This window comes from Paenibacillus xylanilyticus (assembly GCF_013359935.1).
In the GTDB taxonomy this organism is placed as follows: Bacteria; Bacillota; Bacilli; order Paenibacillales; family Paenibacillaceae; genus Paenibacillus; species Paenibacillus xylanilyticus.
This window is the reverse complement of record NZ_JABMCB010000159.1, coordinates 1-57671: the sequence shown is the minus strand read 5'-3', so window position 1 is coordinate 57671 and position 57671 is coordinate 1. Positions and strand designations below refer to the sequence as shown.

Below are 57671 nucleotides of genomic sequence, written 5' to 3'. Positions count from 1 at the left end.
TGCAGCGGCCGAACGCATGGCATATGCATCTTTTTCGCCCTGCTGTCCGGTACAAGCATTTGCGTTACCGCTGTTTACGACGACCGCCTGAAGGCGTCCGTTGCTCAAGCTCTCGCGGGTTACCTTCAAAGGCGCCGCTTGAAAGACGTTCGTCGTATACACGGCTGCTGCCGTGGCTGGCACTTCACAACGGATCGCTCCGATGTCGTTGCGTGATGTTTTTTTCAACCCGCAATGAAGTCCGCCAGCCGCGAACCCGCGCGGGGTTACAATCGTTCCGTTTTTCACTACGGTGTAAGCCTGTTGCTTCACATTTGTTCCCATATGTTATCCCCCGTGTGCGTTCGGCTGCATGCCGATTGACCGCCTGCTTATCCTGAATCCGATGATCCCCGCAATGGTTCCGGACTCGCGTCTGCACGCTCCTCCGATCGCCATTCCTTACGGATATACCGGCGTCATGTTCAGCCCGAGGTTCTCCTCCCATCCCATCATCAGGTTCATATTTTGAATCGCTTGCCCGGAAGCACCCTTCACCAGGTTGTCGATGACTGAAATAATGGTTAAACGTCCTGTTCTGGAATCAACCGCAAATCCGATATCACAATAATTCGATCCTTGCACTTCTTTGGTAGAAGGCCAGATTCCTGGTTCACGTACGCGTACGAAAGGTCGATTCTCGTAATACTTGCGATACAGATCCACCAAATCACGGTCACTGTGTTCCCCCACCAGGCTGGCATACATCGTACTCATGATTCCACGTGTCATTGGCACCAGGTGCGTTGTAAACGTCACCGTTACTGGACTTCCGGTAATGTTGCCGAGCACTTGCTCAATCTCAGGTATATGCTGATGTTTGTTGAGTTTATAGGCTTTGAAGTTCTCGTTCATCTCTGCATAATGGTACGACAGATGGGTTCCCCGACCTGCACCCGATACGCCCGATTTGGCATCAATAATAATGGTGGATGGATCAATCCATCCCGCTTCTACCGCAGGAATAAGTCCGAGAAGCGTAGCTGTCGGATAACAGCCTGGATTGGAAATAAAGTTTTTGCCCTTCACTTTATCTCCGTACACCTCAGCCATGCCATATACCGCTTGTTCCAGCAACTCACTCGGTGGAGCCGGGTGTTTATACCACTCTTCATACACCGCTCCATCCTTCAATCTGAAGTCACCAGACAGGTCAATCACCTTAAGTCCTGCTTCGAGCAGGCTGGGAACAAGCTTGGCGCTTACTCCGGATGGGGTAGCTGTGAATACCAAATCTGCACGCTCTGCAATCTCAGCTGGAACTACGCCATCCAGTGGCCTGTGAATCACGTCCGTCAAATGCGGGAATCCATCTGCGATGGACTCGCCGCTGCTGGATGAAGAGATCACCGAAGTGATTTCAACCTGCGGATGGTTCTGAAAAAAACGAATCAGCTCCACCCCGCCATAGCCGGTGGAACCGACAATTGCCACTTTTAATTTGTTACTCACTCTCGCTCCCCCAATCCTGTTGTATGCGCTGCTTATACGATGCTCATGCCTTCAAACGGCCTTCACACGGTAATTCCGTCGCTTCTATGCATATTTGTGTATTATTATACGACTCTAGTTATATAAATACAACACTCTACCATCAATTTCACATGGATTCTTGGCAATTCCAAACTTATCTTTTCCAATATCTGCGGACGAACCCGAATACTTCTGCTAAAATACGTTTTATAGGAAACATTACATACCAAGGTCTTATTCATAACAATTCTACACGAGGAAGGGTTTATGAATGGGTTCACGATGGTCATTATGAGACATGGGGGACTACAGTGCATATCGAATCCATTTTACTTATGGTACTCCTGGGCCTGAATATTATCTTCGCTGCGGCAGTCGTGTTCTTCGAACGCAAGGATGCCAGCGCATCCTGGGCGTGGCTGCTCGTCTTGAACTTTATTCCTGTGCTTGGGTTCGTACTTTATCTACTAACAGGTCAGAATCTGACCCGCTACCGGCTGTTCCAATGGAAAGAGAGAAAGAAACTCGGTTTGGAAGAACGCATAGCGGCCCAGTTGGAACAGCTGCATGACAATCGGACACCATTCCGCAACCAAGCGACCGAAAGCAGTCAGGACATGATCTACATGAACCTGAAGCAGAACGGCGCTCTCCTGACGGAAGACAATGCGGTAGAGATCATCACGGATGGAACGGACAAATTCCAGCGGTTGCTCGATGATATCGAAGCGGCTCAGGATCATGTTCACGTGCAATACTACATTTACCGAGGTGACCGGCTGGGTAAAAAAATTCGCGATGCCCTGATCCGCAAAGCACGGGAAGGCATCAAAGTTCGTCTGCTCTACGACGCGCTTGGATCGCGGCGGGTATCGAAACGCTTTTTCAAAGAATTGCGCGAAGCAGGCGGTTTGGTTGAAATCTTTTTCCCATCCAAATTCAGTCTGATTAACCTGCGCATGAACTACCGCAACCACCGCAAGATCGTCATCATTGATGGTAATCTGGGTTATACTGGCGGCTTTAACGTGGGTGATGAGTATCTCGGTTTGAATTCCAAGTTCGGTTATTGGCGCGATACCCATCTGCGTATTCAGGGAAATGCGGTTCATGCTCTCCAAACCCGTTTTCTGCTGGACTGGAATGAAGCTTCCAAGCAGCATGATACCCCTTATGTCCCTGAGCATTTCCCGCATATTGAGGGTACAGGTACGACAGCGATGCAGATTGTCTCCAGCGGACCGGATGCAGAGACGGAACATATCAAGAACAGCTATTTGAAGATGATTAATGGAGCCAAACATTCCATCATGATTCAGACGCCTTACTTTATCCCGGATGCCAGTGTATTCGAAGCCATACGTCTCGCGTGCCTGTCAGGTATAGATGTGCGTATCATGATTCCAAATAAACCGGATCACGCCTTCGTATACTGGGCTACGCTGTCTTACATTGGTGAGTTGTTAAAAGTCGGCGTGAAAGTATTTATATACGATAATGGCTTTATTCATGCCAAAACGCTTATCATTGACAGCATGGTCGCATCGGTGGGTACCGCCAATATTGATTACCGCAGCTTCCGCCTGAATTTTGAGGTGAATGCCTTTATGTATGATGAGGAAATTGCCACGGCACTGGTCGACACGTTCGAGCATGACCTTAAGGTTTCCCGAGAGATGACGCAGGAGGAATACAACAAACGTAGTTTGAAGATTCGTTTCAAAGAAGCGATCTCCCGCTTGCTGTCTCCGATTTTGTAATTAGGGTAAATCCAAATAGTTGTAACTTCATAAAAAAGCAGGGACATCCTCCGCCAGATTTGGCTGGAAAGGATATCCCTGCTTTTTTTAATTCATAGGTGGCCCATAGAAAAACGTAATTAGACCTCTTCTCGTTTAAAACCTTCACCGAGCACTTCGTGCGCATTACTGATAATGACAAAAGCACCCGGGTCCACGGACCGGATCAGTGCTTTCAGTCTCGGCACTTCATTTTGTCCAACGACCACCATCAATACGGTACGCTGATCGTCCGTGTAGCCACCCTTTGCCTCCAGCTTCGTTAATCCACGATCCAGATCCGCAAGAATGACTTTGGTGATCGGCTCCGTCTTATTGGAGATAATGTATGCAACCTTGGAGTAGCCAAGTCCCATTTCCACGGCATCGATCACTTTCCCGGTAACGTACAATCCAATCAGTGCATAAAGTGACTGTTCCAATGACAATACAAAAGCAGCCATAATAATGACGGTAGCATCCATGATCACTACGCAAAGCGAGTAACTCAGTCCACTGTATTTCTGTACGATTCTGGCGAGAATACTCATCCCCCCGGTTGAACCTCTTCCCCGGTATACAATCCCAATCCCCAGACCCACACCTATACCTCCATACAGGGATCCGAGCAATGGATTCGTCGTTGGAATAGCCCAGTCTTTCGTCAGATAAACAAACAGGGGCAGCACAATACTGCCTAGCACCGAACGGATGCCGTACTGTTTACCGATGAGTAGAAAGCCTGCGATAAGAAGCGGAATGTTAATGGCCCACTGCGTATATGCGGGTTCTAGCCCCAGCCACTCTTTTCCGAGAATAGACAGCCCGGATACCCCGCCTGAAGCAATCTGATTAGGTAATAAAAATAAGTTAAAGGCGACCGCGATCAGAAACGAACCCAGAATAATGGAGACGGTATCCACTACGTTTCTCCAAGGCCCGTTCAGGGGGATGAGGGAGGTTACCCTCTTTTTGCGGTTAGGAATTAAATGCTGTTGCTGCTGCATGTCATCGTGCTCTCCTTTTATGTGACTGATAAGTTGCTGATTTCTCTACCCTATTTGGGCTCAAAAAAAAGCCCCTGTATACACCAGCATACGCCTACACGTATCCGGTCCATACAGGAACTTTGATTACTCGGTTTCCACTTTAATCTGGCTGCGCAAATAACCGTCGATGAATGCATCGAGGTCGCCGTCCATTACTGCACCTGTATTTCCTGTCTCTACGCTCGTACGGTGATCCTTTACCATACTATAGGGATGGAATACATAGGAGCGAATCTGGCTTCCCCATGAAATATCCGACTGATCGCCTCGGATTTCATCCAGCTGTTGTTTTTGCTCTTCAATTTTACGTTCATACAATTTGGAACGTAGCATCGTCATCGCACGCTCACGGTTCTTGATCTGTGAACGTTCGTTCTGACACGTTACCACGACCCCTGTAGGGATGTGTGTAATCCGCACGGCAGAGTCGGTGGTATTGATATGCTGTCCACCCGCACCACTCGCACGATATGTGTCAATCTTGAGATCTTCTGTCCGAATATCTACTTCAATCGTATCGTCGATCTCTGGCACAACATCACAGGATACGAAGGACGTATGTCTACGGCCCGAAGAGTCAAAAGGAGAGATCCGCACCAATCGATGAACACCCTTCTCCGCTTTCAGGTAACCGTAAGCATTATGTCCCTTGATGGATAGCGTGACACTCTTGATCCCTGCTTCATCACCAGGCAGATAATCCAGAACCTCCACCTTGAAGCCTCGCTTCTCGGCCCAGCGGGTGTACATCCGCAGAAGCATCTGTCCCCAGTCCTGTGACTCGGTACCGCCTGCACCTGGGTGAAGCTCGAGAATGGCGTTCATTTTATCGTACGGCTGATTTAGAAGGAGCTGAAGTTCAAATTCCTCAAGCTTGCTTACAATCGCTGTGACGCTGCTGCCAACCTCGGCGGCCAGATCCTCGTCGCCTTCTTCATCAGCCAGTTCAACCATCATCAAGGCATCGTCATAATCTTGCTGCAGCTTCGCGTATTGATCAACAGATCCCTTAACCGCGTTCATCTCCGCAATGACCGATTGCGCCTTCTCATTATCGTCCCAGAAATCGGGAGCCGACATCTTCTCTTCAAAGTTCTCAATCATTTCCTGTTTGAGATCTAAGTCAAAGAGACCCCCTAAGGTTTGTTAGTTTCTTGCCTATTTCACGCAGGTCCTGCTTCACACTTGGATCAATCATGTGCAATTCCTCTTTTCATTAAGATAAGCTCCCCGCAAACCGGGCATTTCTCCAGATCGAGTGTCATCTGCTTCACCTTGGCGCCTGAGAATGCTGTTACATCAGCAATTCTCTTCACCTCGTTCATGGCTGCATAGTTATAACTATGCACCAATCACCGGTTATGCATCCTTCATTTGATCATTTGAAATGCCCGGCCGCAAGGAGCCGTTCATGTATTCTATATAAGTTAACCTAGCAGCTATTACACCATAACACTCCGATTGCAGCAGCATCTTCCGATCGCTGTTATCCCCAGATTTTTTTGATTCCCTTTTATATAAGGAACAAATCTGGTGATAAAGGCGAACGCTTCGCTTCTCTAGATTGCTTCTGCAATCTCCGTTATGGTGTAAGAGAATATCGTTTAACTATTCTTGGCCGTGGCAGTGTTTATACTTTTTGCCGCTGCCACATGGACAAGGGTCATTGCGGCCGATTTGGTCGGACACTTTTACCGGACGCTTCTCAGCGGGTTCACCACTCGTTGAGATTTGACTATCTTCCACTACGGCCTGACGTTCCTGATTGCTCTCGATTTGCGCTCTCATCACATAAGTTGCCACTTCTTCCTGGATCGAAGCGATCATCTGATGGAACATTTCGAAGCCTTCAAATTGGTATTCGCGCAGTGGATCTGTACCGCCGTATGCACGAAGGTGGATACCTTGACGCAGTTGATCCATCGCATCAATGTGGTCCATCCATTTGCTGTCGACAGCACGGAGCACAACGACTTTCTCAAACTCACGAACCATCTCTTCACCGATACGTTCTTCACGTGCATTGTACTTTTTCTGCACTTTATCAAACAGGTACTCGATGATTTCTTCGGCTTCCTTGCCCCACAGCTCATCTTTGGTGATCGCACCATCATCCAGCAATTTGCTGTTCATGTAGTCTGCCACTTCCTGCAGTTCCCAGTTCTCTGGAATATCGTCACTGCAGTGTGCTTCAACAATGCGTTCAATGGAAGGTTTGATCATATCCATAACGATCTGTTTGATATTTTCGGATTCAAGCACCTCGCGGCGCTGTTTATAAATAATTTCACGTTGTTGGTTCATGACATCGTCATATTGAAGAACGACTTTACGTACGTCAAAGTTATTTCCTTCAACACGCTTCTGCGCCGACTCAACTGCACGGGTAATCATCCGGCTCTCAATCGGTTGGTCCTCTTCAAAGCCAAGACGCTCCATCATGTTCAGTACATTGTCTGCACCGAAACGTCTCATCAGCTCATCACCAAGTGACAGATAGAATTGAGTTGAACCCGGGTCACCCTGACGTCCTGCACGTCCACGCAGCTGGTTATCAATTCGGCGTGATTCGTGACGCTCTGTACCGATGATATGAAGACCGCCCACTTCGGCTACGCCTTCACCCAAGATAATATCCGTACCCCGTCCAGCCATGTTGGTTGCGATCGTTACCGCACCTGCTTGACCAGCACCTGAGATAATTTCTGCTTCTTCCGCATGGTACTTGGCATTCAGCACCTGGTGTTTGACACCACGGCGTTTCAGCATGTCGGAAAGACGCTCGGAGTTCTCAATCGACACCGTACCCACCAGAACCGGTTGGTTTTTGCTGTGACGCTCCACGATCTCCTCAACTACTGCTTTAAACTTGCCATCAATGCTCTTATATACAACATCCGCCATATCATCCCGTTTGTTCGGACGGTTGGTTGGAATTTGCAATACTTCAAGACCGTAGATTTTCTTAAACTCTTCTTCCTCGGTTTTCGCTGTACCTGTCATTCCCGCAAGCTTGCGGTACATCCGGAAATAGTTCTGGAATGTAATCGTAGCCAGCGTCATGCTCTCGTTCTGTACCTCGATGCCTTCCTTCGCTTCAATCGCCTGGTGCAAACCATCGCTGTAACGACGTCCAGCCATCAAACGGCCCGTAAATTCATCGACGATCATGACTTCTTCTTCGCTGACTACGTAGTCGACGTCACGACGCATAATTACGTTTGCTTTTAGCGCCTGTACGATGTGATGGTTAAGGGTAACATTGGCGTGGTCATACAGGTTTTCAATGCCAAATGCTTTTTCTGCCTTAGCCACACCGCCTTCAGTCAAGGCAACGGATTTCACTTTGATATCTACTGTAAAATCTTCTTCCGGTGTCAGACGTTTCACGAAACGGTCTGCTGCATAATACATATCCGTCGACTTCTGTGCTTGTCCGGAAATGATCAAAGGCGTACGCGCCTCATCGACCAGGATGGAATCCACTTCGTCAATGATACAGAAGAACAGCGGACGTTGTACCATTTGCTCTTTGTAGAGCACCATGTTGTCACGCAGATAGTCAAATCCGAATTCATTATTCGTTCCGTACGTAATATCGCAAGCATATGCATGCTGTTTCAGCGCATGGTCCATACCGCTTAGGTTGACCCCAACCGTCATGCCCAGGAATTCGTAGATTTGTCCCATCTCCTGGCTATCACGCTGTGCCAAATAGTCATTGACCGTAACGACGTGTACCCCTTTGGACATCAACGCATTCAGGTAGACCGGGAGGGTTCCCACCAGGGTTTTACCTTCACCTGTTTTCATCTCGGAGATGCGGCCCTCATGCAAAGCAATACCACCAAGCATCTGTACGTCATAATGACGTTTGCCCAGAACACGGCGGGATGCTTCACGTACCGTTGCGAATGCTTCTGGCAGAAGCTCGTCCGTTGTTTCCCCTTTTTCGATACGGGCACGGAATTCCTCGGTTTTGGCTTTCAGTTGCTCATCAGACAACGCCTGAAATTGTGGTTCCAGTTTATTGATCACATCGACCGTCTTCATCAGACGTTTAACATCACGTTCGTTCATGTCGCCGAAGATCTTTTTGACAAGTCCTAGCATGGTATACTCCTTTCGTGCAAAACAGAATAGACCCCCTGCTGCCGCCATGCGACACCATCGGATGGATGTACATCCACTTGCCCGGGGGTGACAAACGATATAAAACATTAATATGGATGAATCAACTCCAGGCTTGGCGAGGGTTACTCATGAAGCTGATTCGATATTCACAGGATTCGCTCTTCCTATATAAGAGCAAATCCAAACCTTACGAATCATGTTCATGGTGCTGTGCCTGTCATTGATTATGATTACGATCATTCGTTGACAATTCCTCATCAGGACAATGATTCTCTTGCATAAATTGTAACAGTTTGTAAGGGTCGCCGCAACACGCCGCGGCACACTTCTTTGAACTTCCGAAGCCCCTTCGTACACGTTTAAGTGCAAAAAATCATAGCCGTTAGCGGAAGCCTTCTCTTTCACTGCTATATTTTCAGATCATATGGTCAATTCAAAAAAATGTTCATGGTAAAATTGGAACCTTTTCTCAGTTTACTGAGTCTATCATAAAACTCCGTTATTTACACATTAAGAGTGTAAAAGTTCATCTTTTGGGTGGGCAGTTATCCTTCTTTCTACCTCTATTAGACGCAGCTGCATGGGAAATAGTTTCATAAAACTTCCTTGCACAGATTTTCCCGGCTGCATCCATGCAGAAAAGAGCCCTATCCCGTATGGGACAGAGGCTCTTGTTAGTTTGTTCATTTAATCATACAGGATACTAAATTGTCTTCCTGTAATCCATTTTTCGTAAGTACTCATTTTAACCTTTAATGGGTCATTCAGAGTCATCGTACAAAGGTGATTAACCTTGCTCGATTAAACCATATTTCCCATCGTTCCGTTTGTACACAACGCTGACCTCTTCATTCTCAATGTTGGAGAATACGAAGAAATTGTGGCCGACCATGTTCATCTGGAGGATTGCTTCTTCCACGTCCATCGGTTTCAACATAAACCGCTTGGTCCGTACCACTTCAAAATCATCATCATCCGTATCCACATCCAGTTCAGCAGTAGCTACTGTACCTGTCGGATCTTCAACGAAGAGGGTTTTCAAGCTGCCTTCCTGGCGGAACTTCCGGTTAACTTTCGTTTTGTGTTTACGGATCTGACGTTCCAACTTGTCCACCACAGCATCAATGGAAGCGTACATATCGTCGCTCTCATCTTCAGCGCGGAGCACAATGCCTTTCAAAGGAATCGTCACCTCAACCGTATGCAAGCCTCTCGTCGTGCTCAATGTAACAGCACCGTCAGAGTTAAGGGGTGCATCGAAATACTTCTCGAGTCTACTCAACTTTTTGTCGACATAATCTTTCAAAGCATCGGTAACCTCGATTTGTTGACCTCGAATACTTAAATTCATAGGGCACTCCTCCTTTTCCTTTGCCACTTCATTATAACACGAATGTAAGCGCCATGTAAAAACTCCCGGTGACCGAATCAAGACATCTGTTCACGCCACATCAGCCCACCTAAGCGTAACGCCATATTTCGTGATATTTCATCATAATTAGGCGAAATCCTGTATTTACAAAATTTTAATATTAGGCGCTTGATGATGTAATTAACCGTTTTCGCCATCCCTCAATCTTGTGTGTAATATCTTAAAATGAATCTATTAGAAAAACAAAAAAAGACCCCGGAAAACCGGAGTCTATTGCTAGCGATAATTCAATTGGCATCTAACCATATATGTAGGTCGGATTGTCCGGATGATTATAATTTGATTACGTTAGCGGCTTGAGGTCCACGTGCGCCTTCGACGATGTCGAATTCTACGGATTGACCTTCTTCCAAAGTTTTGAAGCCTTCGGATTGAATTGCGGAGAAGTGTACGAATACGTCGCCGCCATCTTCAGTCTCAATGAAACCGTAACCTTTTTCTGCGTTGAACCATTTTACTTTACCTTGCATGCACTAACATTCCCTTCGTCATCAAATGAAGTGAAGCTCTGGCCAAGACCTTAGCCCACAATTCAGACTATACCATCCAGACTTATCCATTGTCAATTGGTAAAGAAAATGTTTTATTGGTATTATTTTGTAGAAAAATGTCACTTTTAAAATAAATATAATTTAACAGAGAAAACATTGTTAGAATATCTAAGGAAGACAGGGTACAAATTCTTCACCTTTTTGTACTTATTCCTATAGAATTCAAGTGGATTTAACCTCTTCACAGAGCAGATGGAACTCCTCTAATGTGTTGATAGGAAACAACTTCGGGGCAAATTCTTCAAGTTCCTGTTTACTATATTTTAGAAGTATATTTATTACGCTCGAAGAAATAGGTCCAAATCGTTTTTCGATATATAATAGTAACATATCTCTGATTGCCTTTACCTCAGATTGATATCTTATAATCTCACTCTCAATATCAATAGAAGATAAACTATCCGTATAAAATCCACCAACATTCATAGCCACATATTTCTTGACATGCTCCATATCATTAATTGTATGTAGCACAACCTCAACTCCAAGAGATTTTAATTTCCTTCCAAAATCGGAAGTATATCTATCAGGAAACATGGTTACAGCTCCTATAGGTTTACCTTCAACAAATCGAATAATCTCATCATCTGAAGATTGTGTTGCATATAATGAGTATATGTAATTAGGGAATGGGAATATCCCCTCAATAATTGAATACATTTCCTCCGAATAAATTTGTGGCACAATGCGCATAAGGACTTCGCACCTATTTGGTTCTGCAGCCGTAACGATTCTCTTAAATTGTTTTTTTATCGTTTCCGGCTCCAGATACTTGGTATCAGTTATGAGGTATACATCAGGAGTGCTAACCATGAGTTCGTAGATGTCTGTGATTGTAAGCGGAGTGTACTCATTTAACACCTTTAGTTCTTTAAATTGCTCCGACGACAAGGGCTGTTTCTCTTTTATTCCATCAGGTCGTTGTTGCATCAAATGACCATATAAGTAAGCCTGCCAATCAAGTCTGGCAACCAATTCCTGATCCGAAGTCAACTCTAAATCTATTTCAAAATTACGATGTCCTCTAACTTTGTAATTCCACTCTATCGCTTCTTTACAATTTGTATAATTAACCCCTTGGAATTTACCACCAGCACGACTTACAACGCTAAAATGGTTATTACTATATCTCAAATTGGGAGGTATCGCTTTAAATAAACTACCTTGCATGTATATTGTTGAGAACGTGTCGCAATTAGTCGTGGATATTTCGGTCACTTCTTTCCAACTCACAATATTCATACCACGAAGATTCATACTTTTTTCAACATCGTTAATCATTATGCTGCTATAATTACCTGCATTTGATCCGCCACTTTTTATCAGTATATTTTCACCACCTACTTGCCCCTCCCAACTTAATTCTTCAGGAGAGCATTCTTCATGCAACACCTCATAGCTAGCTTCATCAGTTTTGCGAGCCAACCATATATAGCTACAACGGAGCTTACTTTTATCAATTAATGTAATCCCTAATTTCTTAACTTCTTCTAAGGTTATCTCTTTAATTTGCTGGCTACCGTCATCTTTAATTGAAATTATAACATACGACCCGATTTCAACTTCCTCCAGATATTGTGGTAAAGATTTGCCTTGTGCAAGCTCAACATTATAATCATAGCGATTAAATTGAGGTATATAGATGCTTGAATAAAAAAATATAGGATTCCTATTCGTTTCTAGGTTCAGCATAGAAAAATTTCCAATCCATATTTTGTTTTTCCTATAAAACTCACTAATATATGCTGCATATGTTAAGCTAATCTGATTTTTAGTATAAACTGATGCCGGAATGTAAATTGCTCCATCATCCAAGTTCGAGAAGTCTAGTTCAACATTCACAATTCCGCCTCCTCTGGATATCCACAATATATTGTATTATCTTCATAAACACTAACAAATGTATCCACCCTATGAACTCTTTTGACTTTAGAATCCATCAGGTCATATACTACAACATTCATCCCGCGTAAATCAGGAGAATATTCCTTCCCCTCCACTCTTATACTTGAAACATTCCCACTGTTGTATCCCGCACTCTTAATTTCCAAATGAATCGGCACTGTAAACCCCTTGATTTTGTGACCTGGCTTGAGCGTCTTAGATATTACATTGTCAGAAACTTCTTCATAAAGACTAATATAATCTCGCTCCCCCTTCTTCCAGATCACGTTAATGTAACTCGAACGCAGATATTCACGAGTCAACTTATGAACACCGTAATTTGCAAGTTTTTCTTGCCATTTATGATTTAAAGCTTGAGAACCGTCGTCCTTGACGGATAGAAATATTAATGTAAACGGAGCAACCTCGCTGAGTATGTCTGTAAAACTTCTCCCTTTTACCACTTTGATATTATATCCTTTCTTCCAGAGTAACGGCATTAGAACAGGATCATCAAAGTGTATTGTAGGTCGTTCTACTTGAAAATCAAGATTACTTTCCTTAACCACAGTTACACCTTTACTCCTACAACCCCCCTCAAATTCCTTGTATCCCTCTGCAGCTCGATACCATCGTGGGTTGAAAACAATTTTAGACTCTAACTTGAGATCACCCTCTAACAATTCATACCAATCCGAAAAAATAGCTGGGTTACTCTGTACGGAGTTGTCATACACTACTAAAGGCTGTTCTTCTTTTTCATCTAAACTTATTGGAGTATGTTTTTTTTTACTTTTCACTGAAAAAGAGACCAGTAAGGAAATCCACATGAGAGCAAAGGCTGCAGCAATTATATTCAAATTAAGTAAAAGCATGATCCTTAACCCCCATCTACTGCTTCACTTTTAGTAGCCCTATACATTCCATTATTCACTGTTGTATTTGAATATGTGTCAGCACGAACCGATTTTAATATTTTTGATGTCTTCATATCTACAACCACAATATTCAAGCCACGCATATTTAAACTATAGGGAACACCATTAACATTGATTTCAGAGCGATTTCCAACAAGTGCCCCCTTACTAATAGCACTAAGATTAAAAGGAATATAGAATCCATTAAAGAACTGATTTTTATTCAAATGAAGTTCCAATGCCGTAATTGACCCTTCTTCAAAAAATGAAGTAAACCCCTTATTCTTATAGATCAGATTAATGTAGCTAAAGCGGTAATTAAGACCTTTTTTCAATTTTGATATTCCAAATTTTTCGACCTTGCTGTGATATGCCTCATTAATTTGATTAGAAGCATCATCCTTGGCAGTAACTACAATACAAACATCATCAGGCAAATTATCTAGGAAACTCTCCAATGAGATCGATAAGGCATGATCAACAAAATATCCTTTATCTCGTATAAGATCAATGTACTGAGGGTCTTCAAAAAAAATATCTTTAATATTATTTTCAAAATTGATTGTTGAGAAAAACTTAACATTACGATTTGTTTGTTTAAAATAATATTTCTCAAGGTTGTGCAGAACTGAAGGATTATCCTTTGTTTGTCTTGTATAGATCATTTCCAGGTTTCTGGACACTGGTATTATGATAGCTTCATGATCTGCGATGGATAAGAGTTCTTCTAATTTAGAATTGAGATCTATTACATACCCATCGTCACCCTCCTTCTCAGATTGGTTACCTATAAGAAGATCCCCTGTGATCAGATACTCTGACTTAATAATTTGTTGTTTGCTAAAATCAAATTGCTTTTCTTTTTCTCCAGATACCGGTAATATCATTCTGTTTATTTTACGATCAAAAAAGGTGCTTTCACTATAATTTCCAGAGGAAGAAGCGTAGCAGAAAAAATCCTTGGATACAAATGATCCCAAAGGAAACTGTATTAACGGGATTGTTCTGTTCGGAGATGATGTAAATAAACTTTCTCCCATTGCATAAGAGATTTCTGGTAGTCCCATTAAATGAAGCAAGGTTTGACTTATATCCAATGTGCTACCAATTTTAGGCGAAGAAAGATTTATGACCTGATCCGGATCGGCTGTTGATAAAATAAAAGGTACTTTAGCCGCTCTTTGTTGATTAACAGTCTTCAAAATGTTCATTTGCTCAAATTCTAAGATGTCAAATAACTCTGGGAGATTCTCCAGTGTTACTCCCTCATGATCCCCGTAAAAAGCAAACACTGTGTTTTTGTGTAACCCTTCCTTAACTAACTGATTATAAAAGTGCTCTAGTGCCCGATCAGTATAGTTGGCACTCTGATAATATCGAGACATGAAATTAGTCTGATCCTTTTCTAACTTCAGCCCCCAGTATTTCTGTTCCAATTCAAAAGGAAAATGTGAGGTTAAACTTATCATAAATGAGAAAAATGGTTCTTTCATGTTTTTAATTTTATCGACAGATTGTTTAAAAAAAGAACTGTCAGACATCCAGGTAGAGGCCCTTTCTGAAGAATTGAAATCCTCTTCTGCATAGAAGGAATCAAATCCGTGAGTTTTCATCATAATTCTTCGATTATAAAAATCGCCTTTAAACCCGTGAAGTGCCGCGGTCTCATAATTATTTTCCTTAAAAATATGTGCTAGACCACGGTACTTCTTATCAAAGTGTTTAAAATTAATAATCTCATTCTTCAATGGATATAACGAATGCAAAGCCGCAAACTCCGCATCGACAGTATGTCCCATAGCAAATTGGCTGTATACTTCTGTAAATTGTATATTTTCACGAGCCATGCGATTAAGAAATGGCGTTACTTCTTGACCGTTAACCTTGTGATGAATAAGGAACTGCTGGAATGATTCTAATTGTATAAGAATCACATTTTTACCCTTCCACTTTCCGAAAAACTCATCTTTTTGTCTTTCTTCCTTTTGTTGCGATTCTTCGAAATTCGTATCATGATCCTTTTCTTCTTCAAACATTTTAAATAGGTTTTCGTGCTGTTCCTTCCTCTTCTGCTCATTCAAATATGCGAAATAATAAGAAAAGAACACACCAAATAAGTAAGGATTAACTCTTCCTTCTTTAATCTCCCTGTATTTAAGACATGTAAGGATGATAAGTGAAACTAACACAATATTTATCGCCACAATGCTATAAACTGAAATAATAACTTCTGCCTTAAAAAATATGATACCTGTCGCAGTGATGACATAAACAAATAAAAGAATCAAATCAACAGATTTCATTAATCCTTTGAGTGCCTGAACTAACATATCTCCGCCTGCGGCAGTAGTTTTGTTCTTTGAGAAAAACTCCTTTATCTGGACCCAAGGAATCAGATGTCCGAAAAAACGAACATGAATTAAATTAATATAATAAAGCAAACTAAAAAATGAAATCACAACAAGCAGTGAAACCTTACTCAGTTGGTAAACAGATTCAGATAACAATCCTATCAGTAGGCTCATAAGTAGTATATGAACCCATGATAGAGTTTTGTGGCCTAACGCTTTATTAATCGTTAAATTCCAAGAAAAATGCCAAACAAACACTAAAACAGAAATGATCAAAGAGGACATATACATTCCCTTTCTCTAAACAAACTTCTTCACAACGTCTGGCTCAAAATAAACTTCAGCATCTAGAGGTAGCCACTGTATTCTTGCAAAATTAAGATCCAACTCCGGTTTTTGTCCCGATCTTATAAAGACTTTCATCCCTTGCTTCAAGCACTGTATAACATATGGAAACCATTTACTTTGTCTTACATTTGGACCGATTACAATCTCAATTATCTCATTTTTTGAATTACCTGCTGAATTATGATCCCATTCCACTCCTTGTTCCTGAAGCAACTCTTTAACTACATCTTTCCAACGTTTTTTCCAAATATCTTTATTAAACGCTTTGGAGACTTCAATAGCATTCTCACCAATTTTTTTCATTAGTTCAGGGTTATCCAAACAAGTTCTTACAGCTTTCTCAAGTGAAGCTTGGTCTGGGTGAATCAGCAACCCGTTATGATGGTCAATAATGATATCTGTGAGCCCACCTACCCGGGTAGCAATTACTGCATTCCCCGTTGCACAAGCTTCTAAACAAGATAGACTGGTACCTTCACTGTATAGGGTGGGGATCAATACAATATCTGCTTTCTTATACACAGCGTGCATATCCTCAGGTTCACTATGATAACAATATATTCTTCCCGTCCATTGCTCCATCTTGTCATATATTGCTTGCAAGTCTTCAGGAAATCCTTTTCCTACGAAATGAAACTCTGCATTAGGATAATCATTTAATATGTTATCAACGATAGCAAGAGTGATATATAAACCTCGTGGTCTATAAAGCCTTCGCGGATATACAATTCTTATTTTCCCATCTTCTTTCCTCTGCACCGGAAAGAATTCAGTTCGATCCACGTAATTAGGTATTGTTTCTATTTTTAAGGAGGTGCCATATGAAACGGTTTGGAACCAATTAGCTGTATTAGTATCCACTGATACAACTTTTTGCAGATCATTTGCACTCTGAATATATCTCTCATTAACATTCCAGAACTGAGTACCATTTTCAAACTGGCTATGCGGAGAGTCCCACGCAACCCCGTGACTGATCCCTATACTAGGATGTGCTATATTAGGATAGGATTGAAAAAAAGCAGAATAAATATTCAACATGGAATGCCCTTTAGCCATATAATCAAATCTCCGACTAAAAGATAAGAGATTTTCCATGGTGAATTCATCCATATCTAGCATTTCATGGCCTAAGCTATACACATCTATATCCTTGTATTTACGGTACCATGAAAAGTTTCCATATTGATAAATGTTCAGTTTCAACCCCAAATCTTCACACACCTCATGAAGGTCTACTAGATAGCGTTCCGCTCCACCTGAATAATAGTTTTCTCCTTTGTAATCCAAAAATGTAGCTGCAAATACATTAACTTGTGTTTTGTCATAAACCCTATTAGCAAGAACGGGTAGAAATGCTGGTATTTTCTCTAAAACATCCAAAACAGTCGACGTTCTTTGGTTCCACTGATTTTCTCGGGCAATCTTGCGCAAGTGATGGATTGCGTTCGATTCCATTCTCCAAAACGAGGGTTCCAAAGATACAAACTCATCCGTATTCACTAAAGTGATACCAGGTCCCTCGTACTGCAATACTTCCGCAATAGGGGTAGTAATAATAGGTTTACCTATTGCACAGTATTCAAAAAATTTTACAGGGGAAACCGCATTTGTAAGATCATTTACCAAAAAGGGTATAATCATTGCATCAAAAAATGTAGTATATTGCTTCAGTTCTGAATATGGTTTTGGTCCCAATAGATGTACATTTTCCGGGAATTCGATCTCAGTCAGGCCGCAATAACCAATCAAAATAATTTTAATATTTTTCTGATTCGCCAATTTTGATATGAGTTCAACGTCAAACCATTCTTCAATTGCACCATAATACCCAATGATCTTGCTTGTTCCATCTATTAAAGGTGATAGATCTTCAGGCATAACATTTTTTTGATTTGTTATAACAAAATCTTCAAAATTCACAGCGTTAGGTAGATACACTGCATCTTTGCGTTTAGAGACATATTCTGATAAGGCTTGTGCTGAGTACGTAACAATATCAGCTTCATATAGATTTTGATAATGTGCCGCTAACATACCTTTATCATAGAACGAGAAAAAATCAACCCGATCTAAAACGTCATACCAAATTGTTTTATGAGGCAAATGCTCAATCCAGGCATTTTGCATCAACCAAGAATTGAATACTAACACATGATACGTTTGTAGCGCTTGAAGCAGATGACCCTGATTGGATATAACATACATCCCCTCTTGCTCCTTATGTATGTCAATACTTTGCGATGTATCGCAAAAGAAACAAAGGTATCCTCGCTTAGCCAAATCCAACATCATTTGCTGTGGTCTTTGTACTGGATTCCAATGTACAGCATTAGGGTACACTACAATCCCAGTATATTCATATTTCTGTATAATCTTAATTATTTGAATTGCTTCTTCAGAGATGGGAGACTCAACAACTGTTTTATAATATTTATACTGCGCATTATACTCTGTATAATATAACAAATCATATTTTGCTAGCTCATAATTTTGAGTAGTCACTCTTTCATTCAGCTGCTCGATAGCTGCTTTCTTTTCAATGACAGTTATTTCACGGTTTAAAAATTCCGAATTCAAGCTTTCCAGTTTCATCTGCTGATTTTCTTTAATAAGTTCCATCTGCTGTAAAGCTACTTGCACACTGTTAATTTCCTGACGAATGATTGAGTATGGTTTAGCACTGTTTTTATTTATCATGATTGAAGGACTCCCCAAAAATCATTTTAGTCAACACTTCATAGGATCCTTCACAAGGTTTCCATACCATTGAATCATTTCTTGAGAGAGTGTATCTCTTCCACCTTCGATTAGAGTACGTAACCATATCCGCAACTTCGAGCAACTCAAAATGTTCCATTTTGGAAGTTGCTTGTCCCCCCCACAATAAGTGGCCATCATTACATATGTCATACCAAATATACTTTTTGTCAATCAAATCTAACAATGCTGTTTGCTGTACAGAATTCACCAATATTAGAGGTACGATGTCTATTGATTTTAACCAACTTAATAGTTGAACTTCGCTTTTATATGCATAGTTATTTTTTGAAATGCGCTCAACATCATTTTCTATATCCCTTTCAAAATGAAAACATACATACTCTCTCTCAGCCAAATCCTCCATTAGTTCACTAGCTCTCTTTATTTGGAAATCCAATCCATCCAATGAGATAAGGACCTTCATAAGTTTTTCATTTTCTAATCCAATTAGGTTAAAACATTCAGGGTCAACCGATTCGTATGCTGCTTGATAATAACTCTTTCTATTTAAATAATCATTTTCGAATGGAACCTGGGATCTAGCATTATTTAAAGAAATTTCCATACTATCAATCTGAACTTGTAATATCTGCAATTCCTGCATATAACCATTGATTTCCAGATCAATGTTGGTTAAATTCTCAAGAATCGCTTCCGTTTGCTTTTCTAGTTTAAAAATATCGAATGTCTTTTTTTTATATACAGATTTCAAATTTTCTAATTGAATCTCCAAATGTTCCTGATTTAAACGTTCATCTCTGATAGCATCAATATTCATTTGATTAATCAACTAACTTACCCCCTGGTTAAACAAAACTCAGATATATCCACTTTTTCTTCAACTTCTCATGTAACTCGTTCCAACCACCATGACTGCCCAATTCAATTTTGGACGAAAGAGATCCTTCATGAATTCTGTAGTAATAGAGGGGTTCGGAATGATAAATAATTTTACCTTGCAGTGCAATTCTGATTGCAAAATCTCTATCTTCTATCCCAAATAGTGATTCGTCAAAAACCCCTGACTTACGTAGTATTCTCGTTCTCCAAAAAAATGAAGGCCCACTATTCTGTAATCCATTAAGTTTATAGTAGGGTTCCTTTTTAGTACCAATAATGATTCCATCCTCATCCACATGATAATATGAAGAGTAAGCAGCCACTGCCGTCGGCTCGCTCTCCAGTCTTAAAACCATTTTTTCCACCCATCTCGAGTGAGTGAAATTGTCAGCTGATGTCCATGCCATAATGGATCCAACAGCTTTAGTGATCCCGTAATTTATTGCGCTAGGAATTCCTGAATTATTCTTTATTCTAAAGTATTTAATTCTACTATCATATTTATATCTATCAACATATTTCTTGACATCAACAGTTGATCCATCATCAATGATAATCAACTCCAAATTAACGTAACTTTGCGAGAGTATACTCCTAATGCTTTCAGACAAGTACTGGGTATCATTGTAAACAGGTAGAATGATACTCACCAAGTTATCTTTTTCAATAGCGGAGATATCCAAAGCGGTTGTGATATCTTCCCTCTTAAACAATAAAGCCCATTCTTGGAGATTTAAATATTCAAACATTAGTCCTAAAACTGATTTACCATTAGGAGAATCTTGGAACACCCCTAATATGGTTCGTACAATCGTGTCAATACCATCATCTTTGAATTGCATTTGGATTACCTCGACTAAACGATATGCGCACTCCAAGTTTTTAAACGAGGAAACTTCCAGACTTTGACGAAAGGACTTAATGGCTTGATCCACGTCACCTATTTGCCAATACAGCTCTCCCGTCTGTGCCCACCAATGAGTCTCCAGAATCTTTAGGTGCTTTGTCTCAATAATAGGATTCGATTCAAGCACGTCTGTTAATAATTGTATTGAGTCCTTTTTCATTTCATCAACCGTTACATTTTGCGCAAGCTTACTGTGTAGATAAATAAAATCAAAAACATCTTTATCTGTTAAATCATTATCTATCATGTCATAAACAATATTAGCTGCTTCATCAATTTGCTCCAGACAAATATAAGCAAGTGCTTTGAAAAATTGAGAGGATATCCAAAAATCCTCTTCACTAGCAGTTGATTGTTTAATTACTTCTTCATACCTCTGACACCCAAAGTTTGTCAACATTCTATTGAATCCAGACTCCATTGAGACTCTCTCAATATAATGCTTCTGTCGCTCTTTGGGGACCATGAGGGGTTTTTCTAAAGCAATCATGTTTTCGTGATAGTTATCTCCATTATACAAGGAGTTTTTTTCTACTCTAAAATCGTTATATTCAGTATGGCTTACATCCCATATACGTTTTTCCTGCCACGAACAGCCTACTCGTTCAGAAAATCTATTTATAACGACCTCATTTTTATAATTATTAATATGATGGATAAATGTTTCTAAGTTAAAATCTGATGTTAATCGTTCGTTAGCTTCCCATTTCCATAAGTACTGAGTGTTATTCTTTTTCACAAAACTGGAAACTGTTTTTTTGCCAGTCCGCTTCATAAAAAGTTTGAATTTTATTTTCTCTCCATAACAACTTAATCTGTTGATCGACTTGGAATTTCTTATCACACCATACCCCAATATGATAATTTACATCTCTTAGCTTCTCCTTAATGTGAAGGACTAACTCTTCCCAATCATATTCTAGTTCAGGGTAAGTAATCAAAATTGACAGATTCATATCCTTTACCTCTTTCATAGATATACTCCCATTTAAATTTCTATAAGACTCTTGTCTTCGTTTATATATTTGTTTTCTTTGTGATATAAAATAGTCAGGAAACATTTGTTTTTCCTGTTTTACTGAATCAAACCATGAGTCATACCATTCTAGAGCTTCTTCCCAAAGTGACTGACTAAAGCATAATTCTCCAGCAATACAATACGGGTCCGAGTAATGAGGGAGTTCAGCAATACAACGTTCTATCATTTCCCGAGCTTCATTTGTTTTGTTTAAGTGTACGTTGGACATGATACTATAAAAGTAGGATTGTGCTCTACTGTATGTTCCAGTAAGTGGGATCAACTCCAAGGCCTTTGAAGCGTTCAGGAGACTCTGATTGTAATCACCAGAATTATAAGCCTCATTGGCTATGTATCTGAAAGTTAATGGATTAGAGGGGTTCTTAGTTAATTCATTTTTTAAAAGTGCCATATTTCTTTGATGCTTTCGCTCTTGAAATTCGGGGGAGTATCCAGAATGTATTACCCAAGCATATGGACAGTTTTGAACTGTTTTCTGAAAACCATCTTCTGCAACACAAATTATATTCTCATGTACGCTCCCTGTATATCGAAAGAACATTGGTGAAAACAATCTTTCCGCATGAGTAAGAGCCATCACTTTCTGCGGCTCTCCGGTTCGTATATGTCTTACTTCAAGCAAAAGTACATCCGTTGAATTAAAGAACTTGTCCTGTAACCAACCTTTAAAACTAACGTCATTTGACCAGACAAATTCTTCATCTGAATCTAACCATAAAACCCAGTTGTCATTTCGGACTAATTGAAGACAAAAATTTCTTGCTTTCGAAAAATCATCACACCAAGAAAAAGAATGAATTTCTGCTCCTAGTTCCGAAGCAATTAAAACCGTAGAATCATCCGAACCTGTATCTGCAACAATTACTCTGTCTACATGATTTATCAAACTACTTATAGCCAGACCTATTGTATCTTCGTTATTCTTTGTAAGTATACAAGCAGAAATAAACATATGTTCCCCCTATATTTCAGGATCACCCCAAAGTCGCTACATATTGTAGCAACTTTGGGGTGATTAAATTAAATAGACGGGTCACTATTGGAGATTTTTTCTCCTTTGTTGAGCAAATCGTTAGCGGATTGTTTGTAAGCTTCAAATTTTTCATTTTTGATGAAACTGTCCGTAACTACTGCTACCTCTTTACGAGTTACCTGTTTTTTCGGGTTGAACTTGCCACTGTCAACAGGAAGCAATTTAGCATCAATTGCAGCTTGTACATAAGCTCTCGCCCAAGGACTAACACTGTCTTTATCAGAGAATGTGAGATTATCCCCTTTTCCAACAATGCTTGTTTGAGTAACACGCACCAAGATTACAGCTAGCTCTTCTTTAGTGATTATATCATTAGGTCTGAACTTGCCAGATGAACCTGTGATTACACCCAGTTTCTCCAAAGCATGGATGTATTTCAACCCCCAACTGTCAGAGCTTACATCCTTAAAGCTAATGTCAGGGTTGTCAGACAATTTGAGGTTTAGAGATCTAGCTAAAATCGCCGCTACTTGAATGCGAGTCAATTTACCATCCAGATTCATGTCCCCATTTTGGTTTCCAGTTAAAATCCCCTTGTTCATGAGTTCTTTAACTATAGTCTGAGTTACATCAGGTGCTACTTTTTCATCAGCAGCATATACAGATGCTTGCCCCGCCAAAGAAGTCGCCAAAAGAGTTGATGAAAGAACATACTTCGTGATTTTATCCTTTTTTCTTTGCAAACGTGCCATCCTCCCAGAATCTACTATGTATGTTTATGAAAACATCATGGTTATAATATCATATTGATCTATTTAATTCCTGTAAATAACATATATAAAATGTTATTTACATCCATTATACTCAAAGATATTTTCCATTCTCCATACAATAGAAGCATATAGGAGGGAGAACAATATATAAGCAGTAAGTTCCATTTTGACTCGATACACTCTACCTCTCATCTCTCCGTTCGTGATAGACCTGATAACAAACAGTTAGTGACTTGGGACCTTTAAACGAAATGATGTAAAGCTCGCTTCAGATACTTAGAGCGGACACAATTTATTCCCTTCATTCATATCAAGGATTTCAATGTATCCCAAAGCTATGGCAGGCAACTTGAGGGGAAGGTTGACAAAAACTCATCTCAAACGAAAAACACTTGTATTAAATTTTTCTTTTGATCCAAAGTTTAAAGCAAACTATGGTCAAATCAATTTTTACTTTATCGCTATGAGGAATTCTATCATTATATGAATAAGGTATATTCTTCCGGCGATAAAGCAAGCCTATCTCAAAGTGCCGGTCGCTTTTAGATTACGGAGGCGATCGCTTAATCTAATTAATTTCCATCCACAAATCATTCTTAGAATAAACCGCACCATCCAGTATTAAACATTGCCTACAAACAAAAAGATGAGGATTGTCCACTAGGGCGACCCTCATCTTTTTCAATTCAAATAAATAACTACAACAATCTTAATATCTTTTCGTATCTACAATAATGCTATCGACAGCGTAGGACATCTCATATGCATTTTTTTGCGTTTTGGCCTGCTTGCGTTGAATGAGCCAATCTTTAGCTTCAATTTTCAAGCTATTAATACGCATCAGAATTGCATGATCATTCTCCATTACGCTCTTAAGCCTAGCTTGTTGAGCCACAGATGCTACACCCATACCTTGCTGTAACATGGAATCAATAATCAACTGACGCTTGTCCACGAATTGCTCTAATTCTTCTGAGTCCGCTTTTTCGATTTTAAGCATGAGATCATGTGTTAACTGTTCTAACTCTGTAATCAGATCATCCATGAACGGCTCCAAGCTCAGATGAAGATACCATTTTGCTTGCCTGGACCCAAGTCTCTTTTAACTCTTTCAAATAACCCAAAGCTTCCTCAGCCGGTTCAGCATTCTTCTTCGTATTGGCATCAATAAGAAGAAAATTAATATATTCATATAGTGCATTAAGATTTTCTGCAATATCAGAAGAGCGATCCAATGTAACCGATAACTCGCTAACAATGGTTTGTGCTTTCCCAAGGTTTAGACTAACCTTCTGATAATCCTTGGCACCCAATCCATCAATCGCTGTCCGCACAAAACGAATAGCTCCATCGTACAACATAATCAACAACTGACCCGGTGAAGAGGTCTGAACGGACGACTGACGATATTGATCATATGGAGACTTAATCATATTTACACCCTTTCAATCTTGAATAAATGTTTAACTTGCAAAGAAGCTGGATAAGCTGGACGCCTGATTCTGGTACTTCGTCATTGCGGTTTCCATTGCGGTGAACTGTTTGTAGTAACGATTCTCCATGTCAGTCAATCTTCTTTCTAAAGCGGTGATTTCAGTGTTGTATCCCTTCAGCGTTTTACCCATGACGCTCTCTTCCTTGTAAAGGCTGTTAACATCACCGCTAAATTTGGTCGTACCTGCACGTTCTGCAACTTTGGTCATTGCTGTATCCATCTCTTTGTACAGCTTGCCAAAAATGGAGTTATCCGCACCCGTTCCAGTACCTTGCAAAAGATCGGAGATCTGCTGCGGATTATCCATTATAGCCGTTTTGAACTTTTCCTCGTCCAGATAGATTTTCCCATTTTCATAATACTTACCGCCCGTGATGCCAATATTGCTTAGTTCTCCCATTTTCTCGCCCATGATGGTTCTCATCGTAGAAGCGAGGCTGGTGAGAATATCATCATTTTTGAGCAGGCCGCTCTTGGCCTTTTCTTCCCACAGTTTAATGTCACTTTCTGACATGGCACTGCGCTGTTCGGAGGTAAGCGGTTGGAAGGTTCGATACTTTTCCTCACCAATTTTCGTGTTTAACATAACAAGCATTTTATTGTAATCTTCAATGAAAGCTTTGACGGTTTCAAGTGCTTTATCCGGATCGCTTTGCGTTGTAATTGTAAAGGGGTTGTCTGTGATTATGTCATTCCCATTCGAGTCTTTTGTTTTCGTGACAGTTTCCTTTAAAAGATTCATCTGCACACCATTATAAGTTATTACATTACTCGTAGGAGGAGGGCTCAATTTAACTCCATTAATAGACACACTTGCATTAAGACCACTATTTTCCACATCGTCTAGGTTTCCACCGAACACGTCAAACATAGAGTTTTCCTCAGCTTTAAGTGTTCCCAATTCGAGTTTACCACTCCCACCTAACTCTATTGCGGAAACGGTGAACTTACCTGTTAGTTCATCAAAACTTGCCTTCACATTCATACTAGAATTACTATTGATTTTCGCAATGACAGAAGAAACCGTATCTTGACCAGTAAATGTCATCTCGACATCATTTATTTTGATTTTGTATTTTTTTTCATATTCACTTGTCCCTAAACTTGCCGTTGATTCTCCAGACTTAATTCCCTTTTCTAGCTCTGCAAGTGATTGCTTGGAATTATATCCTAGACCTTTTCCATCCGTTTGCTTTGCTTTTGCGGTAGCCAATTGTTCGACGGACACTTCCATTTTTATTCCGTTAGCTGCTGCACCCGCTTCGGCTTTAACCGCATCCGTGTTGCCTGTTACCACTGCTTTTTGTGTATTAAGGGCTGCAGACTGCCTGTATGTGTTCTGTAGTTTGGTATTGCGGAATTCATACATCTTACTGTTCAATTCACGGTAGCTATCACGCTGCCATTCGAGAAGTGTCTTTTTCTGGTTCAATTTATCCAGTGGAGCTCGTTTGGCTGTCATTAGTTCTTTGACCATACTATCAATGTCCATACCGGAGAATCCGTTTATACGCATAAATTCAACTCCCCACTCGTTAGAATATAATCTGTAGTTTTATACTTTCTCGTCGATCAGGATGCCCGCTATTTCCATCATCTTGGCTACCAGATCCAGTGTCTTCTCAGGCGGAATCTCGCGAAGCACTTCACCTGTTTCCTTATTTAGCACCTTGACCATAATATCATGTGTCTTCTCATGGATGCTGATGTCCAGTGTCGTTTCTGGACCTTGGAGGGCTTTCACTGCTCGATCAATGTTACGGATCAGTAGCTCTTCGCCCACAGATAAATTCATACCCTGTTTTTCTTTGGTATAGGCTTCTTTCGCTGTCTTGATGTATGATGTGTCGGTTCCCGCTTGAGAAGCGCCTGCCGGGTGCTGTACCTCTACTGCAGGGCTTGCAGATGAGGCAGCAGATAAGGAAAATTGAATGTTCACCCTTGAACGACCTCCAACTATTTCGCATTTATAGTATATATCGGCGTATGGGCTGTCCAGCTTTAGAAAATATGTAAAATCCCTAAAAACATAATTGATTTATCCCATGAGATTAACCATAATTAAATGTGAAAAAAATCACTAATGTGATTTAAAATTCATTTTATCAACTAAATACTTGGACTCATTAGCAATGATTTCGCCCTCTCTTTACGTAAGCTAAAGAAACCACGAAACCATTGCAATTTCATCTACCTCAATTAATGTTATTACTAAATTTTATATTTCACTATAGTGCTTTGTGCTATTCTAGCATTTATTATTTCTCTAAAATCACTATAATCAATCACAACGTTATCTGGTAATTTAATTTTATATTTCCCATCTATATGAAATGAAGGGATTTCTTCTTGTTCACTCAAAGCAATTATATCCTTATAACTAATTACTTTTGATGCGATGCGATTAAATATGAACTCACTTCTCTCAAAGTCTTCAATCGTGTCCACTGTAAGACTTGTATACTCCTTTCGATGGTCATCTTCTGGAACTAGTACTAAAGTTTTATAATTTTCAGGATCAAAAATGTAATAAAACAAATACTCACTCTTTTCAGGATCTATTGCTTGATAACAACGTTTTAATGCCTCAATATTCATTACCTCAGCTGTAGCACCAAGAGATAAATATTCTGCTCTTGAATACTCAGATTGGTATTCTTTGTGATACTTTAGCGTGTTTTCCAAGATATATGGGTCTGTAAAAATATTGTCACCCGTTATTCTAATCAAATGGGTTGCTTGTTCCAATTCAGCTATTCCTAACATTCTTTCAATAACGGAATTTTCACTTCCATAGAATATTTTAACATTATTTTTTTTAGCTATTTCTCCCAGAACACTATCACCTGGATTGTTGGAAGTAGCAATATATATTTCGTCAATTCCTTGAACTAGCTTCACTCGTTCTATGATATGTTCGATAAGCGCTTTGCCATTAATCTCTTTCAGCACTTTTTTGGGTAAGCGTGTAGAATTAGTTCGTGCAATGATACATGCTACAACTTTCATGGATTGCTCACTCCTTTAAATGAATTTAATTACAACAAATCACACCAATTAAGCAGCTCGTCCTGCTTCATATCTTTTTTTAGAGTTCTGCCTATCACATACTGCTCTTGATCAGGACTAATATGCGTTCCCGGTCTTTTGAATGTCAGATCCTCAGCCAAGATTATTTCCCCTTGCTTCATATCCTTTGTTAAAACAATACTACGTCTAAATTTATCTTTCTTATTTTGTTCAGCCTTCGATACAGTTCTTTGGAAACTACCAAGAGCATCAGAAATGATCCCACTTTCTTTAACTATCAATTTCATTTCGGAAGGATCTGCAGACACTTCATGATCCCAGCCCGGTAGGTCTTTATCTGTTGTGAAATGTTTTTCAATAACTGCTGCTCCCAACGCTACTGCAGCTAAGGGAACTGAGATTCCAATTGTGTGATCCGAGAATCCCACGGGGTAGGAGGGAAATATTCTCTGAAGCGTTAAGATATTGTTTAAATGAATGTCTTTTGGTGCTGGAGGATAAATAGAGATACAGTGCAAAATCACTATATTTTTATTGCCAGTAGACTCTATAGCTTGAACTGCCTGTTCAATTTCGGCCAGCGTGGACATTCCTGTTGAAAGAATAACAGGTTTCATTTTCTTTGCAATATATTTCAAAAGTCTATAATTGTTGATATCCATCGAGGCAACTTTATAAAATGGAACTCCAATCTCATCCAAAAGATCAACCTCTTCCTCTGAGAAGGGAGTCGAACAGAACTCTACACCCTTCTCAGAGCAATATTCTTTTAAGATGTAATGTTGTTCTTTACGTAAATAATACTTATCAACCATTTCCTCTAGAGACCCAAAATGCTTTTTAGCTGAATCATCATACTTTTGGTTACGATCATACTCAGCTTGTGCAATTAATGACTTGTTAGTCCATGATTGAAATTTAACCGCGTCAACCCCACATTTTACTGCAGCATCAATCATTTCCTTCGCAAGTTCCATATCACCATTGTGGTTAGCTCCAATTTCAGCAATAATATAGGGCTTAGTATAATTTTTAATTTCCTTGTCTTTGAATTTCAAAAGTTCCATCTCCAATCTGACCCAATTTTAAGTTTCCCCACCAAAAATCATTTGTTTCTTTAACGAGAGGAAATATATCAAACTTACTATCATCTAATCTATCTCTCAGTTTCTCATACAGCCTAAGCAACCGAGCGAATTCAGGATACAAAGTCTTAAGGTGCTCGTAATGCATAAGTTTCACCTCAATTTCCTTATGCACAGCATCTAGAGTATTACTAATTTCACCTGCAACATTATTCTCATGAATCCTGTAATAGGTTTTACATCGATCTACCTTTATCCCTTTACATCCTTCCATTAATAAAACAGAATACATGAACCAATCAAAAATAGGCCCATTACTCACATTCAATTTCTCAATAAGCTCATAACTGATTGCATTGAGATTTATTGCAGTATTACTTAGTCCCAGATAATTACATTCTAAAATCGAATCAATCTCATGTGTCTGTGCAGGTAATGTTTCAAAGAAACTCTTCAGTCGATCAGAATAGTATAGCTCATTATAGTAAAAAGCTACGTTCTTTTCATATCGTGACTGTATTTTAGAAATTCTATTTTCAGAAAATGTATCATCAAAATCGCCTAAAACTAAAAGATCATATCCTAATTTTTTGGCTCTTTTTATAAGCTCTACTCTTAATTCAGATGGAAGGCTACCGGCCTTTCCATTCCATAAATGCACATGTGTATCAAAATATGAAATTAAGTGTTGAACCTCTCCATTATCAAGATTGTCGTTTAAAAGAAGAAGATCAAACTCAGTAGTATCTTGGCTATTAATAGACTTAGCATAATCAGTCAAGTACAAAAATGACTCCTTATATATGACAGTTCCAAACGCGATTTTCATGAAATCCACCTTCCGAACACCACTTCGTCCTTATCAGACAACCTTGCAGGGGTTCCCATAAGCCACAACATTATTACGTATATTTTCCACTACAACACTTCCCATACCTATAGTGGTACCCGAACCTATTTTTAATTGTTGTCTAATAACACTATTGGCTCCAACATGTGTATCTTCACCAATCTCTACTCCTCCACATAGTACTGTACCTGGAGAAACATGCGCAAAGTCACCAATTATACAATCGTGCTCAACGATTGCCCCTGAATTAACAATTGCTCCTTTTCCTATACATGAACCCGCATTGACAATTGCCCGTTTTCCAATAAACGAACCTGAGCCTAACTTCACATTTTCACTCACTATTGCAGACTTATCGGTAATAATAGGCATTTCAAATCCTATTTTACTTATAGTCTGAAAAAACATACTTCTTTGCTTCGAGTTCCCAAGGGTAACAAAAGCTTCGTTGTAACCTTTTGTAAATAATCGAGGTATATCTTTATCGCATCCAATAATAGAAATCCCAATGATTTCCTTCCCTACATTTTGCTTTTGGTCGATTATACCTATTTCGGATATGTTGTCATAATATAACAAGCTGTCCAATACAGATTTACAATGTCCACCTCCACCAATCAGCAGTATTTTTCTACTCATCTCTCTCGAGCCTTCTTCTCATCTCTTCCATTTCGTCTAGTTGCCCCATATCCAACCAACTATTTTCGCTTATAGGGAACACACCGATTTTAGCTCCTTTTTCTTTATACTTCTCAATAATATCTGGAAAACCTATCGCAGTATCCTGCTCAAGTTCTTCAATAACTTGAGGCTCAACAATGTACATACCTGTATTTGTAAAAAAGGAAAATTCCGGCTTCTCCTTTATATTTTCTATTTGTCCTGTTTCACTTATTTCTACAACCCCATAAGGGATTCTAACGTTTTTCAATGAACATACCATTGTAATCAAGTTCTCTTCACTTTTATGATGGTTGTATATTTTCTCATAATCTTCATCTATTAAAATATCACAATTGGATAGTATGAATGTGCTATTAATTTTACCCTTCAACAAGCTTAATCCCCCTCCTGTACCCAGAGGAATATCTTCATCGATGTAGTTAACTTCGTAATTTTTTTTTATTTCGTTAAAATAGGCTTTTATCATATTTTTTTTATGATTTACAATCAGAGAGAATTGATTGACTTCATAAGGTAAGAAACGATTAATAATATGTTCAACAATAGGAATCTCACCAATTGGAATCAGTGGCTTAGGTAAAATCTTAGTATATGGATATAATCTCGTACCCAAACCACCCGCCATTATTACAACCTGAGCATCCAATGAACGCTTAACTCCAAACTCCTCATCATTCCACAAAACAATAGACACAATATCCTTATTGTCATCTAGTATAGGGATGCCTTCTATAAAATTTTTCTTCATATAATCTCGAGCCATAGCCTTTTCACTCTCTAGCAAATATTTCGGTTGATAGTTTGCTATTTTACTAACTTTTTCATCCAAACTACCTTTTCTTAATATCCACCTCCTAATGTCACCGTTTGTGATCGTAGCTACAAATTGCCCCTCCCGCTCCACAAAAAGGATCTTTTTAGAAACTCTATCCAGAACTCGCATTGACTCTAGTACGGTGCAATTCTCGTCAATTAATAGGTCCTTTACATCCATGAAGATTCCCTCCGTGCTGTTTAGTGTCATTTATTCACTGGATAAGATAGAAGTTCACAAACATATTTTATGTCTGTTTCATTCAAGTTAGAGCTGCATGGAATATTAACGATATGTTCCAAATAATCAACAGCTCTTTCAATCCTGTATGCTTGATCATTAATATACGGCCTCTGATTATTAATTAATCCCCATATAGGTCTTGTTTGAACTTTGTTCTCAGCTAAAAACTTCATTAATCCATCTCGATTAAGAGGATAAGTCTCATCTACATATAAAGCATAGAACCAATAGTTTGCTCTGGTTCCTTCTCTATACTCAATTAGATGTAATCCTTCTATGTTGTAAACCAGCTCCTGATACAACTCGAAATTTCTTTTTTTTGTTTCGATGAACTGCTCTAACTGTTCCATCTGAGCAATCCCTAACGCGGCCTGAAGATTAGTCATACGATAGTTATATCCGACTTCATCATGGGTATAATATAACTCATCGCTTTTAGCCTGCGTGGTTAAATGTTTTGACCGTCTCAATAGTTTCTTATCGTTGGAAACAATCATTCCACCTCCACCGGTGGTAATAATTTTGTTTCCGTTGAAAGAATACACGCCAATATCTCCAATTGTTCCAGCATATCGCCCACTATAGAATCCACTCGTATAATGGGTTCCTAATGCTTCTGTTGCATCTTCTATAACTTTTAAATTATATTTACTAGCAACTTTCACGATTTTCACCATGTCTGTCATATTACCAAACACATGAACAACAATGATTGCCTTAACTTCTCTATTTGAAAAATTATTCAAAAGTTTTCCATCTATGAAGCTACACTGCTGTTCACAAAAAACTTCTAGCTTATCTGGGGAAATCGTTAGTGAGTCATCACAGTCCATAAAAACAGGATGTGCCCCAACGTATCTGACGGGATTAACTGCTGCTATAAAGGTTAAGGATGGTACCAGCACCTCATCTTCCCTTTTAACTCCACAAACCTCCAAAGCAATATGAAGCCCTGCTGTTCCGCTCTGACAGGACACAGCGCCCTCTGCTTGTACATATGCAGCGACACATTCCTCAAACTTAGTTACGAAGGGTCCTCCAGTGGATACCCACTCTGACTGAACAGCTTGAGTAACATAGTCAAGTTCATTTCCTTTAAGATTAGGTACTGATAGAGGTATAAATTTTTGTTCCATTTCTTCTCCTGACTATATGTTATACATATCAGATTTATATTTATCCAGGTTGTCCCTGAAGAACTCTATCGTTTCTGCCATTCCTTGCTCAAATGTGAATTGCTGTTGCCAGTTGGTTAAAGATTTAATCTTCTCGTTAGAGCCCAAAAGACGATCCACTTCACTTTTTTCAGGTCGTAGCCTTTGATCATCACATACAATTTTTGCATCAGGGTTAATCTGTCTAATTAGTTCCTCAGCAAGCTGTCCTATGGATATTTCCTGTTGCGTAGCAATATTAATTTCTTCACCGATAGTTAAACCCGTCTTAGCTATCTCAATAAAACCTTCCACCGTATCCTTTACATAGTTAAAATCACGTGTTGGGGTGAGAGAGCCAAGCTTAACCTCTGTCCTTCCAGCAAGGAGCTGTGTAATAATCGTAGGAATTACTGCTCTGGCTGATTGTCTAGGACCGTACGTATTAAAAGGTCTTACAATGGTTATTGGCATATTAAAGCTTCTATAAAATGATTCTGCTAATCGGTCAGCTCCAATTTTTGTAGCCGAGTACGGAGATTGACCTTGAAAAGGATGCTTTTCATCCATAGGCACATACTGAGCTGTTCCATACACTTCCGAAGTTGAAGTCACTAAAACTCTAGATGTATCAAGCTCCTTGGCAGCTTGTAAAACATTTAAGGTACCCTTAATATTGGTATCCACATAAGTGTCTGGTGAGTGGTAACTAAAGGGTATAGCAATAAGTGCAGCCAAATGAAAAACTGTATCCATCCCGCTCATTGAAGTTTTCACCCCATTGGGATCACGAATATCTCCGCTAAACACTTCGATTTCTTGCTTGATTTCCTTAGGTAAAGTATCTATCCATCCCCAGGAACCAAATGAGTTATAATATACAAATGCTTTGACATTATAACCTTGCCTAACTAATCGCTCAGTTAGATGGCTACCAATAAAACCATCAGCTCCTGTAACTAAAACTTTCAATACAATCACTCATTTCAAAAGTTATTCTAAGACAGAATGCATTTCCCTTAATATTTCCACTTAAACTTAATAAGTTTACTCTTCCAAACTCTTAGCGGCTTCCGCTAGTAAGTTCGTAATCTCATTTAATGCATAAACACCGATATCCAAGAACCCAAGGTTGGCTTTCTGTGCTTTGATTATATTATCAGCAGTATTAACACGCTCTATAGTATATAAGTTCCACACTGAATTAATCATGGCTGGCTGTAAGCAATGACGTAGTAACCAATTGTCCATAACTAATTTGAAAAAACCCTCTGTCTGATCAACCTTTTTCAGTGCTTCTTTTAGTTCAGTTTCAGAGGAATGTCCGTTTATTTTCAAGCGTCTAACTTGCTTTTGTTGTTTCTCAAATTGCAGTTTAATGTCATAAAGATATCTATACTGTTCTCTCATTACTTGCTTCATCTTCTTCTTCTCGAGAGGATAATTCTCTATACCTTGAAGTATTTCTAATACAGGTGTTATTTTAGTTTTACAATATTGTTCTTCCACTTCTACCAAACTTAACTGTTGGGTATGTGCTATTTTTGATCCACCTTCTGTTGCGTTAATTACAGTAAGACTTTTAGTAGCAATCTCCATCTCAAACCACGTTCTGAAGGTATTCCATGTTTCTGTCGTAGTAACTAATCCGCCGTAGTAACCTTCTGTCTCCAAATTAACTTTGGCTGAAAACATACTGTTAGTTAATTCTTCATCATCATAAATTGTCCCTCCAGCATGTGTTTCTCCAACAGCGTTTCCATACGCGAGATCCTGTCCTAATAATATAATGGGTGATGCTCCAATGTGCTCAGCAACCCCAAAAGCTACATGAGCGCAAGATAAACCAATACTAATAGAGTTATCACCTTTTAATCCTAGAACATCTTTTAACCAAATATACTCGCCCACTCCTTCTCTCATTGGTATTAAGAGCTGTCCATGATACTGTTCAAAGATTTCAGGGTACAAAACTAGCGGCCCAACAAGTGTTGACTGAACAGGGTAAGTCTTACCTTCATAGAAATAAGTATATGTTTCAACTTCTCTTTCAATTGAACAAATAAAGTCGGGAATAATCCCTTCATTGCAAAGGCGTTGAGCGATCGTGTCTACAGCAATAATTACTACGTTATCTTTCATAGAATGCAACTGCTCAATATTCTTATTTAGAGACGGGCCGGCAGCCACAACAACCGCTGGCACGTTTTTCATTGTGTTCTTAAGTAGTGATACATTTTTGGAACGAGTAAGATGCTTGAGGTTTTTCATGTTATGTTTGAATCCGATCAAGCTGTCTTCTACTGAATTTCCATACATCATTGTTTTATAGTTTACTATCTCTTTAATTACTCTTACTATGGCTACACTTGGCTGAATATCTTGTTCACGATAGAAATGCGTAAAATAAAATTTTATAGTTTTTACATAAAAGATAGCGTTCGTCAATAGAAACTTATCTAGAAATAATGATAAGTTACTGATCTTATCGGCAAATAAAACGACTCCAGTTGTTGTATGAAGAAAAGAAAGATCCTTCTGATGCAGAGAATAATTAAATAGAGAGCCATTAGGCTCAATAATGACTAATAAAGATTCACTTCCCTTTAACGCAATAACTTTCTTGATTTCCTCAACAGATTGTATGCCAACAACAAAAATAAGCTCTCTTTTTAATGGATTGGGTTGATTTGAGGCATCGAAATCACTTTTCAGAGTGAAGATTTTATTCCCATCCAAAAATATCTCATTTCCTTCGCTATTCACATTAATAGAAGATTGATTTAGTTCTTTTTCATCCGGCAATCCAATCCAATGGTCAGGGTTAGCCGATAGAATTTCAATATTACGATTCAATAAATCCATCATCCTTGTCCCCTTATGCAAAATTTCATCGTGAATCTACAATATAATTATAACAAGAAAGCCCCACCAAGTGGGGCTTTCTTCAAATGATAAAGAATGCATTTAAAATAAACTACCTCTAAGCTTTAATTATCTCAGCAATTGCAGTACGCCTTGCGGCTGTTGATTTGCCTGAGCCAACATAGCTTGAGCTGCTTGAGCCAGGATGTTGTTTTTCGTTTGGCTCATCATTTCTTTCGCCATATCAACGTCACGGATACGGGATTCAGCAGCTGTCAGGTTCTCAGAAGCTGTTCCCAGGTTGTTAATGGTGTGTTCCAAACGGTTTTGAACAGCACCCAGTTTAGCGCGTTCGCTGGAAACCAGGGAAGTTGCTTTGTCCAGAACTGCGATTGCTTTGGAAGCATCTTCACGAGTGGAGATGTTCAAAGCTGCTTCAGCTTTGATATCGTTGGAACCGTTAGTAACATTGTTATCTTTTGTGAAACCAGCTTGTCCAGCATTACCTGTGATTCCCAATGCCGCTGCACGAACATCGTTAATTTGCAAGGACATGGATTGACCTGTATTTGCACCAATTTGGAACTTCGTGGAGAAGCCTACGCCTTGAGCACCAGCACCAACGACTTGCTCAACGTTTCCAATTGCTGCAGTACTTGCGATACCCAGACCTAATGCAGTAGTACCTGCACCCAATTGAATATCCTTACCTGTTTCGGAAAGGAACTGAAGTTCGTTGTCTTTTGACAATGAAGCTGTAACTTTGCTGTCCAAGCCAGCTGCCTGCAAAGATGCATTCAAATCTTTAACGAGTGACTCCATAGCTGCTTTAGCAACGTTAGCATCAGTGTTTGTAGTATCATACGTTTTTGCAGTAGTACCGGTGTTCAGGTTAACAGTTACTTCACTCTCAGAACCAATAGTGAACTTGATTGTAGAACCAGAAGCAATGGATACAGCGGCTGCAGTAAGAGCTGTTGCTCCTTGAAGTCCTGCACGTTCTACAGTTGCCGGATCACCTTTAACTGTTGTACCGACTTGTGCTGCAGCCAAACCAAATTTAGCATTAGCTCCAGTAAACTTCAACTCACTTGTTGAACCAGAAGACTTCGCAGCGTACTCAAGCGTACCTGTAGCACCAACTTTAATGTCAACCAAATCAGACAACTTAACTCCACCAGATGTTGTTGCATCCAATGCCGTTTTCAATGCTTTTGCAGTATCTACAGCATTAGCAGTTGACGATACATCAACAGTTACGCTTGAAAGATCAAACGTTCTGTTATCAACAACGATAGTAGAACCAGCAGTAAATGCAATATCACCAGCTGTAATAGCTGCAGTCGCTGTTATTTTAGCTTGTGTAGCTTCTGTCAGCTTTTGGTTGTCACCGGAACCGATACCACCGTTAAGCAATTTTTGAGTATTGAACTCAGTTGTGTTACCGATACGGTTGATCTCGGAAGTCAGTTGGTTCATCTCGTCTTGCAATGCTTGACGGTCAGAATCCGTGTTTGTTCCGTTAGCGGATTGGTTGGAAAGCTCACGCATACGTTGCAGGATGGAGTGAGTTTCGTTCAATGCACCCTCAGCTGTTTGGATCAAAGAGATACCATCTTGAGCGTTACGGGAAGCTTGGTCCAAACCACGGATTTGGCCGCGCATTTTTTCGGAAATTGCCAAACCAGCAGCATCGTCACCAGCACGGTTGATGCGAAGACCGGAAGACAATTTTTCGATGTTTTTGTTAGTGTTGCTAGTGTTGATGGACAATTGGCGGTGAGTGTTCAACGCCGGGATATTGTGGTTGATAATCATTGAGTGTTTCCTCCCTGAAAATAAATTAGTTCCACATCCTTGTGGTAAACGCCGCGACATTAAGGTCGGCCGCCCTGCCGAAGCAGCGTCTAAATTATATATCGACGGAAGGTGAACAACTGTTTATAGCAAATCGGAATATTTTCAATCTTTTTTTAATCCATTATTTCTTAAGCGTTCCATAAACGCTTCAACATTAGCAGCAAGAGGTGTAGCAGACTCACGGTTAGCCTCTTGAATGGATGCATAGATCTCTTGACGGAATATATCAATATGTTTTGGTGCAGATATCCCGATGCGCACGGTATCTCCTTCGACTGCGAGTACCGTAACTTCAATGTGGTCTTGAATGATAATAGACTCGCCCTTTTTTCGTGATAATACCAGCATATTAAACCCCACCCTTCACGGATTTAGCTTGCTCTTCGTCATCAGACCAGATCAGATGGCGCGTCTCATATATAGATTGATGCAGTACAACTTGTTTACCAAGGCATTTCTGCGGATTGAGCACAACAGGTGCAAGAAGATTCATGGTAGATTTGCTCGCTTGGGAATGTATTGTAACCAGAGAATATACTGAAACCTGTTCTGAGATTTCCAGCTCTTCCTTGTCTACTTCGCTCAGTTCAAAGCTATAATCTGAAACAAACGTAAAGGGACTTACTAGTAAAAAGGACAGATCTTTTTCTCGAACAGATTGTAAATAACTAAATGGCGTATCTTCCCATGGAATTAATGCAAATTCAGTTTCATCTTCGAACCCTGGTAATCCTTTATGAAATTGATAGATATCTTTCTTTTGAACCTCTACTTCTCCCCACATGCTTGTCTGAATAAGAATAATAAACGCCTCCTTGGCGATGGTTTTTTTATACAAAAAGAGCCATAGAGGGCTGTTTCCGAGACCGTCTATAGCTCACATTATAACTTACAACCCCATATCTATAGCAGGCGGTGTATATTGCACTGATGAATACTGCTTTACATAAATGTCCAGCTTACCCCTCTGATACTCAATCTCCGGTTTATTCACAATGACATTCATTTCAGAGACGGCTGGTTCATAGCTGATATCGGGTGGCCTTGTAATAACTCGAGTATCTACATTATCAAATGAGGCCGGGGTTCTTGTCTCCGGAAACGGTTGAGGCTGCCAGTCTGAACCGATAATGTTGGCAATCGTGTTGCCTGGTTTATGAATAGCCGCCAACTCGTTGCCCTGTTGTACACGCGAGGCTATATTTTGCAAAAACTGCTGTTGAATTCCCGAATAGATACGGGCATTCATATCAATCATGTTCCCACCTGTGTAAGCTGAAAAGGCTCTGCTCTGATCCACATGGAGCTCGATTGGATGGCTCTCGACAGTTAGCTTCGCTGGCTTGGTGTTCAACTGAACATCCGCTTTCGGCTGCCGAATCGAGTATTGTCCTGGATCTGCATCAATATTCAGGATCGAGGGGGTGGTACGAATCTGAACGACAGGAAGAGTCTTCATAAGTTAACCCCTCCTTTATTATCTCAGGAAATCCACCAAAGATGGAGAGATAATTTTTGCACCTGCAGACAAGGAAGCATTGTAGATGTTTTCCTGAATTTTGGATTGCATTGCAAGTTCCGCGTAATCCGCGTCTTCTACCTTGGATTGCAGATCAGTCAGGTTGATGCCCAGATCCTCCAGACGACCCATCATCAAATCCACCCGGTTGGTTTTGGCACCAATCTCGGAGCGGATCGCCAGCATTTTATCTGTACGGCTATCAATGTTATCCAACTGATTGGACAGCTCTTTTTGATCGCCCTCAGTCAACGCCTTCATAATCGTATTTACAATGACAAAGAGGTTATCCTCTTCCGTCTCTGTTCCAAACACTTCATTCCCGCTCACATTGATAGGCAGCTGTACACTTTCACCCACAATGAAATTAATCTTTCCTTTATCCGTCACAATTGATGCAGCATTGGTTGTATCATACGTACCATCTGCATTGGAAGGGAATTCATATGGCTTCACGTCATAGGTTTCACCATTAAAGACATATTTACCGTTCAGCTTACTGTTGGAGATATCGATCAACTGCTCCTTGAGTTGCTTCACTTCCTCGTTGATGCTATCTAATGCAGATTGAGGATTCGTCCCTGTTGAAGCCTGTACCGTCAACTCACGCAGACGTTGCACAACATTACCTGCCTGATTCATCACCGTATCATTAAACTCCAGCCAGGAAACCGCGCTGTCTACGTTTTTCTGATACTGCTCATTGGATGACAGCTCTGCCCGATAACGAAGAGAGTACGTGATCCCTACCGGGTCATCAGAAGGTTTGTTAATTTTACGACCTGTCGCCAGTTGGGTTTGGGTGTTATTCATCTGCTGTGCATTCCGGTTCAGGTTCAAAAGCAACTGTGAACTTAGCATGTTATTCGTAATTCTCATGGTCCGTTTATGTCACTCCCTTCAATTATCTGCCTACCGTGCCAGTAGAATTAATCAATTTATCAAGCAATTCATCATATGTGGTCATAAAACGTGCTGAAGCACTATAAGCATGCTGGAACTTGATCATGTTAGCCATCTCTTCATCCAGAGACACACCACTAACCGATTGACGGCGCGTATCCACTTGTTCTACAAGAAACTCCGAGTTCGATGTCTGACGAGCGGCTTCCTGGGATTGGACCCCGAGCTGCCCTACAATCGCACTAAACTGAGCACCAATTGTTGCATTCCGAAGTTCATCAGCTGACTTCATTGGTGTATCTTTGAGGTTAGCAAGTAAAATTGCAAGTGTATTGTTCCCTTTGATCACGGTTTCTGTCCCAGAGGCATCCGTAGTCCGCAGCGATGTCGCAATTTTGTTGGGATCAGCCTGAATCACGGCATTTAAAGAGATATTGCCTGCCGTGATCGCTGTTCCACCATCTGCCGCAGTAAAGAAAGGCAGACCTGGTGTGGTTGTACCATCCATCGTATATCCAAGCTGATGCAAACCGTTGAGCCCTTTTACAGTTACCTTCGTATCCGTTGCTAATGCTCCCCCTGCGAGTCCTAAAGCATTCGTTGCAGGGATAACCGAGCCCGCCGGCAGCGTGATTTCAATATCACCATTTGCGAGCGTGTTCGCGAGGTCATCCATCTGTTTCTTATAATCACTGACCAGGGTATCCCTCGACTTGATCATACCGTGGACTTCACCATTCGTCAGATTACCTGCTGTATAGGCCGTATTCAAAAACGCTGTATCAACGACTGTCTGAACGGCTCCGCCTGTAACAAGTGCTTGGCCATTCATCTGAATCGAGTATCCTTGCAGAGAATCCGTGACCGTAATATTCATGATTTTGGACAGCTTGTCTGCCATCAGGTCCCGCTGGTCACGTAAGTCATTGGCATTGTCACCAAGAGACTCGATCTTAACAATGGAGCTGTTGAGGTTCGCAATGTTGCCCAAGTATCCTTGGATTTCACTGCTTTTCACAGAAATGTTACTGTCCAGATCCTGGCTGAGTGCATCCAATTGGCGGCTGATCTGGTTCATCGCATCCGTCAGGGCCAGCGTAGTTTCCTTAACAATTCGGCGAGCTGTAACATCCTCCGGATTTTTACTCAGATCCGACCAAGATTTATAGAAGTTATCCATAACTGTCCGGAAACCTGTATCGGATGGTTCGTTCACAATGGCTTCCAATTTCTCCAGCGTATCACGCTGAATGGACCAACTCCCGAAGTTGGTATTTTCATTGCGATATTGGTCGTCAAGGAACTTCTCGCGGACACGAGTAATGGAGTCGAACTCCACCCCTGTTCCCAGTTGTCCTGGTGTGGTGCTATGCAGAAAAGCAAACGGCTCCATTGGAATGGAAGCCTGCATGTTTACCTTTTGCCGGGAATACCCTTCCGTATTGGCATTTGCTACGTTATGTCCTGTTGTGCTAAGCGCAGTCGTCTGTGTGAACAAACTGCGTTTAGCCGTTTCAATCGAATGAAAAGTAGATGTCACCTGGTTTCCCCCTAATTAATCAGGCACGTGTATCAAAAAGTCCGATTCGTCCTGGATTTCCGTTCTTATCAGCAGGATGCTGATAAGTGGCATCCTGTTCCGGTCGAGAAGCAAACATGTCCATAGAGAGATCGATGAACATTAATGATTGTTCGATCAGTTTTTGATTTAATTGATTAATTTCCTTTAATTCTTGCAGTGTTCCGGCCAGCTTCTTCTGAACTTCGAACAATCGCTGTTTGTCAGCCGGATCAAAAATCAACTTGGAGATCTCGGTGACGTTCAAATTCAACATGGATTTGATGCCGCGCTCCTGAAGTAGTTCATGGACGGCGCTCATTCGCTCGCTTTCAAGCGGCTCCTGCTGCTTCATAAACTTGGATTCTTTATTCATGACAGCAATCAATTGATCCACGTCGTTTTTGACAATCGCCTCTCTCTTGATCTCGCTCAGTGCCAGCATCCCGCGGTGACTTTGTTCCATTTGCTGCAAAACAGCAATTAATCTGTCCAGTGCTGCCATTACTAATCACCTATTCCTTATCAAAAGACTTAAAGTACGGCAGTAATTTGTCAGCAAGCTTGCTGCTGTCTACCTGGTACGTTCCCGAGCTCACCTGCTCCTTCAGTTCCTGTATACGTTGTATGCGTGCCGCATCTTGTGTACGACTTTGCTCTTCAAGCATCTTCATCGCCTCCGGAGAAATGGATACTTCGTCCTTACGGCGGCTTTTTTTGGCGTCAGCCTGTTGATTGGATTCAACGTTCCTCTGATATGAATTGATTGCACCAATTCTACTCGGTTCATTGATTTTCATACGTGCTACACTTCCTTTACCTTAGGATTTTTTACATTATCATCATGGTATCGAACATTTAGGATAATAGAAAAAACCGATAATCTTTAATAAGTTTATCGGTACATTCCAAAACATTTGTTATAGCAAAACTTGTATTTAAGCCCTCGTTCCTATGAATCCCGTAGTTTGTCGACAGCATTGTAGGTTCGTCCGCCTATATTGCCGTTATCCTTCTGACCTACTTCCCGGGCTGCCCCAGCCAAGTCCTTGGTCAAACGGGTACGGCATGAGTCGCACATATGTCCTTCACGAATCAGCGTTCCGCATACTTCACAAGGATACATCATATTTGGGGCGTTTTCGATGGAAATCCGTCCCTCCCGGATGAACTTGGTAATCTGTTTGATAGATACCTCTGTTGCATCGGATAATTCCTGTATATTTGCACCTTTTTGTTCACGCAGATAGTCTACGCAAACCTGATATTCTTGTTCTATTTCTTTAATACAGTTCGAGCATACATCCCGAAAGTTCAACGCATATAATCTACCGCAGCGAGGACAATTACCCAGATTCATCGCTAAAACGCCCCTCTCAAACTTCCTCATTCCGAAGGAATAATAACTATACATTACCTTATTTTCTCACATCAAGTCCATAGTCATATTACGAATACATCATGAGGAAAGTATGCATGTATGCGCAATTCAATACGCTCTTTAACTATATAAAATAATAAATTTATCTCGAAGCCAAACTCATTAGCTGTCAAATCACCTTTTCTTATTTACAAACGACTACTTGAACGCAATCATATTAAACTTTTAAAAATATAGGACTACCAATATGGTCCATATGTCATTATTATTACTAGGTAAGAATTACTATTTATAGGCATTATAGATCACCTATATTGCTCAAGATGAGGAGATAGAGAGTCAGATGATTATAACTTCCTTGATCGTCGCAGCCACTTTATTGGTAGGAGGTACGTTAATCGTAACCTTCTGGAATGAAACCATTTCGTGGTTAAAGCGATCCATCCAAAAAGTTCAAGAATGGATTAAACGATCAATTTATGGGACCAAGCTGTTTTTGCGTAAACTGGGCAGTGGCTTCCAAGAGACATCGAAGCATTATGTGAAAGATCACAATGACCGCTGGAACGAAACGGTGACTACGCGGGAAGTATCAGCGGATGAAGTGCCGCCTGAAATACGGCAAATGGCGCACATGGGCGTTGAACGGGATATTACTAACGAGTTGGCAGCGAAGCTCCATACATAAATATGATGAGAGGAGGAATTCGGAATGGCTATCATACTGGGTATCATAGGCATTGTTTTAGGGATCGGACTCATTGTGTTTCTGATCAGTCTGGTCATTTCTCTAGTTAAGCTCGTGTTTGTTGCGCTGTATTACATTGTGAAATGGGCAATGATTATAGCAGTTCCTGTAGCAATTATTGCCTTCTTTATATATTTGTTTACTGTCATTGGTGCTTGGGCACTTCTAGTCATTGCTGCCTGCGTCTTAGTGATTTGGCTAATCCGATATCTGGGTCCGGAACCTTTGGAAATCCGCGTGACCCGGGTTTTCCACGAGAATGAGATCGCATCAATGGAAGATCTACTCAACAAGGTAGAGGGTGCTCCTAGCAGACAGGCTCTTGTGAACGTACTGGAGCAATTACATCAACAGGGCAAAGTGGAAATCATAGAGTTCGGATTGGAAGGCAGCATGTTGTTCCGCTGGACTGAACAAAGGGATTATCCGCAGGGCGTCATCACTACACATTTTATCGTAGATTAATGAACCCCCTCAGCAAAATTAAAAGGAGTTGTACATATGGCCATCGGTAAGAGGAGAGATCAACAAGCAGTCCATACGGAGATTTCAGCAAGTTCGGAAGCAATGCTTGAAACTAATGTTTCAAGGGAAAATAAAGAAAGCAGACAAGTGGAGAACACCCCCCTCTCTTTTATTCCTGTTCCTCCAAAATATAGCTTCAACGATGTTATCTTGCCTGAGAAAACACTAGATTCGATTCGAAACGCCCTTGCAATTAAAGAAAAAGGAGATTTGGTCTTTGGAGATTGGGGTCTTTCGCAAACACACAAACATGCCAGCAAGATCGGCATCAACCTGTACGGCCCCCCAGGCACAGGCAAAACGATGGTAGCACATGCAATTGCTAACCATTTGAATATGCCACTGATGATTATCAACTATGCGGACATTGAGTCTAAATACGTGGGGGATACACCCAAAAACTTAACCAAAGCGTTTCAGACGGCTGAACAAACTGGCAGTGTGCTTTTTTTCGACGAAGCAGATGCCATTCTTAGCCGCAGGGTTACCAATATGAATAATGCTACAGATACGAGTGTGAATCAAACACGTTCTGTAATGCTGACCCTGCTTAATGATTACAAGAGTATTATTCTATTCGCAACCAATTACATATCCAATTTCGATCCTGCCTTCATGCGGCGCATATTGGCTCATATCGAGTTTGAACTACCAGATGCCGAGGGTCGTGCCCGATTGCTTCAGAAGCTGATTCCACCGCAAATGCCTAATGACATCCGTATTGAAGAAACCGCGAGGCAATTTGACGGCATTTCAGGCAGTGACATTTCCAATGCCGTTCTGATGGCCGCATTCAAGGGCGCTGGCACTCCGGAACTTATTGTAAGACATGAACACTTATTCGAAGCGCTCAGCTCTATTAAGCAAAGTATCCAGGCCAACAACAATGTCACGATTGAAACCAGACCGGTTAGCGAGGCATATGTGAAACAGCAGCTTGGCAATCATTTTATCCAGGGAGGTCAGAATTAATGATATTTACAGCATTGTTAGTTGCTGCTGCGGCAGCAGCGACAGCAGGAATTATTGCCGCATTTTGGGATGATATCAGAAAATGGTTGAATACGCTGGTCAAGAAAGTGGTGAAGGCAGTCAAGGCTGCGGTCATTGGCGTGAAGGTCTTTGCCAAGAAAATAGCCGAAGGCTTTCAGGAAATTGCCAAGAGCTATCAACTGGACGAGGAAGGCAAATGGCATGAGACAACCATAACCAAAACCGTTCCGGAATCTGAGGTGCCGCCGGAAATTCTGGCAAAAGCGAAGAAAATGAACCAGGAAGTCGATATCTCGCAGGACCTCGAGAAAGAACTGAAGCTGGTAATCTAGAATAGCAAATAACGTTGAATAGATGGAGGCGGAAAGATGCAGGAGCCTGCGGCGAAGTCCCATAAAGGTATTATTGATCGATTTGAACTGTTAGAGAAGTATGTGCGGGAAGAAGTAGCGAAGCGAGTATACGACAACACTAAAAAAAATTATACCATTGATGAACTTGCGCAATTATATGATAAATCAACGGATGACTTGATTCTGGACGCGGTACGCAGAGAAGGCCTCGTCTTTGTCGGCGGAAAGCTGTATATCGCGATTACAGAAGATGAGCTTGGTTATGTGGTCGGCTTGGAGGCTTATTTCAAGCGACCTGATGGAGAATGGGTTGTCAAGAAAAACCAGTCGGCGGCAATGCCGCTGAATATCATGCTGCTGGACAGCAGGAATGAACTTAAGCGGTTGAAGCAGATTGATTTTGAACTTACAGAACCGGAAGCAGGGGGCGGAATGCATGTTTAGTAAAGTGATTGCCATTGGGGGTGCGCTGCTTGCTGTTACTGTGACCTATGCACTTTTTAGAATAAAACGAGTGAGTCCTATCCTTCTGCATGAACTGGCAGATCGGTATTCCGAAGGAAGTGACAAAATCATTCTGGCCGAGATGGAACGCGGAGAATTAACGTTTATTTCGGGCCGCCTGACCTTTGATTATGTGCCCAATAGCCGCAGAATAGCTGTGAAAACAGAGTTTTATTTTCAAAATACCAAGGGTGAATGGATCAAAAAAATGCATGAAGAAGTATTGTCGAGCCGTGTACTAACCAAAGAAGCAATAAACGAGCTGGTGGAGGTTCAGCGGGTCGTTTATGAGATCGACGCCCCCAAGCAGACGGCCGCAAACATTACGTACTAAGAGGAGGCTAGAATAATAGATGGAGCCAGCAATACTGACAACGACAGCAATCATGACAGAGAAGGCCGCTGAATCAGCTGCCATGCAGGAGACAGTACAAAAATCACTGGAAATCAGCCATAAAGCAGCGGAATGGAACGGTTCCGCAGAACTTGCACCAAGTCAGGAAACGATGGAGAAGCTAAACGGCCTGCTGGACAATGAAAATTATCGGAAGCTAAGTGAATTTCGGGAGCTGTCCCAGACTAATCCAGATGCCGTTCAGGAGGCATATAACAATGTCCAGCTTAAGGGGCAGATGGGCGAAAGCCTTATGGAGGCGAAACTCTCGCAATATGGTGAGATGCGCTCCCAGATTCCTGTCCAGCTTGAGAATGCAGCTGGCGGGAACCGAATTGATCTGCAAATAATGGAGTCCAATGCTAACCTGAGGCAGATCGAGATGAATATTCAGGGTGGCGAGATTACACTCGACCGTAATTATGACCTCATGAAAGGTGAATCCGCCTCCTTCGAAGTGAAGAATGGAGGACTTCCCTATCTCAGGTCCGAGTTGTTAAACGGAGAACTCCAGCAGCAGATCGCCGCAGGCAAGCAGATATCGGACCATTCGTTTGTTGTAATTAACGAGAATACAGCAAAAGCGCTGCTTCAAAATCCGGATCTTGCGGCCAAGGTGATTACGGAGATCGAGGAAGCAGGCGGCAAACTCATTGCAGGACTGCCATCCCAGAGTGTGCAGCTGGCGATATTTATGAGCTAAAGGAGAGCTGAAACAGTGAATGAGCAGATGATCATCCTCGTAATTAAAAGTAAAGATATGGAGCTCAAAAAACGATACGGTAAATTTAGGGAATATGCGACATTGTCTGTGAGCAGGGAAATTTCCTTTCAAGAAAGAGTGGACATCCTTGAGAGTATGGGCGACTGTGCCGAGAAAGTGCAGCAGCAAATTGCAGCGCTCTCCGAAGAAGGCGTGTCCGTAGAACGCATTGAGGATTCGGTTATCAACCGGCTGCCTGCGGGAGAAGTTCGTGCGAAGCTTTCGAACGGTCTGTTTAACAAAGCTGATCTGCTGGACCTGCTGCAGCATCAAAGGGATCAGCTTCCTGAAGAGTTCACCGATCTTTGCTGCAGCCTCGCTGATCAGCTTGGTCAAGACGAATACATCCTGTTCTGGAATATGGGGGAGCTGGAGGCACATGCCCTACTATCGCATTAGACAATTCGCTGTACAGGACACTCAAGAGAGCTATTATGTATACCAAGGAAAAGAAGAGATCGAGGTCCAACTGAACGAAGGATATTCGGCGGTCCGCGATATGCTCGATTACCTGCATTACGCCGGCACTGAAGGACAGTCGGGTTCGATCGTAATTTATTATCACGAAGAACAGCTGCATTATTATGTGCAAATGGACGAAGATGCAATGCAACCGGTACTGCAGCATTGGGTCCCACGTTGTGATTGGGTACAGGAAGTCTTTGTACCAGATACCTCTTTTGCCAAAGAAAAGATGACGCTTCGGGGTTCTGCTTCTCCGTTAGTATTGAAGGAACGCGAGGAGAACCTGCTGGATGAGCTGATTCGGGCCCTACCGCGTGAGACCTTCCTGCTTCAAATTAAGCTAGGTGCGGCAGACGATGATTCAATAGCGAGGCAGATTAGCCTGCTAGAGCAGACGATCAATGATATGACACAGAAGGCAACGGTACAGATTGGTGAACAGAACAAGCTGTTTGATCAAATTAAGAAGACGTTGGTGGGTGGAGATAACCGTTCATATGAATTGGTGAATATTAATGTGAAGCAGCAGCTGGACATTCTGGAGAATCACCTCTATACCTTGAACAGCCAGGGAGCGGTTTTCAGTTCGGCTGAGTTTACAATCTACGCCGGACAAGGGATTGCTTCGTTAATTGCCTCCAAAATGGAGACATTTACCCGACGTTCCGGTTCCCAGTCGCTCTACCGACTGCGTAGAACACAGAGCGCCTCCCCCGTAGAGTTTTTGAACTATGTTAATGTCAATAACCTTGCGGCATTAATAGCGTTTCCAATGAAGCCAGTCCCGGGCTTCCAACAAAATCGCAAGGTGATCTTCGGGGCGGATATCGCCGGGGACGTCGCTGATGACAAGAAAGCGATTAGCCTGGGACGACTGATCCTTACGCACGAAACCAGAGTCCCTGTAAAACTCCCTTTGGCTGACCTGACGAGACATGCATTTGTGGCAGGAGTTACGGGAAGCGGCAAAACCAGTACGATCAAAAGTATACTGATGCAGGTATATAAGCAGAAGAAGCCCTTTTTGGTTTTGGAGCCTGCCAAGACGGAGTACAAATATCTGGATACGGCAATTCCTATGCTGAAAAGATATATCCTCGGCATTGAGGGGGCCTTCAGCCTAAAGATCAATCCCTTTGCCTTTCCTGAACATATTCACATCCAAACTCACTTGGACCATTTGAAGTCGGTGTTTATCGCTGCATTTCCAATGTATGGGCCGATGCCGTATATCTTGGAGACAGCTTTTTATGATATTTACCGCCGTACAGGATGGGATTTCATTTCAGGACGGAATATTTATGAACTCGGTTTGCACAGGGATCAGCTGTTTCCTACACTGGAGGATTTAAATGGAGCTATTGATTCCGCTATCGAAGCAGCAGGTTATTCTGCGGAATTGTCCAGTGACCTTCGCGGCGCATTGAAGGTTCGGATCGGCAGTTTGTTGAGCGGTGCCAAAGGGAACATACTGAATTGCCGGAGTGGGATATCCATCAAAAAGCTGCTGCAGACACCGACCATCATTGAGCTGGAACATATCGGAGATGACCAGGAAAAGGTTTTCCTTATGGGGCTACTGCTCATTTCAATCTATGAATACTATGTGTCAGAAGGTCTTCACAGCCAGGATCTGCAGCATCTGCTGGTAATCGAGGAGGCACACCGGTTACTCGCGAATGTACAAGCCTCTGGCAATCAGGAGCAGGCTGACATGAAGGGCAAAGCGGTGGAAACCTTTAATAATATGCTCTCAGAGATCCGCACCTATGGTCAAGGCATGTTGGTTGCCGACCAGATTCCAAGCAAGCTCTCGCCGGATATTATCAAGAATACCAACCTCAAAATTGCCCACCGCCTGTTCGCCAAAGACGACCGTCAAGTTATCGGTGATTCCATCGGTCTCCAGGACAATGAAATGGATGAGTTGATCCGACTGAAGCAAGGAGAAGCGATTATCTTCCATGGCGATGTGGATACGGCCATGAAGGTGAAGGTTGACGTAGATGCGGCCACGCTGGCCTCCAACCGTAAGGATGTGCAGCGTCCGAATGTCACCTTGTTTAGTACGGAGGATTATCTGCTGCAGCATGACGTTTTTATTGAGGATTGCTACAGGATGATTAATACCTGTCTGTTATTCCCTGAGTTGCAGTCCGCTGTAGAGCATCGTTTGGCCGAGATGGTGGAAGAACGGTTTGGCCTGCTGCTGCAGTCTGCCAATCGGAATTACTGGTGGAGCAAGCTTTTGGAACGGTATTTCAGATCCAAGCTGTTTACGGAGCATATTCCGTATATAAAGCTTGTTCAATTAATAGAAGAAATAGAAGCAAGTACCGATCCGCTGGTCTATATGGTTCATAACATCAGAGGGCTGTTCCGAAGCAGAAGCATGGAACACCCGATGCATAAGTTCTCTGCGGTATACGATAAATATCAGAGTTTCCGGTTCCTGCTGCCGATCAGCATTCAGGAGCTTATGGGCTTTATTGCCGCACAAAGTAAACCGGTGCACTATGAAAGTCTGCTGCTGGTCGATCAACTGCTGAAGAAAGCCAATTTGTCAGAACATATCCATACAGAGCTGATGAAGCCTGATCATCGCAAACAGTTGTGCTATGCAATGATGATTGCGGAATTTGGCGATCAGCTTGATCTGCTCGAGGTATTCTTCGGAGTAAAAAACTTAAGCCCCGAAGGATGGATCGAAAGACAAATATACTAAAATCCGAGACAGTTACTGTACAGCAAGCTTCCATCTTTCTTGTCTGCTGTAATTCATATAACTTAGGGCCCATGGTAAATTTTCGAATTCATCATGGACCCCTTTTTATTTATCCATTGAAGTTGAACCCATAATCTTAGCACTACACCGCTAAGATTGCAGTACCATCTTCCGATCACTGTTATTCCCGGATTTTTTGATTCCCTCCTGCAAAAGGAACATTGGGGAGGTAAACGAGACCACCCTGCTTCTCCAGACTAATTCTACACTCTTCGTTCTCTGTAAATGTTTAAGTTCATCTTATACAGTAAGATACTCAGCTCATGTTACAATGCCTAGGATCTTGCCAATGTTAGTGTATAGATCTCTATGGGAATATTGAGAGTCAAACCGGCATTTAAAATCACTCTCCCGCATGCATCCAGGGTGCTCCCTGTCGTATAAATATCATCGATTAGCAGCAATCGGAGTGGAGAAGAGTGTATTCTCAGACGATTAGGTGCTGCTTTTCCCATATAGATCTCCCTCAAGATATCCACTGTACCCCGGTTTATTGAAAAAGCCTCCTTCATGGTCTCGATCCGCTCACCGCGTGTCTTGAAGCTCTGCTTGGTGGTGTTGATGCGGCGCTGCAGCAGATCAACCACGGGTAGGCGGCAGGCTGCGGCGAGTCCGGCACCGAGCCGCTCGGCCTGGTTGAAGCCGCGCTCGGCAAGGCGTTCGTCGCTGACCGGGACGTAAGTCACCGCGTCAGGCCGCCATCGCGGCTTGGGGCTTGGGAGCAGCGACTGCGGACGGCCCGTCGCTGCTTGGGCATGGACGCGTACGGCTGGTGAAGCGTGCGCGCTAGGCGCCTGGACGCGCACGTCCGTTGACGTGCGCGGGCTTGGTGGATGTAAGCCGGCATCCACCGGAGGTGAAGCAGAGGTGGCGGGATGCGCCACGGAAGCCGGGGTTTCTTTTGCCACAACCGAACTCATTTCTTCGCATATAGCTTGATAAGCTTGAATAAGAAGCGACGTTAACAGCGGCGCGTAGCGTTCATGGCCTCTGAATTTGTACATACCGATCCATTCTTTCATAAGGGCATTGTACTGGACGGCACTGCGGTTGCAGATGAACGAACGGTTTTGCATATGTGGACGGATACAGTCCGGACAGCCGATGGCCCGGCCACAGCGCTGACAGCGAATGGAGCGAATCCAGGGAATCTGTTTCACGCAGCGCGTACAAATCCCTGGGTAGGTTGGAGATAGTACGGCACGGGTGCCACAGGTCAGGCAGGTTGAGCCAGGCGGGGCGAACAGGTTATGTATGCGATGGGTAAGTTGGTGAACAAAGTCGGTTATATCGTTAAGCCGATTGAGCATTGCGCCGTAACCTCCTAGGATGGAATGGATTTATGGTTGAGGCTGGGGGTGCAGGTAGCCATTGCGGCGGGCAATGGTGTTCATTTTCTTAATTTGTGCCACTGCCTTAACCTGAGATCGTGTGCGTCGGGAGGATGCAAAGACGACTCTGCCTGCCGGATCATCCATGGATCGCCCTGCTCTGCCCGCCATCTGTACCAGTGAAGCCTCATCGAAGAGCCCATTATCCGCATCCAAAATAAATACGTCGCTGCGTGGAATGGTCACTCCCCGCTCCAGAATGGTGGTCGTCACCAACAGACGGATGTCTCGTTCGCGGAATGCCATTACTTTACTAGCCCTGTCCATATCTTGAGATGACGTTCCTTCGATATGGATCTGCGGGAATATACGGCGCATCAGGTCAACAAATGCCTCAATCTGAGCAATGCGCGTTACGAATACAAACACCTGGGCATCGCGCTGCAAGGAAGTTTGGATGCTGTTCTTCAAGGTGGCGGGAAGATTCCGTTTTTTGATACATTCAGCAACAGTAGGCATCTTGATTAATTGAGGCACAGGCAAAGGATAGCGGTGAAAGCGTACCGGCACTCTGGCATGGGTGAGCTTTCCCTGTGCCACTTCTTTCTGTAACCGGGCTGGCGGGGTAGCAGACAAATATATGAAATTCCCATCGGGCTTGCATGAAGCCGCTGCGGCATGAGCGAGCATGGGATCATTGTGATAAGGAAATGCGTCGAGCTCGTCGATAATGACCAGATCAAACCCTTGGTAAAAACGCATCAGCTGATGCGTGGTCGCGAGGGTAAGCTGTGCATCTTTCCAACGTTCGGTGCTGCCTCCGTACAGGGTGGCCAGCGTAACGTCAGGGAAGGCTTTGGAGAGACGTGGCGCCAGCTCCAGTACCACGTCTCTGCGCGGCGTTGCTACAAGCGCTCGCCCGCCGCGCTCCAGCGTATGCTGGAGCAGCGGGAAAATCATTTCTGTATTTTAATTGAATGTTCATTGTTTGCGAGTTTTGCGGTGTGTGCATTCCGTTCGGATTTACCTGTTCATTGTTTGCGAGTTATGCGAGTTTTGCGGGGCTTGTGTGGTCAAACTGTGGTCACGGTGGTCAATAAAAAAAGAGTGGAAACCCCGGTTAATCCGATGGCTTCCACTCTTTTTTTATGTATTATGGCTTGCATCTGCTGCACCCATTTTGTATGCATGAATTACTGCTTTCCTGGTTTGTTCCAGGTATAGATTTTCTAAATCGAAGGCCAATTCATCTATAGGTTTCCCGCTGTTAATTAGTTCGACAAAACACTTATATTCCTCACCGGTTGCATCAGAAACGACTACATCGATTATCGAGTTGATCCTCTTTTCGTCTTGACTATTATGTGCTTCACCTTTATCCATTATGAACCTCCCATGTTGTTATTTTGAGACTAATTAGAATATAATAACAATTGAAAATCAAAGGCATGAGGTGTAAATGGATGAACCCCGTACCGGGGAGGAGCCGTTTGCCGTACCTCTTAGCCAAACGCAAGATCAAAGCGACTGATCTTGCTAGAGAACTGAACCTATCTGACGGATTCATATCTCAAGTCATCTCTGGAAAGAAGCAATTTTCGTATCAGAACGCAGCCCACGCTGCAAGAATACTCCGTTGTACTATGGAAGAATTGCACGAATGGGATGACTAGGCGAACGGTGGAGGCGAAAGCCCCTCCCCGGCAGAAAGTTTACCCCAGGTAAAAAATGCCCAGAAACATTACACCAACCCCAAGATTTTCATACCTCACATATCTATTAAATCCCATAATTAGCCTCATGTAAACATAAATTGGGCGCGCTGAGTTCGTCCTATATTTCTACATCATTCGACATAGTTAAAACCGCATATTTACAAAAAAAAGAACCGTGAACACGGCTCCTTATGTCAAGATCACTCTAGGGTTCATGATCGTCAATTCCTCTATGAAGGCTTTGTATCTATGATTAACTATCTCGCAACGAATAGATTTTTTAGAAACTTCCTTATCAAAAAAAGCTTCTTTATATATCTCGTTTACGGATACAACATTCTCGGTATTGATAATAGTTGCCCGATCAACATGAAGAAATTTATAACCCATATTATTAATTGCATTCAACCAATACTTAACCGGTCCAGGTAAATAAAAAATTCCTTCTCTTGAATAAATCGTTGATCTATCAATCGTTCTTTCCCACGTCATATAGAGTAAAGTCTCAATGTGGATTTCTTCGATTTTCCCACCTTCCGGCGTAGTCGTTACAGACAACATATTACCACTCCTATTTTCTCAGTAGATGTTTTGGCGGTTTTGGATTGGACACCCACGCCAAACTTGCTGGCATAACCGAAACTACAGCCAAAGCAGACAACGCTGTTGCAACCACAGAGTACAATTTTGTTTTCATATCTTTTCACCTCCTTTAAATAATACATACGCTGCAAGCATCAGGCCCTGAGCACAGAAAGCAATGGCTGTATGAGACGATTCAATCCAGAAGTTTGAAGTAATGATAATTATACCCGCTACTTTTAATATCGGATAAAATCTCTCAGGGATTATAGTCTGATCCTCTATTCCGGCTGGTGCGAAAATTAGAACGCATATTAACCCGACTACCGTCAATACAAGTGTCGTTATATGACTTAACGAAATTAATGAAAGCAATGTTGCTGTTCCAGCGGTGGCTACTGCGCACCAGGTACTTGATTCAAGATGCAAACCTCCAGTGAGCTGCCTTAGCAGTGCAAATGATATTAGGATGATTGCTGTTTCTCTTCCGTGACCTGTGAAAAACGACCCCAGTACCGACAATGCTATTACCGTAAAAAAATTCAACGTTATGATAAGCGAATGATTCAAGTTTTCTATTGGAGCTGGATGATTCGGCACAACAGTTTTTATATGCTTAGCGATTCGCCAAGCGGCTGCCTCAATCAAAATTCTTCTTTCTCCTTCCGTATAGCGTAATAAAGGAAGAGTCCCACGGCCAAAACCATATGGACGATAACCAATAGCATATTATTGAGATAGAACATCATCGTAGATGCCAATAACGAAAATATAATAAAAGCAACAACTCCGACGTGTTCCCATTTAAATCTGAATTTCTCGAAGTCAGCAGCAAACCCAATTTTAAATTTAAGGAGGAAATATGTGACCCCTAGTGCAACCACGCTAGATGCTGCTTGTAGTGCAGATCCCTCAACAGATGTTGCCAGTGATTCGGTAGGTACTCCCCGGAAGAAAAGAAGCATTATAGCCGTTTGAACTACGGTGTAACTGAAGGTGCCTAGGATAGCGATTATGGATGACCACATTACAGGAACCTTCACGACAGTTGTAATTAAGAGAATAAACAATACTGTGCTGATCGCCGGAGCTAAAGCGGACATTGAAGCCTCTTCACGCATAAGGTAGCTCTGTAAATTCATAAGCAAACTCACGAAAAGTCCAGGCCAAATGTAGTTCTTAACCTTTAACCTAAAAATAGCAAGCATAAGAGCAAAGGCCGACATTGTTTCGAGTGTTGAAAAGAGCAGAAACCGCACTGGCTCCCACATGGTGCATTCTCCTTCACAGCGGTATATTTTATACTTAAATTATACCGGAATGAATGGAAATTCCATAGCCAAAAACATACAAATTTAGACGTTTGCCGAGATTATTTTTGTGATTTCTATTGCTCTTTCATCTTCTTCTAACAACAGGTTGACTTTATTTTGAGTGCGATTGATCCCAATCACTACCCCACTGACCGATTCATCCTTAAATGGATCGAAAAGGATAAGATCAACCGTCATTTTTTCTGCATATGAAACTGCCAATGCTCTGACAATTTCCTCTATCGCTTGTTCATCGAGAATAGGCTTTTCCCTACGCTGCTGTTCCCTCTTGTGCTCCAATAATTTCTCCCTGTGTTCTGGAAGAATTATTCTGGAGCTTTCAAATAGTCCGTTTTCAAAGAGCTTGCCAGCCATAACTAACCGCCTCCTATGCTGATGTTTGGATTGGGTTACATGCCAGGATGTTGTCAGTTTTAAAGGTGCGAGGCATACCCGATAGCAAATCATCAGCTCGGACTAACCCTGATCGCACGCTTTTAACCTGAATTCGGCGCTTGGTTATCTGGCCTGTTTTGTCCTGGTAAATGATTTCGACTAACCGCCCTATGTATTTCACCGGCATGTTCAACCCTCCAATTAGTAAGAACGTATGTTTGTATGCTATTATATGCGAACCCACGTTCGTTTAGCAACAGGAATATATGGGATTTGTTAAAGGGACTTTGCTTTTAATCCTGCTGTTAATTGCGCTGATTCTCTCAGATTTAGGGAACCAAATAAAAGAATTCAAAATCAATTTAAATTGAATTGATCTGTATGTATGAATGCAAATTGAATCAAAAACTCTGCCAGCAATAAGCCAGCAGAGCATGTTCATTATTTAAGACTGCTAATCAACCGTTTTAGTACAATAGCCATTTCTTCGCGAGTAATAGGAGCTCCAGGACGTTTCCCATCAAAGTAACCGGCATTAGTCATTTGATCCCACGCTTCCTTTGCCCATGGACTTACTACATTGATATCGCGTTCATTTGCCATTGTATTGTCCTCCTTTGCCGTTTTATTAAGTCCCAAATAGGTAGCAATCCCCTGAACGTGACCGTCAATAATTGCATCGATCACATTAGTTTGCTTCAATCGATCAGCATCAGCTGCCACATCGACAAATAGGTTTTCCGTCAGGACCGCTGGCATTTTGGATTCACGGACCATGTGCAAATTCTGCGCTTTCTGGCCACGATCAATGCCGCCCAGCTTGCCCATGATCGACTTGTGCAATACGTCCTGAAGCTTAATACTGGTTTGAGAGGCAGAAGTGTATCTGAAGGACTCAAACCCGCCTTTGCCCCCACCAGCGTTGCAATGGATGGACACCAGAATGTCAGCACCGGCTGCGTTCGCCTTGTTTGTTCGATCACGAAGTTCCAGGAATACATCTGTGGATCTCGACAACAACACTTGAACGTTATCGTATCTGGATTCAAGCCGTTCCTTAATGCCTAGCGAAACCTTCAGGGCAATATCTTTTTCTTGAATTCCGTTTGCCACTGCTCCCGGATCTTTACCACCGTGTCCTGCATCAACCCATACTTTAAACATCTGCGCCATCTCCTTTGCTTACTTCTGGTAATCCCGCCAAACTTGTGAGTAGGCTGGTAATCACGGATAATACGACTGTCCCGCCCACTACACGCCAATCGACCTCAGAATATAGAGTAGTTGCACCAATAACACCAATAGCAACCTGCGCCCCTGTCTTAATCGCTCTTACGCCTGCTGCTTGCCACCATTTTTTTGTCATAATTACACTCCCCCTAAGACAATTTAAATACAGCCCAAACGGCCGTGATAACTAAACCAAGTAGCGTTGTAATCACTGGACCCAAGAAGGCTTTCTTCAGCCAATCGTTCCATTTTTCTTGTTTATCCAGACGTGATAGAGCATCCTCCGCACGGCGTTTTGCTTCATAAGCAACATCGGCTGTTTTCTTCAATTCCGCTTCAAGCTCTATAACTTTAGCTGCCGTTTGCTGCGCAGTCTGTAGTGCTTCTTTGGATACGTCCCTAACTTCAGCAACAGCCGGAACCAATGCGGCCAAAGGTTTAATGCCCTCTTCAATCCTGACAAGCTGCAACTGCAAAGTAACAAGCGTGTTCATGTTTTCCTGAAACTGCACTTGCATGTCCATCACACCTCCTGTATGTTGTTCCATCTGCTCCCCCACTTTCTCTCTCTATTTATCTGAATCTGATTTCACTTCCAGACCCGCCAAAGCATCGCCTACCAACTGGTCTAAAGCCTCCAGAATTTCTTTTTGTCGTTCCACTGGAGCCATCCCCAAGAACAATGAAATGATTTCGGCAATCTCTTCAACTGGCTTTGAAATGTCTGCCGTGATTTGTACCTGATGTGTCGCCTTCAATGTCTCACCTCCTTTCAGGCAAAAGGAAACACCCCCAAACTTGTCGAATAATGCTCCGACAGAAAGGAGGTGCCTCAAAATAAAAGCTTATAGAACTGATGAAGAATTTGAAGAAAACTGTCCC

Annotated in this window: 60 protein-coding genes and 1 pseudogene (1 of these 61 running past the window's edge); 12 read left to right on the top strand and 49 right to left on the bottom strand. The window is 41.7% G+C overall.

The window, feature by feature from the left end:
• Together argJ and argC are read right to left on the bottom strand one after the other, a co-directional pair.
• A protein-coding gene (gene argJ, locus HP552_RS06230) for a bifunctional glutamate N-acetyltransferase/amino-acid acetyltransferase ArgJ (RefSeq protein WP_175394707.1) crosses the window boundary here: on the bottom strand, nucleotides 1-324 show its 5' end (the start). It extends 915 nt beyond the left edge of the window; 324 of the gene's 1239 nt are visible here — the first part of the coding sequence; its start codon is at nucleotides 322-324; its stop codon lies off the left edge, out of view.
• Nucleotides 325-441: 117 nt separating this feature from the next.
• Entirely contained in the window at nucleotides 442-1491 is a 1050-nt protein-coding gene (gene argC / locus HP552_RS06225; protein ID WP_175394706.1) for an N-acetyl-gamma-glutamyl-phosphate reductase, read from the bottom strand.
• 332 nt (nucleotides 1492-1823) lie between these two features.
• Here argC and cls point away from each other — a divergent pair, with 332 nt between their 5' ends.
• The gene (gene cls, locus HP552_RS06220) at nucleotides 1824-3272 is read left to right on the top strand and encodes a cardiolipin synthase (RefSeq protein ID WP_175394705.1); all 1449 of its coding nucleotides are present in this window, start codon (nucleotides 1824-1826) and stop codon (nucleotides 3270-3272) included.
• Between the two features lie 119 nt (nucleotides 3273-3391).
• On the opposite strand, the gene HP552_RS06215 is transcribed toward cls, so the two are convergent.
• The 35 genes from HP552_RS06215 to HP552_RS06045 form a co-directional block, all read right to left on the bottom strand.
• Nucleotides 3392-4297 (bottom strand): YitT family protein, encoded by a 906-nt coding sequence (locus tag HP552_RS06215; RefSeq protein WP_175394704.1) that lies wholly within the window; start codon nucleotides 4295-4297, stop codon nucleotides 3392-3394.
• A 126-nt stretch (nucleotides 4298-4423) separates the two neighbouring features.
• Nucleotides 4424-5537 (bottom strand): peptide chain release factor 2 gene (prfB, locus tag HP552_RS06210; protein ID WP_175394703.1). Its coding sequence is split into 2 segments (ribosomal slippage): nucleotides 4424-5464 and nucleotides 5466-5537, totalling 1113 coding nucleotides; the frame shifts between segments, so codons are not numbered across the junction.
• Complete coding sequence (locus HP552_RS06205; RefSeq protein ID WP_175394702.1) at nucleotides 5530-5691, bottom strand: hypothetical protein; 162 nt, start codon at nucleotides 5689-5691, stop codon at nucleotides 5530-5532. Before HP552_RS06205 ends, prfB begins: the two co-directional genes overlap by 8 nt.
• 256 nt (nucleotides 5692-5947) lie before the next feature.
• Entirely contained in the window at nucleotides 5948-8452 is a 2505-nt protein-coding gene (gene secA / locus HP552_RS06200; RefSeq protein WP_175394701.1) for a preprotein translocase subunit SecA, read from the bottom strand.
• Between the two features lie 808 nt (nucleotides 8453-9260).
• Nucleotides 9261-9824 carry a ribosome hibernation-promoting factor, HPF/YfiA family gene (hpf, locus tag HP552_RS06195; RefSeq protein WP_095291396.1) on the bottom strand — a complete coding sequence of 188 codons (564 nt, stop codon included), beginning with the start codon at nucleotides 9822-9824 and terminating at the stop codon, nucleotides 9261-9263.
• Nucleotides 9825-10177: 353 nt separating this feature from the next.
• Nucleotides 10178-10375, bottom strand: a complete 198-nt coding sequence (locus HP552_RS06190) for a cold shock domain-containing protein (RefSeq protein ID WP_024631599.1) — start codon at nucleotides 10373-10375, stop codon at nucleotides 10178-10180.
• A 243-nt stretch (nucleotides 10376-10618) separates the two neighbouring features.
• Nucleotides 10619-12298, bottom strand: a complete 1680-nt coding sequence (locus HP552_RS06185; RefSeq protein WP_175394700.1) for an interleukin-like EMT inducer domain-containing protein — start codon at nucleotides 12296-12298, stop codon at nucleotides 10619-10621.
• Entirely contained in the window at nucleotides 12295-13215 is a 921-nt protein-coding gene (locus HP552_RS06180; protein ID WP_175394699.1) for a hypothetical protein, read from the bottom strand. The genes HP552_RS06185 and HP552_RS06180 overlap by 4 nt, the downstream gene beginning before the upstream one ends.
• Before the next feature lie 5 nt (nucleotides 13216-13220).
• Entirely contained in the window at nucleotides 13221-15893 is a 2673-nt protein-coding gene (locus tag HP552_RS06175; protein WP_175394698.1) for an LTA synthase family protein, read from the bottom strand.
• A 15-nt stretch (nucleotides 15894-15908) separates the two neighbouring features.
• Nucleotides 15909-18656, bottom strand: coding sequence for a glycosyltransferase (locus HP552_RS06170; protein ID WP_175394697.1), 2748 nt, complete (start codon nucleotides 18654-18656; stop codon nucleotides 15909-15911).
• Complete coding sequence (locus HP552_RS06165; protein ID WP_175394696.1) at nucleotides 18646-19509, bottom strand: hypothetical protein; 864 nt, start codon at nucleotides 19507-19509, stop codon at nucleotides 18646-18648. Before HP552_RS06165 ends, HP552_RS06170 begins: the two co-directional genes overlap by 11 nt.
• Nucleotides 19510-19525: 16 nt before the next feature.
• The gene (locus HP552_RS35570; RefSeq protein WP_175394695.1) at nucleotides 19526-21205 is read right to left on the bottom strand and encodes a glycosyltransferase; all 1680 of its coding nucleotides are present in this window, start codon (nucleotides 21203-21205) and stop codon (nucleotides 19526-19528) included.
• On the bottom strand, nucleotides 21192-22457 hold the full coding sequence (locus HP552_RS06155; protein ID WP_175394694.1) for a glycosyltransferase: 1266 nt from the start codon (nucleotides 22455-22457) through the stop codon (nucleotides 21192-21194). Before HP552_RS06155 ends, HP552_RS35570 begins: the two co-directional genes overlap by 14 nt.
• A 68-nt stretch (nucleotides 22458-22525) precedes the next feature.
• Nucleotides 22526-23221 carry an S-layer homology domain-containing protein gene (locus HP552_RS06150; protein WP_175394693.1) on the bottom strand — a complete coding sequence of 232 codons (696 nt, stop codon included), beginning with the start codon at nucleotides 23219-23221 and terminating at the stop codon, nucleotides 22526-22528.
• 739 nt (nucleotides 23222-23960) lie between these two features.
• Nucleotides 23961-24296, bottom strand: coding sequence for a hypothetical protein (locus HP552_RS06145; RefSeq protein WP_175394692.1), 336 nt, complete (start codon nucleotides 24294-24296; stop codon nucleotides 23961-23963).
• Complete coding sequence (gene fliS, locus HP552_RS06140) at nucleotides 24289-24684, bottom strand: flagellar export chaperone FliS (protein WP_175394691.1); 396 nt, start codon at nucleotides 24682-24684, stop codon at nucleotides 24289-24291. The genes HP552_RS06145 and fliS overlap by 8 nt, the downstream gene beginning before the upstream one ends.
• 30 nt (nucleotides 24685-24714) lie before the next feature.
• Complete coding sequence (gene fliD / locus HP552_RS06135; RefSeq protein WP_175394690.1) at nucleotides 24715-26262, bottom strand: flagellar filament capping protein FliD; 1548 nt, start codon at nucleotides 26260-26262, stop codon at nucleotides 24715-24717.
• A 39-nt stretch (nucleotides 26263-26301) separates the two neighbouring features.
• A complete protein-coding gene (locus HP552_RS06130) occupies nucleotides 26302-26685 on the bottom strand; it encodes a flagellar protein FlaG (RefSeq protein ID WP_175394689.1) in 384 nt (127 codons plus the stop codon).
• A 272-nt stretch (nucleotides 26686-26957) separates the two neighbouring features.
• On the bottom strand, nucleotides 26958-27755 hold the full coding sequence (locus HP552_RS06125) for a cytidylyltransferase domain-containing protein (protein ID WP_175394688.1): 798 nt from the start codon (nucleotides 27753-27755) through the stop codon (nucleotides 26958-26960).
• Nucleotides 27756-27784: 29 nt separating this feature from the next.
• The gene (locus tag HP552_RS06120) at nucleotides 27785-28834 is read right to left on the bottom strand and encodes an N-acetylneuraminate synthase family protein (protein WP_217506331.1); all 1050 of its coding nucleotides are present in this window, start codon (nucleotides 28832-28834) and stop codon (nucleotides 27785-27787) included.
• Nucleotides 28809-29690, bottom strand: coding sequence for a hypothetical protein (locus HP552_RS06115; protein ID WP_175394686.1), 882 nt, complete (start codon nucleotides 29688-29690; stop codon nucleotides 28809-28811). The genes HP552_RS06120 and HP552_RS06115 overlap by 26 nt, the downstream gene beginning before the upstream one ends.
• A gap of 33 nt (nucleotides 29691-29723) precedes the next feature.
• A complete protein-coding gene (locus tag HP552_RS06110; protein ID WP_175394685.1) occupies nucleotides 29724-30350 on the bottom strand; it encodes an acetyltransferase in 627 nt (208 codons plus the stop codon).
• Nucleotides 30343-31389 carry a sugar phosphate nucleotidyltransferase gene (locus tag HP552_RS06105; RefSeq protein ID WP_175394684.1) on the bottom strand — a complete coding sequence of 349 codons (1047 nt, stop codon included), beginning with the start codon at nucleotides 31387-31389 and terminating at the stop codon, nucleotides 30343-30345. The genes HP552_RS06110 and HP552_RS06105 overlap by 8 nt, the downstream gene beginning before the upstream one ends.
• Before the next feature lie 26 nt (nucleotides 31390-31415).
• Nucleotides 31416-32588 carry a LegC family aminotransferase gene (locus tag HP552_RS06100; RefSeq protein WP_175394683.1) on the bottom strand — a complete coding sequence of 391 codons (1173 nt, stop codon included), beginning with the start codon at nucleotides 32586-32588 and terminating at the stop codon, nucleotides 31416-31418.
• 12 nt (nucleotides 32589-32600) lie between these two features.
• Complete coding sequence (locus HP552_RS06095) at nucleotides 32601-33578, bottom strand: NAD-dependent 4,6-dehydratase LegB (RefSeq protein ID WP_175394682.1); 978 nt, start codon at nucleotides 33576-33578, stop codon at nucleotides 32601-32603.
• A 75-nt stretch (nucleotides 33579-33653) separates the two neighbouring features.
• A complete protein-coding gene (locus HP552_RS06090; RefSeq protein ID WP_175394681.1) occupies nucleotides 33654-35474 on the bottom strand; it encodes a motility associated factor glycosyltransferase family protein in 1821 nt (606 codons plus the stop codon).
• A 126-nt stretch (nucleotides 35475-35600) separates the two neighbouring features.
• Complete coding sequence (locus HP552_RS06085; RefSeq protein ID WP_175394680.1) at nucleotides 35601-37289, bottom strand: flagellin N-terminal helical domain-containing protein; 1689 nt, start codon at nucleotides 37287-37289, stop codon at nucleotides 35601-35603.
• Between the two features lie 144 nt (nucleotides 37290-37433).
• Nucleotides 37434-37679, bottom strand: coding sequence for a carbon storage regulator CsrA (csrA, locus tag HP552_RS06080; protein WP_175394679.1), 246 nt, complete (start codon nucleotides 37677-37679; stop codon nucleotides 37434-37436).
• A 1-nt stretch (nucleotide 37680) separates the two neighbouring features.
• Nucleotides 37681-38169, bottom strand: coding sequence for a flagellar assembly protein FliW (gene fliW / locus HP552_RS06075; RefSeq protein WP_246310776.1), 489 nt, complete (start codon nucleotides 38167-38169; stop codon nucleotides 37681-37683).
• Between the two features lie 51 nt (nucleotides 38170-38220).
• Nucleotides 38221-38790, bottom strand: coding sequence for a DUF6470 family protein (locus HP552_RS06070; protein WP_175394678.1), 570 nt, complete (start codon nucleotides 38788-38790; stop codon nucleotides 38221-38223).
• A gap of 18 nt (nucleotides 38791-38808) precedes the next feature.
• Nucleotides 38809-39729: a flagellar hook-associated protein FlgL gene (gene flgL, locus HP552_RS06065; protein WP_175394677.1), complete on the bottom strand. Its 921-nt coding sequence runs from the start codon at nucleotides 39727-39729 to the stop codon at nucleotides 38809-38811.
• Nucleotides 39730-39754: 25 nt separating this feature from the next.
• Nucleotides 39755-41293, bottom strand: coding sequence for a flagellar hook-associated protein FlgK (gene flgK / locus HP552_RS06060; RefSeq protein WP_175394676.1), 1539 nt, complete (start codon nucleotides 41291-41293; stop codon nucleotides 39755-39757).
• Between the two features lie 19 nt (nucleotides 41294-41312).
• The gene (locus HP552_RS06055; protein WP_175394675.1) at nucleotides 41313-41816 is read right to left on the bottom strand and encodes a flagellar protein FlgN; all 504 of its coding nucleotides are present in this window, start codon (nucleotides 41814-41816) and stop codon (nucleotides 41313-41315) included.
• Between the two features lie 10 nt (nucleotides 41817-41826).
• Entirely contained in the window at nucleotides 41827-42111 is a 285-nt protein-coding gene (gene flgM / locus HP552_RS06050; RefSeq protein ID WP_175394674.1) for a flagellar biosynthesis anti-sigma factor FlgM, read from the bottom strand.
• A gap of 152 nt (nucleotides 42112-42263) precedes the next feature.
• A complete protein-coding gene (locus tag HP552_RS06045) occupies nucleotides 42264-42671 on the bottom strand; it encodes a TIGR03826 family flagellar region protein (RefSeq protein WP_175394673.1) in 408 nt (135 codons plus the stop codon).
• Between the two features lie 364 nt (nucleotides 42672-43035).
• On the opposite strand from HP552_RS06045, the gene HP552_RS06040 reads away from it, so the two are divergent.
• From HP552_RS06040 to HP552_RS06000, 9 genes are read left to right on the top strand one after another with little or no spacing between them, the layout of a single operon-like run.
• Nucleotides 43036-43380, top strand: coding sequence for a hypothetical protein (locus HP552_RS06040; protein ID WP_175394672.1), 345 nt, complete (start codon nucleotides 43036-43038; stop codon nucleotides 43378-43380).
• A 24-nt stretch (nucleotides 43381-43404) separates the two neighbouring features.
• Complete coding sequence (locus HP552_RS06035; protein WP_175394671.1) at nucleotides 43405-43905, top strand: hypothetical protein; 501 nt, start codon at nucleotides 43405-43407, stop codon at nucleotides 43903-43905.
• Between the two features lie 36 nt (nucleotides 43906-43941).
• Complete coding sequence (locus tag HP552_RS06030) at nucleotides 43942-44937, top strand: ATP-binding protein (RefSeq protein WP_175394670.1); 996 nt, start codon at nucleotides 43942-43944, stop codon at nucleotides 44935-44937.
• Complete coding sequence (locus HP552_RS06025; protein WP_175394669.1) at nucleotides 44937-45290, top strand: hypothetical protein; 354 nt, start codon at nucleotides 44937-44939, stop codon at nucleotides 45288-45290. Before HP552_RS06030 ends, HP552_RS06025 begins: the two co-directional genes overlap by 1 nt.
• 36 nt (nucleotides 45291-45326) lie before the next feature.
• Nucleotides 45327-45755, top strand: coding sequence for a hypothetical protein (locus HP552_RS06020; RefSeq protein ID WP_175394668.1), 429 nt, complete (start codon nucleotides 45327-45329; stop codon nucleotides 45753-45755).
• A complete protein-coding gene (locus HP552_RS06015; RefSeq protein ID WP_175394667.1) occupies nucleotides 45748-46149 on the top strand; it encodes a hypothetical protein in 402 nt (133 codons plus the stop codon). Before HP552_RS06020 ends, HP552_RS06015 begins: the two co-directional genes overlap by 8 nt.
• Before the next feature lie 19 nt (nucleotides 46150-46168).
• The gene (locus tag HP552_RS06010) at nucleotides 46169-46912 is read left to right on the top strand and encodes a hypothetical protein (protein WP_175394666.1); all 744 of its coding nucleotides are present in this window, start codon (nucleotides 46169-46171) and stop codon (nucleotides 46910-46912) included.
• 15 nt (nucleotides 46913-46927) lie between these two features.
• Nucleotides 46928-47371, top strand: a complete 444-nt coding sequence (locus HP552_RS06005; RefSeq protein WP_175394665.1) for a hypothetical protein — start codon at nucleotides 46928-46930, stop codon at nucleotides 47369-47371.
• Entirely contained in the window at nucleotides 47352-50162 is a 2811-nt protein-coding gene (locus HP552_RS06000) for an ATP-binding protein (protein ID WP_175394664.1), read from the top strand. Before HP552_RS06005 ends, HP552_RS06000 begins: the two co-directional genes overlap by 20 nt.
• Nucleotides 50163-50497: 335 nt before the next feature.
• On the opposite strand, the gene HP552_RS05995 is transcribed toward HP552_RS06000, so the two are convergent.
• Nucleotides 50498-50908, bottom strand: coding sequence for a ComF family protein (locus HP552_RS05995; RefSeq protein ID WP_175394663.1), 411 nt, complete (start codon nucleotides 50906-50908; stop codon nucleotides 50498-50500).
• Nucleotides 50909-51205: 297 nt separating this feature from the next.
• Here HP552_RS05995 and HP552_RS05990 point away from each other — a divergent pair, with 297 nt between their 5' ends.
• Nucleotides 51206-51418 (top strand): hypothetical protein, encoded by a 213-nt coding sequence (locus HP552_RS05990; protein WP_175394662.1) that lies wholly within the window; start codon nucleotides 51206-51208, stop codon nucleotides 51416-51418.
• A 144-nt stretch (nucleotides 51419-51562) separates the two neighbouring features.
• On the opposite strand, the pseudogene HP552_RS05985 reads toward HP552_RS05990, so the two are convergent.
• Both HP552_RS05985 and HP552_RS05980 read right to left on the bottom strand, forming a co-directional pair.
• Nucleotides 51563-52519, bottom strand: a pseudogene (locus tag HP552_RS05985) (helicase-related protein); the annotation flags it as partial.
• Nucleotides 52520-52699: 180 nt separating this feature from the next.
• Nucleotides 52700-52936: a hypothetical protein gene (locus HP552_RS05980; protein ID WP_175394660.1), complete on the bottom strand. Its 237-nt coding sequence runs from the start codon at nucleotides 52934-52936 to the stop codon at nucleotides 52700-52702.
• A 107-nt stretch (nucleotides 52937-53043) separates the two neighbouring features.
• On the opposite strand from HP552_RS05980, the gene HP552_RS05975 reads away from it, so the two are divergent.
• Complete coding sequence (locus HP552_RS05975) at nucleotides 53044-53226, top strand: helix-turn-helix domain-containing protein (RefSeq protein WP_175394659.1); 183 nt, start codon at nucleotides 53044-53046, stop codon at nucleotides 53224-53226.
• 231 nt (nucleotides 53227-53457) lie between these two features.
• On the opposite strand, the gene HP552_RS05970 is transcribed toward HP552_RS05975, so the two are convergent.
• The 9 genes from HP552_RS05970 to HP552_RS05930 all read right to left on the bottom strand — a co-directional run bounded on the left by HP552_RS05970 (nucleotide 53458) and on the right by HP552_RS05930 (nucleotide 57547).
• Nucleotides 53458-53829, bottom strand: a complete 372-nt coding sequence (locus HP552_RS05970; RefSeq protein WP_175394658.1) for a hypothetical protein — start codon at nucleotides 53827-53829, stop codon at nucleotides 53458-53460.
• Nucleotides 53830-53839: 10 nt separating this feature from the next.
• Entirely contained in the window at nucleotides 53840-53965 is a 126-nt protein-coding gene (locus tag HP552_RS05965) for a cyclic lactone autoinducer peptide (RefSeq protein ID WP_175394657.1), read from the bottom strand.
• Nucleotides 53962-54498, bottom strand: coding sequence for an accessory gene regulator B family protein (locus HP552_RS05960; protein ID WP_175394656.1), 537 nt, complete (start codon nucleotides 54496-54498; stop codon nucleotides 53962-53964). The genes HP552_RS05965 and HP552_RS05960 overlap by 4 nt, the downstream gene beginning before the upstream one ends.
• Nucleotides 54495-55121: a hypothetical protein gene (locus tag HP552_RS05955; RefSeq protein WP_175394655.1), complete on the bottom strand. Its 627-nt coding sequence runs from the start codon at nucleotides 55119-55121 to the stop codon at nucleotides 54495-54497. The genes HP552_RS05960 and HP552_RS05955 overlap by 4 nt, the downstream gene beginning before the upstream one ends.
• An 84-nt stretch (nucleotides 55122-55205) precedes the next feature.
• Complete coding sequence (locus HP552_RS05950) at nucleotides 55206-55538, bottom strand: YolD-like family protein (RefSeq protein WP_175394654.1); 333 nt, start codon at nucleotides 55536-55538, stop codon at nucleotides 55206-55208.
• Between the two features lie 462 nt (nucleotides 55539-56000).
• On the bottom strand, nucleotides 56001-56723 hold the full coding sequence (locus tag HP552_RS05945) for an N-acetylmuramoyl-L-alanine amidase (protein WP_175394653.1): 723 nt from the start codon (nucleotides 56721-56723) through the stop codon (nucleotides 56001-56003).
• Complete coding sequence (locus HP552_RS05940; RefSeq protein ID WP_175394652.1) at nucleotides 56716-56925, bottom strand: holin; 210 nt, start codon at nucleotides 56923-56925, stop codon at nucleotides 56716-56718. The genes HP552_RS05945 and HP552_RS05940 overlap by 8 nt, the downstream gene beginning before the upstream one ends.
• Nucleotides 56926-56938: 13 nt before the next feature.
• The gene (locus HP552_RS05935; RefSeq protein WP_175394651.1) at nucleotides 56939-57307 is read right to left on the bottom strand and encodes a hypothetical protein; all 369 of its coding nucleotides are present in this window, start codon (nucleotides 57305-57307) and stop codon (nucleotides 56939-56941) included.
• A 51-nt stretch (nucleotides 57308-57358) separates the two neighbouring features.
• On the bottom strand, nucleotides 57359-57547 hold the full coding sequence (locus HP552_RS05930; protein WP_175394650.1) for a hypothetical protein: 189 nt from the start codon (nucleotides 57545-57547) through the stop codon (nucleotides 57359-57361).
• Nucleotides 57548-57671: the final 124 nt, after the last annotated feature.

What these genes read in the sequence shown, in the direction of transcription:
- HP552_RS06215 (WP_175394704.1), bottom strand. Translation starts at nt 4,297, where the DNA reads ATGCAGCAGCAACAGCATTTAATTCCTAACCGCAAAAAGAGGGTAACC.
- secA (WP_175394701.1), bottom strand. Translation starts at nt 8,452, where the DNA reads ATGCTAGGACTTGTCAAAAAGATCTTCGGCGACATGAACGAACGTGAT.
- hpf (WP_095291396.1), bottom strand. Translation starts at nt 9,824, where the DNA reads ATGAATTTAAGTATTCGAGGTCAACAAATCGAGGTTACCGATGCTTTG.
- HP552_RS06190 (WP_024631599.1), bottom strand. Translation starts at nt 10,375, where the DNA reads ATGCAAGGTAAAGTAAAATGGTTCAACGCAGAAAAAGGTTACGGTTTC.
- HP552_RS06180 (WP_175394699.1), bottom strand. Translation starts at nt 13,215, where the DNA reads ATGCTTTTACTTAATTTGAATATAATTGCTGCAGCCTTTGCTCTCATG.
- HP552_RS06175 (WP_175394698.1), bottom strand. Translation starts at nt 15,893, where the DNA reads ATGTCCTCTTTGATCATTTCTGTTTTAGTGTTTGTTTGGCATTTTTCT.
- HP552_RS06170 (WP_175394697.1), bottom strand. Translation starts at nt 18,656, where the DNA reads ATGATAAATAAAAACAGTGCTAAACCATACTCAATCATTCGTCAGGAA.
- HP552_RS06155 (WP_175394694.1), bottom strand. Translation starts at nt 22,457, where the DNA reads ATGTTTATTTCTGCTTGTATACTTACAAAGAATAACGAAGATACAATA.
- HP552_RS06145 (WP_175394692.1), bottom strand. Translation starts at nt 24,296, where the DNA reads ATGGATGATCTGATTACAGAGTTAGAACAGTTAACACATGATCTCATG.
- fliS (WP_175394691.1), bottom strand. Translation starts at nt 24,684, where the DNA reads ATGATTAAGTCTCCATATGATCAATATCGTCAGTCGTCCGTTCAGACC.
- fliD (WP_175394690.1), bottom strand. Translation starts at nt 26,262, where the DNA reads ATGCGTATAAACGGATTCTCCGGTATGGACATTGATAGTATGGTCAAA.
- HP552_RS06125 (WP_175394688.1), bottom strand. Translation starts at nt 27,755, where the DNA reads ATGAAAGTTGTAGCATGTATCATTGCACGAACTAATTCTACACGCTTA.
- HP552_RS06115 (WP_175394686.1), bottom strand. Translation starts at nt 29,690, where the DNA reads ATGAAAATCGCGTTTGGAACTGTCATATATAAGGAGTCATTTTTGTAC.
- HP552_RS06110 (WP_175394685.1), bottom strand. Translation starts at nt 30,350, where the DNA reads ATGAGTAGAAAAATACTGCTGATTGGTGGAGGTGGACATTGTAAATCT.
- HP552_RS06105 (WP_175394684.1), bottom strand. Translation starts at nt 31,389, where the DNA reads ATGGATGTAAAGGACCTATTAATTGACGAGAATTGCACCGTACTAGAG.
- HP552_RS06100 (WP_175394683.1), bottom strand. Translation starts at nt 32,588, where the DNA reads ATGGAACAAAAATTTATACCTCTATCAGTACCTAATCTTAAAGGAAAT.
- HP552_RS06090 (WP_175394681.1), bottom strand. Translation starts at nt 35,474, where the DNA reads ATGATGGATTTATTGAATCGTAATATTGAAATTCTATCGGCTAACCCT.
- HP552_RS06085 (WP_175394680.1), bottom strand. Translation starts at nt 37,289, where the DNA reads ATGATTATCAACCACAATATCCCGGCGTTGAACACTCACCGCCAATTG.
- csrA (WP_175394679.1), bottom strand. Translation starts at nt 37,679, where the DNA reads ATGCTGGTATTATCACGAAAAAAGGGCGAGTCTATTATCATTCAAGAC.
- HP552_RS06070 (WP_175394678.1), bottom strand. Translation starts at nt 38,790, where the DNA reads ATGAAGACTCTTCCTGTCGTTCAGATTCGTACCACCCCCTCGATCCTG.
- flgL (WP_175394677.1), bottom strand. Translation starts at nt 39,729, where the DNA reads ATGAGAATTACGAATAACATGCTAAGTTCACAGTTGCTTTTGAACCTG.
- HP552_RS06055 (WP_175394675.1), bottom strand. Translation starts at nt 41,816, where the DNA reads ATGGCAGCACTGGACAGATTAATTGCTGTTTTGCAGCAAATGGAACAA.
- flgM (WP_175394674.1), bottom strand. Translation starts at nt 42,111, where the DNA reads ATGAAAATCAATGAACCGAGTAGAATTGGTGCAATCAATTCATATCAG.
- HP552_RS06045 (WP_175394673.1), bottom strand. Translation starts at nt 42,671, where the DNA reads ATGAATCTGGGTAATTGTCCTCGCTGCGGTAGATTATATGCGTTGAAC.
- HP552_RS06040 (WP_175394672.1), top strand. Translation starts at nt 43,036, where the DNA reads ATGATTATAACTTCCTTGATCGTCGCAGCCACTTTATTGGTAGGAGGT.
- HP552_RS06035 (WP_175394671.1), top strand. Translation starts at nt 43,405, where the DNA reads ATGGCTATCATACTGGGTATCATAGGCATTGTTTTAGGGATCGGACTC.
- HP552_RS06030 (WP_175394670.1), top strand. Translation starts at nt 43,942, where the DNA reads ATGGCCATCGGTAAGAGGAGAGATCAACAAGCAGTCCATACGGAGATT.
- HP552_RS06025 (WP_175394669.1), top strand. Translation starts at nt 44,937, where the DNA reads ATGATATTTACAGCATTGTTAGTTGCTGCTGCGGCAGCAGCGACAGCA.
- HP552_RS06020 (WP_175394668.1), top strand. Translation starts at nt 45,327, where the DNA reads ATGCAGGAGCCTGCGGCGAAGTCCCATAAAGGTATTATTGATCGATTT.
- HP552_RS06015 (WP_175394667.1), top strand. Translation starts at nt 45,748, where the DNA reads ATGTTTAGTAAAGTGATTGCCATTGGGGGTGCGCTGCTTGCTGTTACT.
- HP552_RS06010 (WP_175394666.1), top strand. Translation starts at nt 46,169, where the DNA reads ATGGAGCCAGCAATACTGACAACGACAGCAATCATGACAGAGAAGGCC.
- HP552_RS06000 (WP_175394664.1), top strand. Translation starts at nt 47,352, where the DNA reads ATGCCCTACTATCGCATTAGACAATTCGCTGTACAGGACACTCAAGAG.
- HP552_RS05990 (WP_175394662.1), top strand. Translation starts at nt 51,206, where the DNA reads ATGGCCTCTGAATTTGTACATACCGATCCATTCTTTCATAAGGGCATT.
- HP552_RS05980 (WP_175394660.1), bottom strand. Translation starts at nt 52,936, where the DNA reads ATGGATAAAGGTGAAGCACATAATAGTCAAGACGAAAAGAGGATCAAC.
- HP552_RS05970 (WP_175394658.1), bottom strand. Translation starts at nt 53,829, where the DNA reads ATGTTGTCTGTAACGACTACGCCGGAAGGTGGGAAAATCGAAGAAATC.
- HP552_RS05965 (WP_175394657.1), bottom strand. Translation starts at nt 53,965, where the DNA reads ATGAAAACAAAATTGTACTCTGTGGTTGCAACAGCGTTGTCTGCTTTG.
- HP552_RS05955 (WP_175394655.1), bottom strand. Translation starts at nt 55,121, where the DNA reads ATGTGGGAGCCAGTGCGGTTTCTGCTCTTTTCAACACTCGAAACAATG.
- HP552_RS05950 (WP_175394654.1), bottom strand. Translation starts at nt 55,538, where the DNA reads ATGGCTGGCAAGCTCTTTGAAAACGGACTATTTGAAAGCTCCAGAATA.
- HP552_RS05945 (WP_175394653.1), bottom strand. Translation starts at nt 56,723, where the DNA reads ATGTTTAAAGTATGGGTTGATGCAGGACACGGTGGTAAAGATCCGGGA.
- HP552_RS05940 (WP_175394652.1), bottom strand. Translation starts at nt 56,925, where the DNA reads ATGACAAAAAAATGGTGGCAAGCAGCAGGCGTAAGAGCGATTAAGACA.
- HP552_RS05935 (WP_175394651.1), bottom strand. Translation starts at nt 57,307, where the DNA reads ATGCAAGTGCAGTTTCAGGAAAACATGAACACGCTTGTTACTTTGCAG.